The organism is Herbaspirillum sp. FG34 (assembly GCF_057809315.1).
On sequence record NZ_JBMDJS010000014.1, the window covers coordinates 55,731 to 113,401 of the forward strand.

Here is a 57,671-nt window from a genome sequence, read left to right on the forward strand (position 1 = left end):
ATACAGGTACATGTCGTGGACCACGCGGCCATCGGCACGCAGGTAGCCGTTCTTCTGGTACATGTCGTTGAACTTGGTCTTGCGCATGGCCGCCAGCACCTTGTCGGAGTCATCGCTGCCGATTTCCTTGACGATCTTCAGGTACTGCAGCGCAGCCGAATAGTCAGCCGCTTGCAGGGAGGACGGCATCTTCTTGCGCTCGGCAAAGTAACGCTTGGCGAAGGCGCGGGTCTCGTCGTTGGTGTCCCAGTACCAGCTGTCGGTCAGGTACAGACCTTCGGTGTTCTTCAGGGTCAGCGAGTGCACGTCGTTGATGAACACCAGGAGGCCGGCCAGCTTGGCGGTCTTGGTGATGCCGAACTCGTTGGCGGCCTTCACCGAGTTGATGAAGTCGCCACCGGCGTTGGCCAGGCCGATGATCTGGGCCTTGGAGCTCTGTGCCTGCAGCAGGAAGGAGGAGAAGTCCGACGCGCCCAGCGGGTGCTTGACCGAACCCACCACGGTGCCGCCGGAAGCCTTCACGACATTGGCGGTATCGGATTCCAGCGAGTGGCCGAAGGCATAGTCGGCTGTCAGGAAGAACCAGCTCTTGCCGCCCTGCTTGACCACGGCCGAACCGGTACCCTTGGCCAGGGCCACGGTGTCATAGGCGTAGTGCACGGTGTAGGGCGAGCATTCTTCGTTGGTCAGACGGGCCGAGCCGGCACCGACCTGCATGTAGACCTTCTTCTTTTCGGCGGCGACCTTGGCGCTGGCCAAGGCAGTGCCGGAGTTGGTACCACCGATGAGCATATCCACGCCCTGCTGGTCGAACCATTCACGGGCCTTGCTGGCGGCCACGTCGGCCTTGTTCTGGTGATCGGCGACCAGCAGTTCGATCTTCTTGCCGTTGATCGCACCGCCCATGTCGGCGATGGCCATCTTGATGGCTTCCGCACCACCCTGGCCGTCGATGTCCGAATACACACCCGAGATATCGGTGATGAAACCGATCTTGATCACATCACCCGAGATCTGTGCCGAAGCCGGCGCGGTCGCGAATGCCGCAGCGGCTGCGGTGACGGCCAGTGCCATTGCCTTGAGTTTCATTTTTCATCTCCTCTGTTTTGAAGCCCGCTTGATGATTTCGATGCGAGACAACTTGGTGGAACGGGGAGAGGGTCGCTCACCCCCGCGGACGTACTTGTTGCCAGTACTTCTTCTAGTCGTGAAGCTGGTGATACCGGAAAAATCTGGAGGCCGGACCCGGCAGTGCAGTGCATTGCCGGGGAGCGGTGCTTAAACGCCGAGCAGTTCGTTCAAGGTCTGCATCTTTGCTTCCAGCTGCGAGGAAGCGAAGGACTCGACGATCTGGCCGTGTTCCATCACATAGAAGCGATCGGCCAGCGGCGCGGCGAAGCGGAAGTTCTGCTCGACCATGACGATGGTATAGCCCTTGGCCTTGAGCGTGGTGATCATGCGCGCCAGAGCCTGCACGATGACCGGGGCCAGGCCTTCGGAAATCTCATCGAGCAACAGCAGGCGCGCACCCGTACGCAGGATGCGGGCCACCGCCAGCATCTGCTGTTCACCACCGGACAGACGCGTGCCCTGGCTGTTGCGACGCTCCTTCAGGTTGGGGAACATCTCGTAGATCTCGTCGATGGACATGCCTTTGTCCGTCTTTGAAACAAAGGGCGGCAGCATCAGGTTTTCTTCGGCCGAGAGCGAGGAGAAGATACCCCGCTCTTCCGGGCAGTAGCCCACGCCGTGGTGGGCGATCTTGTGCGTGGCCAGGTTGATGGTTTCCTGGCCGTTGATCTTGATCGACCCCTTGCGGGTACCGACCAGTCCCATGATGGAACGCATCGTGGTGGTACGACCGGCGCCATTGCGGCCCAACAGCGTCACCACCTCGCCCTGGTGGACGTTGAGGTTGACGTTGTGCAGGATGTGCGATTCACCGTACCAGGATTGCAGATCGCTGATCTGCAGCACCAGCGGTGCGGAAGAAGAAGACGTGGTCATGGCATCAGCATTCAGGGTGGCGGTGCTCATCAGTGGGCCCCTTGCAGTTCGACCGAGGTGCTGCCCATGTAGGCTTCCATCACCTGCGGATTGCGCGAGACTTCTTCATAGCTGCCTTCGGCCAGCAGCGCACCCCGTTGCAGCACGCTGATGCGGTCGCAGATGCCGGAGATCACGCTCATGTTGTGCTCCACCATGAGGATGGTGCGACCGGCCGAGACCTTCTTGATCAGGGCCGTGACACGGTCCACGTCTTCATGGCCCATGCCCTGGGTCGGTTCGTCCAGCAACATCAGTTCCGGTTCCATGGCCAGCGTCGTGGCAATCTCCAGCGCACGCTTGCGACCGTAGGGCAAGTCCACCGTGGTGGTGCGGGCAAAACTGGTCAGGTCCACTTCGTCGAGCAACTGCATGGCGCGCTCGTCGAGCTGCTTCAGGCTCTCGCCGTTCTTCCAGAAATGAAACGAAGTACCGAGCTTGCGTTGCAGGCCGATGCGCACGTTTTCCAGCACGCTCATGTGCGGGAAGACAGCGGAAATCTGGAAGGAACGAATGATGCCCTGACGCGCAATCTGCGCGGGTGCATCCATGGTGATGTCTTTGCCGTTGAACAGGATCTGGCCCGAAGTCGGTACCAGGAACTTGGTCAGCAAGTTGAAGCACGTGGTCTTGCCGGCACCGTTGGGGCCGATCAAGGCATGAATGTGACCGCGCTCAATTTGCAGGTTGACCGCGCTTACTGCCGTGAAACCCTTGAATTCCTTCGTCAGGTTTCGTGTCTCCAGAATGACGTCTGTCATGGTCTCTTCTTTCCCTTTGATGCCCGCGCCGGTGGGTCCGGTCGTCAAGGCCTGCCTGCTGCGGATCATCTGAATCTTTTGGATTCAGGAACCGCCCTTAATGACTGGCGAATCGAGAAGCTCGTTTTAATATTTGGCGCATAGTAGCCGGTTCGTACCATTCATACAATACGTATAAGTACCGTATGGTTCAGCACCTGAGAATTGCCGTTTTATGCCCGGGAAAGCAGGCTGGAAGCGACTTTCTCGGCGATCATGACGGTCGGCGAATTGGTGTTGCCGGAGGTGATGGAGGGCATCACGGAGGCATCGGCCACGCTCAGTCCTGACACGCCGCGCACCCGGCATTGGGCGTCGACCACGGCCATCGCGTCATCGCTGCGCCCCATGCGACAGGTGCCCACCGGATGGAAGATGGTGGTGCCCACATCGCCGGCAGCGCGATACAAATCCGCTTCACTTTCATACTGCGTACCGGGCTTGTATTCCTCGGGCCGATAGCGCGCCAGTGCAGGCGAGGCCGCGATGCGACGGGTCAGGCGCAACGCATTGGCGGCGACCTGGAGATCTTCTTCGGTGGAGAGATAGTTGGTGGTGATGCGGGGCGCCAGTGCGTGATCAGTCGAGGCCAGGCGCACATGACCGCGCGAGGTCGGACGCAAATTGCACACGCTGGCGGTGAAGGCCGGGAAGGCATGCAGCGGATCACCGAATTTTTCCAGTGACAGCGGCTGCACGTGGTACTGCAGATTGGCGCTGCTCTGCCGGGCGTCGGACTTGGCGAAGGCGCCCAGCTGCGAAGGCGCCATCGACATCGGACCGCTTTGCATGAGCAGGTATTCCAGCCCTATTCTCATCTTGCCGACCAGGGTCGAGGCCATGGCGTTGAGCGTCTTGACACCATCGACCTTGAAGACCATGCGCATCTGCAGGTGATCCTGCAGGTTCTCGCCTACGCCCGGCAACGCATGCTGCACGGGAATCTGGTGCTGCTGCAACAGGACCGGATCGGCGATACCCGACATCTGCAGGATGTGCGGCGAACCAATCGCACCGGCACAGAGGATGGTCTCCTTGGCTTCGGCAAACCAGGCACTGCCGCCGCCGGTGAATTCGACGCCGGTGCACACCGGTCCCTGCTCGCCCTGTTCCATGCGCAGGCGGCTCACGTGCGAGCCGGTCATGATGGTGAGGTTGCCATCCTTCATGGCAGGCCGCAGGAAGGCTTTGGACGCGTTCCAGCGCACGCCGCGCTTCTGGTTGACATCGAAGTAGCCACTGCCTTCGTTGTCGCCGCAGTTGAAGTCCTCGACCTTGGGAATGCCATTCTCGGCGGCCGCATCGCGGAAAGCATCGAGGATGTCCCAGCGCAGGCGCTGTTTCTCCACGCGCCATTCACCGCCGGCACCGTGGAACTGGCTGGCACCGAGATGGTAGTCCTCGCTCTTCTTGAACAGCGGCAGGACGTTCTGCCAGCGCCAGCTGTCGTCGCCCGTGACCTCGGCCCAGTGATCGTAATCACGCGCCTGACCACGCATGTAGATCATGCCGTTGATGGAGGAGCAGCCCCCCAACACCTTGCCGCGCGGGTAGATCAGGCTGCGGCCGTTGAGACCAGGATCGGCCTCGGTGCGAAACATCCAGTCGGTACGCGGATTGTTGATGCAGTAGAGATAGCCCACCGGAATATGGATCCAGATGTAGTCGTCCTTGGCCCCCGCTTCGATGAGCAGCACCTTCTTGCCGGTCTGGCGCGAGAGCCGGTTGGCCATGACGCAACCGGCGGTGCCGGCGCCAATGATGATGTAGTCGTATTGCCCTGCCGATTGCATGGTGTCTCCGTTTGCTTGTTCTTGTGGTCTTGTGGTCTGCTGCCGCCCCCTGCCCCGGCGAAGAAGCGGCCAGCGCCCTGCTTACTTCGCCACCGGCATGGTGAACTCCGCCCCCTTGCCAATGGTAGCCGACCAGCGCTGCATGATGGACTTGTAGCGCGTATAGAAGCGGATGCCCTCTTCGCCATAGGCATGGGTATCACCGAAGAGCGAACGCTTCCAGCCACCGAAGGAATGCCAGGCCATCGGCACCGGAATGGGCACGTTGATGCCGACCATACCGACCTGGATGCGGCGCGAGAACTCATGCGCCGTATTGCCGTCGGCGGTGAAGAGCGAGACGCCATTGCCGTATTCATGAGCATTGATCAGTTGCACGGCCGAGGCGAAGTCCGGCACGCGCACCACACACAGCACGGGACCGAAGATTTCTTCCTGGTAGATCTTCATGTCGGTCGTGACATTGTCAAACAGCGTGCCGCCAATGAAGAATCCTTCCTCGTGGCCCGGCACCTTCAGGCCACGGCCATCGACCAGCAGCCTGGCACCGGCATCCACCCCGCTCTGGATGTAGCCTTCGACCTTGGCCTTGTGGGCAGCAGTGACCAGCGGCCCCATCTCGGCATCATCTTCCATGCCGTTCTTGACCTTGAGCGCTTTGACGCGCGGGATCAGGGCATCGACCAGCTTGTCGGCCACGCTGCCCACGGCCACCGCCACCGAGATCGCCATGCAGCGCTCGCCGGCCGATCCGTAGGCCGCACCGATGAGAGCATCGACGGCCTGGTCCAGATTGGCGTCCGGCATCACCACCAGGTGGTTCTTGGCACCGCCCAGGGCCTGGGCACGCAGCGGGAAGGTCCCGGCGCGCTCGGTGGCCTTGCGGTAAATGTATTCGGCAATCGGGGTGGACCCCACGAAGGACACCGCCTGCACGTCCGGATGTTCCAGCAGTGCATCCACGGCCACCTTGTCCCCCTGGACCACGTTGAAGACGCCATCGGGCAGGCCGGCGCGCTTGAACAGTTCGGCCAGCATCAGCGAGGGCGAAGGATCGCGCTCGGAGGGCTTCAACACGAAGCTGTTGCCGGTGGCGATGGCCACGGGCGCCATCCACAGCGGCACCATCACCGGGAAGTTGAACGGGGTGATGCCGGCCGTCACGCCCAGGGGCTGACGCAGGTTCCAGTTGTCGATGCCGCCGCCGATGTTGTCGGTGAACTGGGTCTTCAACAGTTGCGGGATGCCGGTGGCGAATTCGACGATCTCCAGACCGCGCGTGACCTCCCCTTTCGCATCCGAAAACACCTTGCCATGTTCCAGCGTGATGGCCTTGGCCAGGGCATCGTGGTTCTGCTCGATCAGTTCCTTGAACTTGAACAGCACCCGCGCACGCTTCAAGGGCGCCGTCTCGGCCCAGGCCGGGGCGGCAGCACTGGCGGCGGCCACCGCCGCATTGACCTCCTGCACCGAAGCCAGCGCGACCTTGGCCGTAACCGCGCCCGTGGCCGGGTTGAAGACGTCCTGGCTGCGACCGCTCTCGGAGCGGGAAATCTGGCCATTGATGAAGTGATCGATGTGCGGGCGGCTCATAAGGTTTCCTTTGGTGTTTTGGAGAATGGTGGACGGCGCTGTCTCCTGCGCCCTCCTGCAAGCGGGCCAGTCCGTCATCATGACGGGTCCATGGCATGGAAGAGCAAGAATAGTCGTCTGCCCGCAGCACATCCAATGAGGAATTATCAAGAGCAATATAAAGATTGCTTATAATCTGGACTTTCTTGTACACACGCTACCCACAAGATCCTCACAAGCTGTACACCGGGATATCTACCGGTTTATCCACATCCAGCAAGGACAAGAAGAGGGATCAAAGGCGGGAGAAGACGATGGATCTCACCCAGTTACGCGCATTTATTGCAGTTGCCCATGAAGGTAACCTGACCCGGGCAGCCGAGAAGCTGCATCTGACTCAACCGGCCGTGAGCCTGCAGATCAAGGCCTTGCAGGAAAGTCTGGGCATTGCCTTGTTCAATCGGAGTGCATCCGGCATGGTCCTCACCGGCGAGGGCAATGCCCTGCTGCCGCTGGCCGAGCGCGTGCTGGCCGATGTCCAGGCATTGCGGCGCCAGGCGACCGACCTGCGTTCGAACGACAACATTGTTTCCGGCACCCTGGCCATCGGGACCATTCTGGATCCGGAATTCATTCGCCTCGGCGCCTTTCTGAAATTGCTGGTGGAACGCCATCCGCAATTGTCGACCCAGCTGTCCCACCACATGTCGGGTTCGGTGCTCAACGAAGTCAGGGCCGGCCGTCTGGACGTGGGCTTTTTCCTGGGCGACCCCGGCAAGGGGTTTCATGCCATGACGCTGACCTCCTTCAGCTACAACGTCATTGCACCAGCCGGTTGGAAGAACCGTGTCTCCGGCAAGGGTTGGAAGGAACTGGCGCGCCTGCCATGGATATGGACTCCGGCAGAATCCGCACATCATCGTCTATTAAGCAAGATCTTCGCGCAACATCAGGCAAAGCCGCAGACTGTTGCCCTCGTCGACCAGGAGTCGTCGATGCTAGATCTGGTCAAATCAGGGGTGGGCCTGTCACTGGCGCGCGAGTCGATCGCACTGAACCAGGCACATGCCCATGGCCTGGTGATCGCCGATGCAGTCGATCTGTCGACTGAACTGAGCTTCATTACATTAGAAAAAAGACAACATGAGGCTGCCATCAGGGCGGTTTTCCAGCTGTTGCAGCAAGTCTGGCAATCGTAAGTCTGCCAATAACTTGCCGAAAAGATATTGAATTGGCCTGAATACGGGCAACAAGGACTTGAGATCCTCGTTTTCCTGCCGAACCCAAAGGACTTTTCTCTCGCTTGATCGGTTTGCCAAGGGCTTTTCTGCTGGTTTTGGTGCTTGAAAGCCAGCTTTTTGGAAAGATGTCCACTGCGCACGCGCTTTCGGTTCTTTAATTTAGCTGTGGATATATATAAATAGTAGTAGTAGTTAACGTCGCCAAAAACTGTGGATAAGTCGGTTTACACGAAAAAAATCAAGACTTTAGCTTTCTGATAAACGCTTGGTAAGCTTCTGCATTGTCCAGGCACAGATTCTGGACAAAATTTCGCCCGTGGATAAAACGGCGAGATATACCCAAAACGCCCAGCGGATATGCAGAGACTTATCCACAGGGCGCCTTCAAACCCGCGCAAATCAAGGTATGGATAACCAAAAGCCGTTCCGCGTCACCATTTCACCCTCGGGTTTGCAATTTGAACAAGTTCCTGGACTGTCGATTTTGCAATCCGGGTTGCGTGCCGGTATCCGACTGCCCAACTCTTGTCGGAATGGCACTTGCCGGACCTGCATGTGCAAATTGTCCACAGGCGACATCGCGTACCAGATCGAATGGCCAGGATTGACCCGCGAAGAGAAGGCTGAAGGCTGGATCCTGCCCTGCGTGGCCCAGGCGGCTAGCGACCTGGTGCTGGAAGTCCCTGGAGCGCTCGACCTGAGCGCTTGATGTCTTGTCCACCGCTGCTGGCCAGCGCAGACCATTTCAGGCCGCCCTGTGGATAAAAACAGGCAACAGAGCCCCGGCAGCGGTCGCAGGCGCTCTTTGTTTTCCACAGCAGCATGCCCCCTGCCTGTCTTATCCCCTCGTGGCTTGGCGAGCCCTCCAGTGCCTCCGAGACCAGCGCCCCGTGTTTTCTCTTATCTCGCTGCATTGAGCTTGCCTCTACGCACAGGCAGTGACAGTGGTCGCTGACCGACTGCAGGCCAAGCCGCGTCGCGGGCGAAAGCTCGCGCGCTTAGGCTTTAAATCCAAGCTGTTTATAAAATTAGTAGTGATAGTTAACGCCCTGCGTCTGCTGTGGATAACCTGGTTTACGCGAGAAAAATCAGCTGTTTACGGCAAGGACAAGGCCTTGGGCAAGCTCTGTATGAGGCGATCGCCGATCTTGGATAAAAATCCGCCTTTGGATAACTTTTTGACTTTTCCCCAATCGGTGAAAAAGTTATTCAGAACTTTATCCACAGGCAACTCCGAAATTGATGGATTCGTGTCGATCCGAGGTGGAATTTCAGGAAGTCACCGATTTCGGGCATTTGGTCCCCGATTTCGCACCTTGGCAGGGGAGAAACAGGGGCCGCCAGGCGTGATTTCATGCAATTTCCCCACAGGCGGAAAAAGCAAACGGCTGCCAGCGTAAGCAGACGAGGCCCAGAAAGCCGCCGGGCCAGGGAAGTTATCCCCTGGCCCGGCGGCAATTTTCTTCCTGTTTTGCGGCTGCCTATTTTTTAGGCGCGGCTTGATGCGGACGGGATTTGCCCGCCGGCGGCGCTTGCGGCGTTTTCTTCACTTCCTCCAGCAAGCGGCCACACTCGGCCTTCTGGTCTGCGTCGATATTGATGAGGGGCAGGATGGCCGCCACCGGTGCCAGCAGGCCGAGCGCCACGGCACCGCCTGCACGCAATGCCAGCACGCCCTTGTTCACGCCGACGTCGGGATCCTTGAAACTGCCCTTGACGTATAGCGGCGAGCGCAAGGAGATGATGCGCAAGCCCTTGCTGTGCGGGTGTACGTTCAGGTCCAGCCGTTCGTGTTTCATGTCGATGCTGCCATCGACCACGATGAGCGCGTCTTCCGTATCCAGCAGCAGGGTCTTGACGGTCATGACGCCGTCGCGCACGGGCAGGTCGCCGGCCAGGCAATTGAGCTTGACCTCCTTGTCGCCGAACAGCTTGCTGATGACCACATTGCCCACATTCAGGCCCGCCGCCTCCAGCAGGAATTTGCTGATGGCGCCCTGGCTGACCAAAGTCTTCACTTCGCCATTGGCCGACCCCAGCATGGCGGCCACCGAATTGCCGCTTGCGCTCAAGCGCGCATCGCCGTTGATCTCGCCGAAGCTGGTACGCGACGCATCGAGCTCCGGATAGAGTTTCTGGATCTTCAGCTTGCGCGCAGAAAGCGTCATATCGGACTTCATCCGGGCGGCCTGGCCGTCCAGTCGGATGGTGGAGGTGAGATTGCCGCCGGCCACCCCGAAGTTGAGCGGGTCCAGCGTGAGAACTTTGTCCTTGAGCATCAGATGCGCCTGCAGATCGCTGATGGGCAAGCCCTTCTGGCGCGTGATGCGCTTGCCCGTGAAGCGTACATCGGCATCCAGTGCACCCCAGGCCTCGGTGCTGAAGGTCTTGACCGGCAGCACCTTGTTGCCGGGCTGGCGTTCTTCGGCGCCGCGTTGCGCCTTCTCGGCATTGGAATCGGCGCCGATGAGCGGAGCCAGGTCGTCAAGCCGCAGGACATTCGAGCTCAGCGTCCCGGTCAGCTGCGGGCGGACCCCGCCGGTGAGGTAATTCAGGCTGCCGTTGAGATCGCTGTCGCCGACCTTGCCGCTGAAGTCCTGGTACTGCCACTGACTGCGGTCCGGGCCAATCTTGCCGATCAGGCGACCCTCGGTCGCAAAGGGCGGCGTTTCCGGCAGCAGCACCCCGGTCAGCGGATACAGGTTGCCCATGCTGGCACCGGCGACCGACAGCCGCAGATCCAGTGCCGCCAGCTCGGCCGGCTTGGTCAGGGTGCCGCGCACGCCGATGGTGGTTTTGCCGACCTTGACCAAAGCCTGCAGCGGATAGGGTTGCTGCTGGTCCTGCAGCGAGAGCACCCCGCCCGCCTTGCCTTGACCCGACACCGGCGCCCCGTTGAAGCTGCCGGTCAGTTTCCAGCCCAGTCCGTAGACCTTGTCCTTGTCCGGATCGAGGGTATCGATATCGGCCCTGATGTCGATCTTCTGCACCGCATCGTTGAGCGCCAGCTTGCCCTGGCGCAGGCTGATCCGTCCCAGCTGCAACTGCCAGGTAGAAGGACTGCCGCTGTCAGTCTTGAATGTCCAGTTGTTCACACCCTCACGGTCGCGCAGCAGTGACACGGCCGGCTCCTGTATCTCCAGCGCAGGCAAGGAGATCTTGTGCACAAGCAGCGGTAAGGGATTCAGGGTAAACGTGACCTGCCGCACCGTGACCATCTGGCCGGAGCTGGCCAGGGCTGCCGGATTGCCCAACCGCAGGTTATCGGCCTGCAAACGCGGCCAGGGTACCCAGCGCGCCCAGAAGCCGGCAGGCGGCGTGCTCGGCTGCGGGCGCTGCCAGTGCAGCGACAGATTGCCGTCGATGGCGAACGCGCGCCCGGTGGCCGCAGAGACGCGCGCGTTGATCCAGGGCTTGGCCCGGTTCCAGTCGAAGGTGAGGAGGAAGATGACCGCGGCGGCGATCACAAGCAACAGGCTGGCGAGCAGCCAAAGGAGGAGTCTGGTCAGGCGCGGCATCGGATCGGCTTCCCTGGTTGGGGTTATCAACAGGCGCCGATGCGCGAACACGGGGGCTTTCCGGGCGCCTGTCTCCCGCACGCCCGTGGATGAGTCAGATCGGGAAAGCCTCGTGTACGCGCTGCCTCAGCGCTTCATGTTGATACGACCGAATTCGTCATGGGTTGTTGCAGACAAGTGCGCACGCAGCCACTTGTGGGCGGGATTGCGGGCATCGCGTTCATGCCAGAGCATGTCGACGTGTTCTTCCGGGGTCTGGAAGGGCAGTTCCTTGACCACCAGCACCTCGGCCATGCCGGTGGCGGCCACCAGATGGCGTGGCAGCACGGTGATCAGTTCCGAACTGGCCACGATGCGCCCGGCCGTGAAGAACTGGTTCACCGTCAACAGGATCTTGCGCTCGCGGTTCATGCCCGCCAGCACGTCATCGATGACCGCATGGGGTTTGCCCGACAGGCTCACCAACAAGTGATCGGCGCTGCAGTAGCTGTCCAGCGTCAGCGGCTGGGTGGCCAGCGGATGGTTCTTGTGCATCACGCAGACGTATTGCCCCGTATAGAGCCGGGCGTGGCTGATCTGGCTCTTGGCCATGCCCTGGCCGTCGGCCAGTTGCGCGGTCACGCCGGGGAAGAAGCCCACGGCCAGGTCGATGTCACCGCGCAGCAGCATGGCGCGCGGATCGCGGGTGGTCAGCGGCATCATGCGGATCTTGATGCGCGGGGCATCGCGCATGATGGTGCGCACCAGCGAGGGCAGCCACAGCGCGGCCGTGGCATCGACCATGGCCATGCGGAAGGTGTTCTGGGCGCGCGAGATGTCGAAGCTTTCCGGGGCGATCACCGCTTCCAGCTCGGAAAGCGCCCGGCGCACCGTCGGCCAGAGCTCTTCGGCGCGCGGAGTGGGCTTCACACCGTGGGCGGTGCGAATGACCAGGTCATCGTTGAGCGTGTCGCGCAGGCGGCGTAGCGCATTGGAGACAGCCGGCTGCGTCATGGCCAGCAGATTGGCCGCGCGCGTGAGGTTCTGCTCGGTCATGACGGCGTCGAATACGCGCAACAGGTTCAGGTCCAGGGTGAGAAAGCTCATAGGGCGGGCCTTTGCGGCGGTAAGGAGAGGCAGTATGGACGCCGGTCATCGCCGGCAGAAATATTATTCACAGATTATATAACTGATATCCGAAACGGAAAGTGGTCAAACAAATGTGAGTTCACTACACTGCAATGCAACATAACACACAACGTCAAGGATCGAATCATGGCAACCATCGCACAAAGCACCAACAGCACCTTCAAGAGCAAGTTCGCCGCCGTCATGCGCAACATCTTCGTGCACTTCGTGAAGGCCCACGAACTGCAAGCCGTTGCTCTGGTCGCCGCCGAACAGGATCGCGCCACCGGCAGCCGCCAGCTCAACCGCATGGCTGACAAGTTCGAAGCCACCCAGCCGAACCTGGCTGCTGAACTGCGCTTCATCGCTTCGCGCGGTTAATCGAAGGTTTCTGCTTCACCAGATTCCAGTTTTACCGGTCCGCATGACTTCTGCGTGACCTTGGCATCAGCCCGAGAGCTTGATGCCGGTAGTAAAGGATTTCGGTAGTTCCCGGCGCTTACGGCGCTTATGTTGACGCTGATTCGATCAACGCGTCAGGACACCGATCCGTTGTCTCCTCCTCCCTCTTTAGGAAGGATTAACCCCGCAGGCACAGCCTGCGGGGTTTTTTTTCGTGGACTGCCCGCAAAGCCGCGCCGGGTGGGCCTGTTATCCTCGGCGCCTTCATTTCTCCGGGCTCCGACGTGAGCCTTTTTGCCAATTTCCGCAAGTCAGATATTCACCGCCGCGCTCCTTGCCGTCAAATGGCGTTGCAAAACCACATCAGTGCGATCAGACAACAGGGGCTCATGCAGCCATGTTGCCGACAAAGGACGCGCCAGCATCGCTCAGGAGGCCGGTTTTACGCGGGCTTGAGAGTGAACCGGCATGCCGGAACCTTCTTATTCACAAACGCTATAACTGATATGAGAACTCTAAAGTAGTCAATCCAGGGGCCAAGATTCATACTGCGACGCAACAACAGTGAACTTGAACGCCGCGCAATCGTGTCGCGGCCAGATTATCAGAGGTAGAAATATCATGTCCTTCCTGAATCTTGCCTTTCCCGCAGAAGCCGCCCTGCCTTTCGCGCAGTCCTTCCTGGGTTTGATGGCGGCCTATGTCCGTCCGGCGCTGGGTCTGGGAGCACTGGTGACCCTGATGATGGTGTTCAAGCCGCTGATCCTGGGACTGGCGCAAGCCGTCGTGCTGCTGATCAAGCCGCGCAAGTCGCTGGAGCAACGCATCCTGGCGCACAAGTTCAGCGGCAAGATGATGTTGAACCGCATGGCCAACGAATACAGCCTGTCCCAACCGAGTTTTGCCGCCGAACTGCGCAACATGGCCGCGCGTGACTGATCCAGTCCCCGCCTGACTGTAGTTCGAGGCCCACCGGCTTCTGGTCGTGTAGTTGAAGTTTTGTAGTACGTACTGTGTCTCCTCCTCCCTCTTTAGGAAGGATTAGCCCTGCCAGCGCAAGCTCGCGGGGCTTTTTTTGTCCACAGCCCGCGTCATGGGCGGCGGCAATCGTGATAACTTGTCCAGCTGACTATCATCACAGCCTCACCGCAAGACATCATGTGCCAGCTTCTCGGGATGAACTGCAACACCCCCACCGATATCGTCTTCAGCTTCACCGGCTTTGCCACCCGTGGCGGGCTGACCGACCATCATCGCGATGGCTGGGGGATCGCCTTCTTCGAAGGCTCCGGGGTGCGCACCTTCGTCGATCACCAGGCCGCAGTGGATTCCCCGGTGGCCGAGCTGATCAAGCGCTATCCGATCAAGTCGCAGCATGTCATTGCGCATATCCGCAAGGCCACCCAAGGCCGTGTCGCGCTGGCCAACTGCCATCCCTTCGTGCGCGAGCTCTGGGGCCGCTATTGGGTGTTTGCCCACAATGGTGACCTGAAAAACTTCACCCCCACGCTGGACGGGCCTTTCCGGCCGGTCGGCACCACCGATAGTGAACTGGCCTTCTGCTTCATCCTGCAGGAGATGCGCAAGCGCTTTGGCGATACCCTGCCCTTGCTGGCGGACCTGCGTACTGCACTGCGCGGGATCGTGGAGGACATTGCCAGCCATGGCACCTTCAACATGCTGCTCTCGGACGGCTCGGCGCTTTATACCCACTGCTCCACCAATCTCTATTACATCGTCCGCCAGCATCCCTTCACGAAGGCCAAGCTGTCCGACGAGGATCTGTCGGTGGACTTTGCCGAAGTCACCACCACCAATGACCGGGTGGCCGTGATCGTCACCCAGCCGCTGACCGACAATGAAGTCTGGACCCAATATCAGACTGGTGAAATGAAGGTCTTTGTCGATGGTGCCGTGGTCGACTGAGGCCGGCCTTTTTGTTTTATCCACAGCCGTTTTTTTCCTTCAGTTCATGTTGCCCACAGGGGAAATCGGGGACAGGATCCGTCCCTCTCTCAGGTTTTGCACAGGCTGTTACAAAAAACCGCGTCCCCAAGGATGATCTTGTGTTTTCCACAAGATCGTTACTCTGTCCCCCTATCACCCGCCCCTCAAGCGCCTTTGCGTGAACACGACGAAGATGCCTGCTGCGCAGCCTGTGGATAGATGAAGTTTTTCAGGGGTTTTTGCCGGATCGCCTGTGGATAACTTCAGCTTACCGGAGTAAAATGCGTCCCTCGTTTCGCGCCCGGACGACATCGTCCACAGGCCCGTCCCCTGGACGCGGCAGTCGGGCGCCGCAATCATCCGACAAGAAAGCTTCATGGAAAACTTCTGGCAGGCCTGCTCCCACAAACTTGAGCAGGAGCTGACGCCTCAGCAATACAGCGCCTGGATCAAGCCGCTGGTCCCGCTCGACTTCGAGGACGGGCTGCTGCGCATTGCCGCGCCCAATCGCTTCAAGCTGGACTGGGTCAAGACGCAGTTCGCCAACCGCATCACCGCGCTGGCCTGCGAGTATTGGGACGCGCCCACCGAAGTGCAGTTCGTGCTGGACCCGCGCGGCAACCAGGGCCGCCGCCCGGCCGCCAACGCGCAAGCCAATGGCGGTGGCGCCAGCGGCCTGGGTCTGCCCAACCACGAGCAACTGCACCTCGATCCGGAACCGGCCCAGCCGGTGCGCGCGGTAGCCCCGCGCCAGGAACAGTCGCGCATCAACCCGGTACTGACCTTCGACAACCTGGTGACCGGTAAAGCCAACCAGCTGGCCCGCGCAGCGGCCACCCAGGTGGCCAACAATCCCGGCACGTCCTACAACCCGCTGTTCCTGTACGGCGGTGTGGGTTTGGGTAAAACCCACATCATCCACGCCATCGGCAATCAGGTGCTTGTGGATAACCCGGGCGCCAAGATCCGCTACATCCACGCCGAGCAATACGTACGCGATGTGGTGACGGCTTACCAGCGCAAGGGCTTTGACGATTTCAAGCGCTATTACCATTCGCTGGACCTGCTGCTGATCGACGATATTCAATTCTTCGGCGGCAAGAGCCGCACCCAGGAAGAATTCTTCTACGCCTTCGAAGCCCTGATCGCGGCCAAGAAGCAGATCATCATCACCAGTGATACCTATCCCAAGGAAATCAGCGGCATGGATGACCGCCTGATCTCCCGCTTCGACTCCGGCCTGACGGTGGCAATCGAGCCGCCCGAGCTGGAGATGCGGGTGGCGATCCTGATGAAGAAAGCTTCCGCCGAAGACGTGGTGCTGTCCGACGACGTCGCCTTCTTCGTGGCCAAGCACCTGCGCTCGAACGTGCGCGAGCTCGAAGGCGCGCTGCGCAAGATCCTGGCCTACTCCCGTTTCCACGGCAAGGACATCACCATCGACGTGGTCAAAGAAGCCCTGAAGGACCTGCTGTCGGTGCAAAACCGCCAGATTTCGGTGGAAAACATCCAGAAGACCGTGGCCGATTTCTTCAACATCAAGGTCGCGGACATGTATTCCAAGAAGCGCCCGGCCAACATTGCCCGCCCGCGCCAGATCGCCATGTACCTGGCCAAGGAGCTGACCCAGAAGAGCCTGCCGGAAATCGGCGACCTCTTCGGCGGGCGCGACCACACCACCGTGCTGCACGCCGTGCGCAAGATCGCCGCCGACCGTGCCAAGAGCCCGGAGTGCAACCATGAACTGCACGTGCTGGAGCAAACCCTGAAGGGTTGATCCGCTCACTCCCGGCGAAAACGCCTGTGGATAAATCGACATGCCGCCCGCTTCCAGCGTGAACCGGGCGGCATTTCTTTTCCACAGGGCATTGCCGCAGAACAATGGTGAATTTCGTCAAAACCGCCTGTGGATAATTGAAAAATCCCGCCTTCGGCGGCATATGAAAGAAAAGACAACACGGCAGCTTCACCGTCCATTTTTTCCCTCCCAAAGCCCTTGCCGGACCCCCGCCGCACTACTCCGAAGAGGGGATGATTGGTACAATGGAAGGCGTTATTTCGCAGGCGGACGCAAGGGCCGGCCATGGAGCAGGAAATCCGCGAAGTAGCACGGAAAATTCGAATAACTACCCGGCAAGATCCGGCAAAAGTATTCAAATGTTCCAAAAGTATAGCCAAGTGGTTCTGGCTACCCGGGCTTGTCACGCGCAGATGGACAATGCCGGGTCGCTGTATCACCAGCTTTTCGGGAACGGGTTTTCGGACCGGCAGCGGCCGGTCATGCACGAGCAGGAGCGTTGCGTATTTCAGGCAGGTTGCAGTGCAGAGAGCAGCTGTTTTTCACCCAGAGGAGGAACACGCGCGACATGGGCATGACTGAACGCCGGCCGACGGCGCCCTTTAAACCACTACTAGCAAGGACAAACTGACTATGCAATTGGTTAAAACCCAACGAGACACGCTCCTGCGTCCTCTGCAGATCGTGAGTGGTATTGTCGAGCGTCGGCACACATTGCCGATTCTGGCCAATATTCTCATTCGCAAGGACGGCGAGAAGGTGTCTTTCCTGTCCACCGACATCGAAGTGCAGATCACCACGCACGCCGACGTCGGTTCCGGCAGCGAAGCGACCGCCACCACCGTGGCGGCGCGCAAGCTGCTCGACATCCTGCGCGCCCTGCCTGACTCCGGCGAAGTGGCGATTTCGCTCTCCAACAAGCGTCTGACCGTGCAATCGGGCAAGTCCCGCTTCGCCCTGCAGACACTGGCCGCCGAGGAGTTCCCCACGGTGGCCCAGGCCGAGCAGTACAACGCTCAGGTCAACCTGCCGCAGAAGACCCTCAAGCATCTCTTCAACATGGTCCATTTCGCCATGGCCCAGCAGGATATCCGTTACTACCTCAACGGCCTGCTGCTGGTGGTGGAAGGCAAGAACGTCATTGCAGTGGCTACCGATGGCCACCGCCTGGCCTTCTGCCAGGTTGAGACCGAAGAAGACTTCCCGCGTCAGGAAGTCATCATCCCGCGCAAGACCATCATCGAGCTGCAACGTCTGCTCGACGACAGCGACGAGGAAGTCCAGCTGCAGATCGCCAACAACCAGGTCAAGCTGACCTTCGCCGACATCGAGCTGATTTCCAAGCTGGTCGAAGGCAAGTTCCCCGATTACACCCGCGTGGTGCCCAAGGGTTACAAGAACAGCTTCACCATCAGCCGCGACCAGCTGCTGCGCTCGCTGCAACGCGCGGCCATCATGACCAGCGACAAGTTCAAGGGCGTACGCTGGGTGATCGCACCGGGCAGCCTGAAGATCAGCTCCACCAATGCCGACCAGGAAGAAGCGGTCGAAGAACTGGAAATCGACTACGGCGGCGACACCGTCGACATCGGTTTCAACGTCAGCTACCTGCTCGACGTGCTCAACAACCTCAAGAACGACTACGTCAACATCGCCCTGGGCGATGCCAACTCGTCGGCCCTGATCACCATCCCTGACAACGCCGACTTCAAGTACGTCGTCATGCCGATGCGGATCTGAGCAAACCCGCTCCACGCGTCCGAGGGGCCGTCCCAGACGGCCCCTCGGTTGCTTTTAAGAATTCCAAAGATTCGTCCCCAGAATTCCGTTTTTTGCAGCTCCCTAGTCGTTTGGCTAGCATTTTCAGAAGGTAACCATGTCCTCCAGCCCCGCAGACAACACCAATTCCGCGCAACAAAGCTATGGCGCTTCTTCCATCCAGATCCTGGAAGGGCTGGAGGCGGTGCGCAAGCGTCCCGGCATGTACATTGGCGACACCTCTGACGGCACCGGCCTGCACCACCTGGTGTTCGAAGTGCTGGACAACTCGATCGACGAAGCCCTGGCCGGCTATTGCAGCGAGATCCACGTCACCATCCACGCCGACAATTCCATCTCGATCACCGACAACGGCCGCGGCATCCCCACGGGCCTGAAGATGGACGACAAGCACGAACCCAAGCGCTCGGCGGCCGAAATCGTGATGACCGAACTGCACGCCGGCGGCAAGTTCGATCAGAACTCATACAAGGTCTCCGGCGGCCTGCACGGCGTGGGCGTGTCCTGCGTGAATGCACTGTCGAAGAAGCTGAAGCTCACCATCCGCCGCGACGGCCGTGTCCACGCGATGGAATTCGCCAAGGGCATCGTGCAGAACCGCGAGCTGGAGATGATCGATGGCGTGCAGGTCTCCCCCATCAAGGTCGTGGGCGAATCCGACAAGCGCGGCACCGAAGTCCACTTCTGGGCCGACGAAGAAATCTTCACCCACGTTGAATTCCATTACGAGATCCTGGCCAAGCGTATCCGTGAACTGTCCTTCCTGAACAATGGCGTTCATATCAAGCTGACCGACCAGCGTACCGGCAAGGAAGAGGACTTCGCCTTCGAAGGCGGCACGCGCGGCTTCGTGGAATACATCAACAAGAACAAGAGCATCCTCAACCCGACCATTTTCCAGGCGACCGGCGAGAAGCAATCCGACCAGGGCACGCTGGTGTCGGTGGACGTGTCGATGCAATGGAACGACGCCTTCAACGAGCAGGTGCTCTGCTTCACCAACAACATCCCGCAGCGTGACGGCGGCACCCACCTGACCGGCCTGCGTGCCGCGATGACCCGCGTCATCAACAAGTACATCGAAGAAAACGATCTCGCCAAGAAGGCCAAGGTCGAGATCTCCGGCGACGACATGCGCGAAGGCCTGACCTGCGTGCTGTCGGTGAAGGTACCGGAACCGAAGTTCAGCTCGCAGACCAAGGACAAGCTGGTCTCCAGCGAAGTGCGCGGCCCCGTGGAAGAAATCGTCGCCAAGACCCTGACCGACTTCCTGGCCGAGAAGCCGAACGATGCCAAGATCATCTGCGGCAAGATCGTCGAAGCCGCGCGCGCCCGTGAGGCCGCCCGCAAGGCACGCGAACTGACGCGCCGCAAGGGCGTGATGGATGGTTTGGGTTTGTCTTCCAAGCTGGCCGATTGCCAGGAACGCGACCCGGCCCTGTGCGAGCTGTACATCGTCGAGGGTGACTCCGCAGGCGGCTCGGCCAAGCAAGGCCGCGACCGCAAATTCCAGGCCATCCTGCCGCTGCGCGGCAAGGTCTTGAACGTGGAGAAGGCGCGCTTCGAGAAGATGCTCTCGTCCGAGCAGATCACGACGCTCATCGCGACCCTGGGCACCAGCATCGGTGCTGACGAATTCAACCCGGACAAGCTGCGCTACCACCGCATCATCATCATGACCGATGCGGACGTTGACGGCGCCCACATCCGCACGCTGCTGCTGACGCTCTTCTATCGCCAGATGCCGGCGCTGGTCGAACGCGGCCACATCTACATCGCCCAGCCGCCGCTGTACAAGGTCAAGGCAGGCAAGGACGAGCGTTACCTGAAGGATGATTTCGAGGAAGCGCAGTACATGATGCAGATCGCCCTGAACGACGCCGAGATCAAGCCTTCCGAAGGTGCTGCGCCGATCAGCGGCGAAGCGCTGGTGGAACTGGCACGGCAGTACAACACGGCCAACGCCATCATCATGCGCCTGTCGCGCGCGATCGATGAATCGGCCCTGAACGCCATCATGACCGGTGGCGTGGTGCTGAAGATGGACAACATCGAGCAGGCCACCGCTACCGCGGAAGAACTGAAGAAGGCCATCAACGACATCAACATCGACGTGCAGGCGCGCGTGGATGAGCATAGCGAGAAGGTGGCGCTGCATATTCATCGTCGCCAGCATGGCAACATCAAGGCCACCGTGATCGATGCGGACTTCGTGAGCGGCCCGGATTACCAGCAGCTGTCGACGGCGGCCGAGACCTTCAAGGGACTCATCGGCAAGGGTGCCATCGTGGCGCGCGGCCAGGGCGAGAAGCGCAAGGAATCGGTCATCACCGAATTCCGCCAGGCCATGGCCTGGTTGCGTGATGAGGCTGAGCGTGGCGTCAACAAGCAGCGTTACAAAGGTCTGGGTGAGATGAATCCCGAGCAGCTGTGGGAAACCACCATGGATCCGACTGTGCGCCGTTTGCTGAAGGTGCAGATCGAGGATGCGATTGCTGCGGATCAGATCTTCATGACCTTGATGGGCGATGATGTGGAGCCGCGTCGGGCGTTTATTGAATCTAATGCGTTGCAGGCGGGGAATATTGACGTTTGATCTCAATCGGTCGATCCGCCAGAGCACCTTTTAGCAGACATAGAAGGTGACTCGATAAACGACAAAGCCAACCCACGGGTTGGCTTTGTCGTTTATCACCAGCCAGATGCGCAGGAGCATGCGCCAGCACGATTGGCCGCATCGGCACGCGCAACTGAACTCGCTCGATCCGGCAACGGTGATGCTACTTCTATTGAAGAGTTTCACCCGCGCCGGATTTTGCGAAGCCAGGTATCCCACGACTCAATTCGTATGGACGGATGAGTGTTCCGTTCGAAGTCAGGACGCTTCTTGCTCTCCTCGAGGTCGTCTTTTGTTCTTCCGCCGATAACGTCATATCTGATATTGATATCCTTATCCGGGTCTACGAGCAGTCGTCCGTCTAGCCAGCGACGACCGTTCGGCGTAGTTCTTCCTGCGTGCCGATGGCACGGTCTGGCTGAGCTCTTTCAGACCTCCACCCCGAACATCAACATTCATATCAAAAACGTGCTGGATGAGCGGGAGTTGGCGAAAGTTCGAACTGTTAAAGATGGCTTAATAGTTCAAACCGAGGGCAGTCGCCAGGTCCAACCCGAGCGTTGCCGGATTGGGAGGCTCGCAAGGCGGAGCTGTTGCTCAATCGGTAAGGCGCTGACTGAGCGCCATGACGGAATCGTTGAAGCTGGACGGGAGCTGACATCCTCTGCGAAACCTGATGTCGTTCACCTGCATGACGCGCAATGAACAACCGGTATGGCTCGTCCCTGATACTCCCGGATTCAATCCAAAGAACATTACCCCTGACAGTTCTCAACTTCAGTATTTCGCAATGTAAATAATCTCAATTCCTCATGGCGTCTGTCTTTGCACCCGACTACCTCGCCCATTGCCATCCCGCCACAAAATTCTCACCACCCCACACAAATCCTTGCGGTTCCCCGCTCGCTTGAATAACATCAACTGAACAATTCGAGCCCACACCGCCATGAGTAGAGACAAGTCGAGCGCCCGAAGCGTAGCTGCGGTCTTGCTCGTCCTGGCGATGAGTCTGCTCTGCGCCGCCTTCGCCCGCGCCCAATCACCCGCCGCCAATGCGCAAGTCATCGAGATCAAACTCGCCGATCTCAATGACGACAATCCCCTGATCAACTACCGCAAGGCCGTCCTCGAACTGGCCATGCGTGCCAGTGGCCGCCCCTTTTCCATCAAGGGCTGCCAGGTGGCCGATGTGGCGACCTCCGACCAACGCTATGTGGAACTGGTCCAGACCGGACAGTATTGCAATCTGCTGGCGACCTCGGCAGGCAGCGGGATGACGCGCTCGCTGCAAGCCATCCCCTTCCCCATCTACCTCGGTGGCGGCGGCTACCGCGTGCTGCTGGCCAACCGCCACAGCCTGGAGCGTGCCCGCAGCATCCGTAGCCTCGATGATCTGCGCGCCTTCACCATCGGCTCCGGTATCGGCTGGGTCGATACCAGCATCATGCAGTCCAACCAGCTCAAGGTGGTCCAGAGCAACTACCTGAACCTGTTCGAGATGCTCAAGGCCGGCCGTTTCGATTTCTACAACCGCTCCATCTTCGAGGCCGCCAGTGAACTGGAAACCTACGATCCCGCCCACCAGCTGGCCATCGTGCCCGACCTGCTGCTGTACTACCCGGCCGACCTGTTCTTCTATACCACGCCCGGCCGCGACGATATCCGCGACGCCCTGCTTGATGGCCTGCGCAAGATCCATCGCAACCGCGCCCTGCTCGACCTCATCCAGAAACACCGCTCCACGCGCGACGCGCGCCTGGCCATGCTGGGGACACATCCGCGCGTAATCGAACTGAAGAACGATCGCCTCACCCCCATCGAACACCAGGCGATCCAGACCTACAAGATGGACTGGTTCAAATAGTCCATCAAGCCATCTTCCAACTCTGACCCGTACGGCCCGCCATGCTCAAGAAGACAACCAGCCTCGGCCTCTATATCGCCTGCGCGCTGCTGGTGGCCTTGAGCTTGCCGGTGGTGATCGCCCTGACCGTGCTCAACGACACGCGCGAGCAGCAGATCCGTCAGGAAATGACCGACCTGGTCGACGAAAAAAGCCAGACCCTGGCGCACAGCCTGCTGCTGCCGGTATGGAACCTCGATCAGTCCGGCATGATGGCCCTGCTGCAAGGAAGTATGCTCGATACCCAGGTGGTCTCGGTGGAAGTGCGCGACCCCGAGGACAGAATCCTCGTACGCAAGCAAGAACCGCTGCGCAGCATGGGCAATCTGCTCACGCGCACACTGCCCCTGACCATCCAGCAGCCGGAACGCCTGATCACGCTCGGTAGCGTGCAGGTGGTGGTGTCCGATGCTCAGCTGCAGCACAAGCTCGCCGCCGACAAGCGCTTCCAGACACTGGTGCTGCTGGCGCAGGCCGTGGCCGCCCTGCTCATCATCGGACTGCTGGTCTATCGCCGCATTCTCGCGCCCATCCGCAAGCTCACCATCGCCGCAGGACACATCGAGCGCGGGCACTTTGATACCCGCATCGCACTCCCGCAAAAGGATGAGATTGGCCTCCTGGCACACCGCATGGATGCCATGCAGATCAGCCTGAAGACCCTCTTCGACGAACAGGCGGCGATTCTCGGCAACATCCCGGCTGGCGTTCTGTTCGTGCGTGATGGACGGATTGCCTTCGCCAATGAGGCTGCGCAATCCATGCTGGCGCTTAACGGCGCCGCGCTCACCAGCTTGTCCAGTGCACAGATCTTCGAGGATGCGCAGCACCAGAGCGTCTACGTCAACCAGACCTTGGTGCGTCCGCGCGGCGCGGCCGGCGAGATCGTTCTGCTCAAGCGCGCCGATGGCCGCAACTTCCCCGCTGAACTGCATACCTCGCTCATCGATGGTAGTCGCCAGAGTGATCAGATCTGGGTCATCATCGATGTCTCCGAACGACTGGAAGCAGAAAGCCGCATTGACCGCCTGGCCTTCTATGACCCCGTGACCGAGTTGCCCAACAAGAAGCTGTTCCTGGATCGCCTGCGGCGTGGCCTGGGGCGGCAGCAGTCACATGGCTTGCCGCTGGTGGTGTTCTACATGGAAGTGCATCGCGCCGACCTGTCGCACGGCCTGCTCAAGACCGATGATGCGGACCGGCTCTTCAAGGAATGTGCGAGACGGCTGGGGGCCTGTGTCGCCGCCGACCAGACCCTGGCACGGCTCGATGGCGAGCGCTTTGCGCTGGGCTGCGATCTGGCCGTCAGCGAACTGGCTGACGGCATCCACTTCTGCGAAGCGCTGGCCAACCGCCTCATGGCCGCACTGGCCGAACCGCGCGGGTCCACAGTGAGCTTCCCCTACTCCCTCAACATCGGCATCAACATCCTGCGCGGCGACGTGCAATCGGCCGAGGAAGCCGTAATGCAGGCCAAGCTGGCCATGGTGCAGTCGCTGGCTGCGGGCCGCAATGTCTTCCGCTTCTTCGATCCGGCCATGCAGGCCCTGGCCAGCCAGCGCAGCGCGCTGGAAGTGGAACTGCGCACAGCGGTGGCGCAGCACCAGTTCGTGGTCCATTACCAGCCGCAGGTCACCTTCGATGGTCACGTCGTGGGAGCCGAGGCGCTGGTGCGCTGGCAGCATCCGACCAAGGGGATGGTGTCCCCGGCGTTGTTCATTCCGGTGGCCGAGCAGCTGGGATTGATGGAGGAGATCGGCCACCAGGTGTTGGAAGCCATCTGCCAGGACCTCGAAACCTGGCACCGCGAAGACCTGGGGCAGGAGCTGGTGGTGGCGGTCAATGTCTCGGCGCAGGAATTCAAGGTCGATCATTTCGTGGCACGTTTCCACGAAACCATCCGCCAGCACCGCATCAGCGCCAGGGCAGTGAAGGTGGAGCTGACCGAAAGCATGATGGTCGAGCGCATCGATGAGGTCATCGAAAAAATGAATGACCTCAAATCACATGAGGTCGCCATCTCGCTCGATGATTTCGGGACCGGCTATTCCTCGCTGTCCTATCTCGGCCGCTTTCCCATCGATCAGATCAAGATCGACCAGAGCTTCGTGCGACGGATGCAGGACGATGCGGCTACCGGCAGCATCATCCGCAGCATCATCATGCTGGGCCAGAGCCTGGGGCTGTCCATCATCGCCGAGGGTGTGGAGACCATGGAGCAACGCGACATGCTGCATGCGCAGGGCTGCACGCTGTATCAAGGCTATTGGTACGGCCGCCCCATGCCGGGCGAGCAGTTCACGACGCTGCTGGAAGGCAGACGGATTGCTTCCTGAGCATTGCCCTGGCGAACAGGAAGACCTGCAGCAAAACCTGCAAAAAAGCCAAACGAAAACGCGTACCAGAAAGTTAAAAAAAGGCGTAACGCAATGGGGCGCACCTGGCGCCCGCCCGGCGCATTCAAGTCGAGATGTCGATGCTCAGCGCGAATCCTCGCTTGGCAGTGAAAGAAGACTGGTCCGCATGAGGTCAGGCAGTTCCATCTCCAGCGCGAAGGCCAGGGCCTCCATGTTGTCGACGGAAATATTCCTTTCCCCTCGCTCGACTTCGCTCAGGTAGGTGCGACTGATGTCAGCGCGGAAGGCCAGCTCTTCTTGTGACATCTCTTTCAGCCGGCGTACCCTGCGGACGTTTTGTCCGAAGATGACGCGGGCGCTCGGTGGAGTCTCTGAATTTTTCATGAGCGCAAGGATCGGTGCGGCTAGGGGTGACGGTCGATTAGCTACAATTACAAAGGCACAAACTATCGGTGACAATCACTTATACGCCTGAATGTCGTGATGAATAATCGAAATTTATCGAGATTCCTGCCGAACTTTCAGTAGGCATTTTTCGAAAAACTACTAGTGATCTTTCGAAATTCTTCAGAACTTTGTACTTTGTTTTGACTCCCCGTCTCATGCCGCGAGCATCTCGCCCGGCATTTCTCACGCCATGCCATGGATAAACAACAAACCTTGCGCCATACCAAGCGTCTCGCCCTGGCTTGCCTGCTGGGATCGGCGCTGCTGTTCGTGCTCGCCTCGCTGTTGCCACCCTCTGTCTGGAGCGCTCTGCTGCGCGCCATGGCCGAGGCTGCCATGGTCGGGGCGCTGGCCGACTGGTTTGCGGTGAGTGCCCTGTTTCGTCGCATTCCCTTGCCGTTTCTGGCGCGCCACACGGCCATCATCCCGCGCAACAAGGACCGCATCGCCGACAGCCTGGCGGTCTTTGTAGAAGAAAAATTCCTCAGTCCCCAGTCGCTGCTTGGGCTGGTACGCCGCCATGATCCGGCACAGTGGCTTTCTGCGTGGATGGCCGCGCCCGAGAATGCCGCGCGCCTGGGGAGCTACATGGCGCAGGCCGTGGGCGGCGTGCTCACGCTCACCGATGACCGTCGCATCCAGGGCTTCGTGCGCGAGGCCCTGCAGACTGCGCTGGGCAAGCTGGACCTGTCGCATTCACTGGCCAGCATTCTCGATACGCTCACGCTGGAGGGGCGCCATCAGCAATTGCTGGACCGCGCCATCGTGGCGCTGGCCGAGCTGCTCAACCGCGAACAGACACGGGCCTTCATCGCCGAGCGCATGGTGGAATGGTTGCAGCGGGAATATCCCAAGATCGAGAAACTGCTGCCCTCGAACTGGATCGGCGAAAAGTCCGCCGATACCCTCGCCGACATCCTCGACAAGCTGCTCACCGGCATCGCCAATGATCCGCAGCATTCGCTGCGACAGGCCTTCGACCACCAGCTGGCCGGCTTCGTGGCGCGGCTCAAGGACGATCCGGCCCTGCGCGCACGTGCCGAAGAGATCAAGCACGAGATCGTGCAGGGCGAGGCAGTGAACGCCTATGTGGCGAGCCTGTGGGACAGCCTGCGCCAGTGGCTGCGGCAGGACCTGGCGCGTCCCGATTCGGCCCTGCATGCCCGGGCCAGCGCCGCCACCCGCTGGATCGGCCTTGCCCTGCAGGATGATGCCCCGCTGCGCGCCTCGCTCAATACGCATCTGGAACAGGCCATCGCCAGTCTCGGTCCGGAGGTGGCCCAACTGCTCACGCGCCATATCAGCCACACCATCAAGCAATGGGATACGGCCGAGCTGTCACGCCAGATCGAACTCAACATCGGCCGCGACCTGCAGGCCATCCGCATCAACGGCACCCTGGTCGGCGCATTGATCGGGGCCCTGCTGTTCGGCTTGTCGTGGCTGATGCAATGGCTGGTGCACGGGGTCTGAGCCCATCGCTTCAGGGGGCCCGCTCTGCGCTTTCCTTGAGCGCCTTGCGCATGATCTTGCCGGTGGCCGTAGTGGGCAGCGCATCGACGAAGGCGATTTCGCGCGGATATTCATGCGCTGCCAGTTGCGAACGCACATGCTCCTGCAGGGCCTTCACCAGGGCGGCTTCTGGAGCATGTCCCTCCTTGAGGACGACAAAAGCCTTCACCACCTCCGTGCGCAGGGCATCCTTGACCCCCACCACCGCCGCAATGCGCACCGCCGGGTGACGCATGAGGCACTCCTCGATGGGCGCCGGGCCGATGCGGTAGCCGGCACTGGTGATGACATCATCGTTGCGGCCCAGGTAGCGGATGTAGCCGTGCGGGTCCATGTTGCCCAGGTCCCCCGTGAGCAGGAAATCGCCTGCGAACTTTTCGCGCGTGGCCTCTTCATTGCGCCAGTAGCGCAGGAACATCACCGGATCCGGCGCGCGAATGGCGATGTTGCCCACTTCGCCGCGCGGCAGGACATGGCCCTCCTCATCCACGATCTGCACGTCATGTCCCGGCACCGCCCGCCCCATGCTGCCGGAGGCACCGGGATAGAGCTGCGCGCAGGACGATACCACCAGATTGCATTCGGTCTGACCGTAGAACTCATTGATGGTCAGGCCCAGTGCCGTCCGACCCCAGGCGATCAGATCGTCGCCCAGCGTCTCGCCGCCACTGGCCACGCTGCGCAGCGCGAAGTCCCATTGCGCGCGCGGATCGGGCGTGCTGCGCAGCATCTTCAGTGCGGTCGGCGGGAAGAACACGTTGCGTACCGCGTGCCGCGCCAGCAAGCCGAATACGGTCGCAGCGTCGAATTTCTCCAGCCGCCGCGCCACCACCGCCACGCCGTGATACAGCGAGGGCAACAGCACATCGAGCAGGCCGCCGATCCAGGCCCAGTCGGCGGGTGTCCAGAAACGGTCGCCCGGCTGCGGGAAACTGTCGTGCGAGACTTCCACGCCCGGCAGGTGCCCCAGCAGCACCCGATGCGCATGCAGCGCACCCTTGGCCTTGCCGGTGGTACCGGAGGTATAGATGATCATGGCCGGATCATCGGCCAGCGTGATGACCGGCTCGAACACGGCCGGGGCAGCGCGCAGACGGTCCCAGAAATCGGTGGTCTGCGGCAGCACGATATCGGACTGCTCCACGCAGAACACTACCTTCAGCGCCGGCAGTTCGCCTGCGAGATGGACCTTGTCCATGCCGGAGGCATCGGTGACGAGGGCAGAAGCTTCGCTGTTGTCGAGCCGATAGGCGATGGCTTCCGGCCCGAACAGGTAGAACAGCGGCACCGTCACCGCGCCCAGCTTGTAGGCGGCGATGTGGGTGATGACGGTTTCGATGCGCTGGGAGAGATAGATGCCGATGCGGTCGCCGCGTTTGATGCCGGCCTCGCTCAGCACGTTGGCGAACTGGTCGCTCAGCCGCTTGAGCTGGTCGAAGCTCCAGGTCGTGACCGTGCCATCGGCGTCCTCGGCGATGATGGCCGGCCGGTCGCTACCATCGGCCCAGCGGTCGCAGGCGGCCAGGCCGATGTTGAAGTACTCGGGGATCTGCCAGTCATAGGCAGCGGGGGCGTCGGCACGATAGTGGGCCGAGGTGATGGCGGGGCGTGGCGCGAGGTCTGGTGGCACGTCTTGTCTCCTATGGGGGTTCGATGGGCCCTGCCTGCATGGGGCCGGGCTCCGCATGTGCCGGTCGGGCCGGCACGTCGCCTATCATAGCGCCCCCGCCGAGGATCGGCATGGCACAACAAAACGACATCCACGCAATGTCCTTCGTCGAACTCTGACGAGTTTGCCGCGCAACCTCTGCCGCTTCTCCCCATGGCGCGTCGGGCTCCTCTAGCATGGCCCCTCCTCTCGCCATCTCCCGTTCAGCCCGCGCATCGTCCGTGCTCCCGGATGCCGCCCGGACGGATTCTCCAGCAAGGATCTCCGCATGCCTTACCGCACGCTCTCCGAGGCTTTCATCACCTGGACGCAACAGGCCCGCGCCATCCGGCTGCGCTTGCCGCAGTCGCACCAGTTCTTGCAGCAGGCGCTGCTGGTACGGCAGGTGACAGGCCGCGAATCGGTCTGCGGTACCAGCGAGCATGAGTTGCTGTGCCTGTCGCCGCATGAAGACCTGCCGCTCAAGGACTTCATGGCGCTGCCGGCAGAGATCCGGCTGGTCACCGACCAGGGGCGACTGCGCACGGTGTGCGGTTTCATCGCCGAAGCTGATGCGGACCAGATCGATCACGAACTCAGCGGCTACCGCCTGGTGCTGCGCGATGCCTTGAGCCTGCTCGGGCAACGGATCAACACCCGAGTGTTCCTGCGCGCCAGCGAGACGGACGTGACTCAGGTACTCATCAACGAATGGCGCCAGCGCAGCTCGCTCCTGGCCAGCAGTTTCGAGGTCGACTGGTCGCTGCTGGCGGAGCAGTATCCGGCGCGTGAATTCATCATGCAGCACAACGAATCCGACGCCGACTTCCTGCGGCGCCTGTGGAAGCGGCGAGGCATCGGCTGGTTCATCCGTCCGGGCGAGCCGTCCCCGCCTGGCCAGATCGGTAGTCCTCGGCATGTGCTGGTGCTGTTCAACGATCCCCTGCAGCTGCCGCGCAACGCGGCCGGCACCGTCCCTTACCGGCAGGATCACGCGCCCGGTGCGCAGGACGGCATTGTGCGCTGGCGCGCCATGCGTCGCCAGCGCGCGGGCAGTGTCAGCCGCCAGACCTGGGACCATGCCCGGAATGGGCCCCTAAACAGGGAAGTGAACATCTCTGCCGAGCAGGGGGAACTGGGTGACCGTCTCGCCCTGCTGCTGGACGACTATCTCGTCGAGGCACCGCACATCGCCGATGATGGTGAAGATTTTGACCAGATTTCGAAGACGCGCATGCAGCGGCTGGCGCAGGAGACCAAGACCTTCCAGGCTGATTCCACCGTGCGGGCCTTGCGGGTGGGCGAATGGATCAGCGTGGAGGATCACCCCGAACTGGACGCACATCAGCCCCACGAGCGCGAATTCGTCATCACCCGGCTGGCCTTCCATGCCGAGAACAATCTTCCGGCTTCGCTGGACCAGCGCCTGCAGCAAGCCACGCAGCATGAGCAAAGCGCGCTGACGGAGCTGGCGTACTTGCGCCAGCTTTGCCGCGAGCAGGGCCGGCGTTATCTGAATCGCTTCAGCTGCGTACGCCGTGGCATACCGTTGGTGCCGCCCTTTGACCCGCGGGTGGATCTGCCCCGGCCTTGTCTGCAGAGTGCCCATGTCGTCGGTCCGGCGGGCGAAGAGCTGTACTGCGATGCGCTGGGCCGCATCAAGCTGCGCTTTCCCGGCACCCGCATGCAGGATCACCAGCATGCCCGTGGTGCCGGCGCCAGCGACAGCGAACGCGATTCCGCCTGGGTGCGCGTGGCCAGTCACTGGGCCGGGCGGCAATGGGGCGCGATCCATCTGCCGCGCGTGGGCGATGAGGTGCTGGTCGACTTCCTCGGCGGCGATCCTGACAAGCCCATCGTCATTGGCCGCCTCTTCAACGGCCAGTCGCTGCCACCGGCCTTCAGCCGTGTGGGCAGCCTGCCGGGCAATCGCTTCCTGGCCGGCATCAGGAGCAAGGAGATCCAGGGCCAGCGCTACAACCAGCTGCGCCTGGACGACACCCGGCACCAGATCAGCGCCCAGCTTGCTTCGCAACATGGGCAAAGCGAACTGAATCTCGGCTGGCTCACCCATCCCCGTAGCGAGGGCTACGGCGAGGCCCGTGGCGAAGGCGCCGAGCTGCGCACGGACCAGGCCCTGGCACTGCGGGGTGGACAGGGTGTGCTCATCAGTGCGGCCGCGCGCGATCAGGCCGCTGGTACGCAACTGGATCGCGCCGAGATGCTGGGTCTGCTGCACGTACTGCAGGAGGTGCAGCAGCAACTGGCAGCGCTGGCCGAGACCCATCATGCCGACGGCACCCGCCTGCAAAGCCTGAGCAGCCTGCGCGAGCGCCTCGACGCCTGGGAGGCTGGCAGCAATACGCAGCCAGAGGGCGGCGCTGGCGGCCAGCCTGTCGTAGCCGTGACTGCGCCGGCGGGCGTGGCCGTCACCAGCGAGGAAGGGGTGGCCATTGGCGCGCAGAAGGAGGTCGATCTCATCAGCGTGGGCAACACCCAGCTCTCCGTAGGCAGGAAGTTGCTGGCGCGCGTGGCCGAGGGCATCAGCCTGTTTGTGCAGCGGCTGGGTATCCGGCTGGTGGCCGCCAGCGGCCCGATGCAATTGCAGACCCATGGCGGGGACATCGAAGCGACATCAGCGCGCCGCATCGTCCTGACGGCTGCCGATGAAATCGTCCTGCAAGCCCCCAAGCTGCGCCTGTTGGCGGCAGGGGCGCAGATCGATCTGGGCGGCGGCGTCATCACCCAGCAGAGCCGTGGCGAGCACACCATCCGTTCGGCCGATTTCCATCACCTCAGCGGTGCCGACAGTGCGCCGCCTGGCGTGGAGCTACCGGCCAGCGCGCTACGTACCGACGAGCGCTTCATCCTGGCCCGGCGCGGCAGTGGCCGGCCCCACGTGCGGCAGCGCTATCGCATCGAGCTGGAGGATGGCAGCGTCATTGAAGGTGTCACCGACGAACAGGGCCGTACCGCGCTGAGCAAGGACATGGCCATGCGCATTGCGCGCCTGCGCATTGTGAAGGAGTAGACGATGAGTGGATCCGAACCGATGCGGCTGGTCGGCACGAGCTGGGATGAAGACGGCAATGATGTGGCGCAATCGGTGCTGACGGGGGAGAACATGAAGGTGCGGGCCTTGTGCCTGACCACACCGGAGGTGGTGGTCCCGATCCTGTTCGTGCCGGGCATCATGGGGACCAGGCTCAAGGTCATCGGACGTGACAAGGGAGCGGCATGGTTCCCGCCGGACAGTACCTGGGACGCCATCGTCTTGCTGCTCCAGCACCTGATCCGCACCTCGGCCGACCGGCAGCGCTTGCTCAATCCCGATCTGACCGAAGTGGATGAAGACGGACCTGCCTCGCCAGACGAGACCAGCAAGACGCTGCTTGCGCTGGCGCCTGGCGCGACCGATGCCGAGCGCATCAAGTGGCGTGGCTGGGGGCAACTCCATGCGGACAGTTACTTGCCGATTCTTTCGCTGCTGGAGACGAGCATGGCGCTGATCTTCGATCCTGCCAGCCAGGGGACCACGCTCACTTCTCATTGGAAAGAGTTGGTCATGGATCGCCAGGACGCGGCAAAACTGGGAGCGCAGAAGCCCTTCGTTCCGCTTGAGGAAGAGCAGTTGCGGGATGCGGCCGAGATGCTCTATCCGGTGCATGCGGTGGGCTACAACTGGCTGCAAAGCAACCGGGTGTCTGCCCAGAGATTGGCTGACGAGATCGAACGCATCACCGCGTATTACCGCAGCAAGGGCAAGCGTTGCGAGCAGGTGATTCTGGTCACGCACAGCATGGGCGGGCTGGTTGCACGGGCTTGTGCCCTTCTGCCCGGAATGAATGAACGCATTCTGGGCGTGGTGCATGGGGTGATGCCGGCCATCGGCGCACCCGCGACTTACAAGCGTATGCGCGCCGGGTTTGAAGGCGCGGCGCAGATCATCCTCGGGCGCAATGCCGCCGACTGCACGGCAGTGATGGCCAATGCGCCGGGTCCCTTGGAATTGCTGCCCACGGCGCAATACAAGACCTGGACCAACCGTGGCGAGCGGCATTGGCTGCGGGCCAGTTATCGGGCCATTGGACAGCGGGGCATGCCTGAGGAGATGGATAGCTTTCTTGGAGAGGACGATCCCTACGCGAAGATCTATCTCAACAATTCCGCGGATTGGTGGAAATTGGTGCGGGAGGATTTGGTTGATCCGGCTGGGAGAGAAGATGAGGAGCGAGCGAGGAGGGAGGGGAAGGTGTTGGTTCAAGAGGATCGGGAGTCCTCTGACTTTGATCAATTCAAAGACAACATGGACATTGCTCGGACACTTCATCAATTGATTGAAGACCGCTATCACCCTAATACCTATGCGTATTACGCCGCTGATCCACAGCGTCCAGCGTGGAACGAGATCAACTGGAAATGCGCGCCAATGGTGCCCGGCGATCCCGCGAAAGCGCAACTGGCAGAAGATGATTTGAATGGAATGTTGGAGCTGCGCTTCGGCGAGTATCACCTCCATTACTTCACGCTTCAGAACGGTACTGGACCAGGGGATGGTACGGTCCCGGCGGAGTCGGGTGGCGCGCCAAAGTCTCATGTTGTCCAGATATTCAAGCATGAAGGAAAGCTGAAATCTCATGACAGCTATGACCATCAGTTTTCCTATAACGCCAAGATTGGGCAGGCGGTCACCCTCCATTCCATCGTCAGAATTGTTAGTACTTCGGCGAATTTGAAAACACCCTCCTGAGAGAAATGATCGTGAAAAAATTGCTTCGCCTCATCACCATTCTGAGCGTAACTATTTGGTTATTTTTATCTGGAGATATCTCCTCTCAAAAAGGATTGCAGATCATGAACACTGCCCAGGCAAGTGAATCCGTTCCGGGTTTTTCCACCTTTTGTATTGGCCGCTTCCTGCTTGATATGCCAGCGGGATCGGTGCTTAGCGGCGGTAACTATCGTTACGACTTCGCGCGGTTGGATAAGCCAAAAGTGATGAACCTGGACGAATTCGAGGCGGACATGGTCGCCAAGGAAAAGGCGCTCAAATCGACGAAGCATCAAATCGAACCAAGCTTGTTACGCTTGTTGATCAAACCAGATCCGCATTCATGGATCTTCGTTTATTGGGAGGAGAGCTTCAGTACGTCTATAGCGCAGGTGGAGGGATACCGCTGGATTGATGGAACACGTTATCTGTTCAAGAAGAAGGCGGGCATGAGCAAGCCGCGGACTGGCACGATGAGCCGGCAGGACTACGCCGTCGACCGCATGCGCAAGATTCTCTCCAGCCTACATAAACGGTCAAACAACGACATCCCCGCAGAGCCTGGCTACTGCTTCGAAGAGGGCTTCATCGCCAACCCTGAATGGGAAATGGAAGAAGCCGCCATCGACATCGAGATCGCCGGTCACCCTGATGCCTACGTTTCGGTCTGGTTCTATCCCCTCTCCCGCCGAGCACACAGTGAACCCTTGCTGGACCGTGTAGGCGGCGTGCTGCAAATGCTGGGCCGCATGGCGACCTCCGTGCATGTGCTACGACGAGGCGACCGCAAGGTCGGCCCCTATCAAGGTCAGGAATTCCTGGTCACGGCCCCCAACAGCGGTGGTGTGCGCGGCCATAGTTTTCTCTGGGAGACCGAAGGGGATGGCACCCTCGACACCCCCGCACTCAAGATTGAGATGACCACCGGCTCCCGCGACAAAGACGGTAATCCGCAACAAACCAGACTGAGCAATGAACAGGCCATGAGGCTATGGGACCAGGTACTGGATAGTTTCCGCCTGCGCCCTGTGGTTGCTCCCCAAGAAAAGCAGCAATGATTCGGCCTGTTGCCAATCATCGGATTTGCTAGTGCCTAGGAATGCGCCCCTGTGTGAGAAATGACCATGAAGAGAACGCTTCGCCCCATCCTATTTTTGGCCCTGTTGGCTTTGTTATGGCTCGCGGATATCTCGCTACAAACGGGCTCAAGCATTATGAAATCAGCTTACGCAAGTGAGCCTGTTCGGGACGTCTCGACCTTTTGTACCGGGCGCTTTCTCCTCGACCTGCCAGCAGGCTCGGTCGTCAGCGGTGGCAATTATCGCTACGACTTTGTACGGCTGGATAAACCCAAAGCCATGAGTTTGGAGGAGTTCGAGGTAGAAATGGCTTCCGAGGAAAAGACACTGAGCTCGACAAAGCATAAGGTCGAGCCCAGTCTATTGCGCTTGTTGGTAAAGCCAGATCCGTATTCGTGGATTTTCGTCTATTGGGAGGAGAGCTTTGTTACATCAATAGCGCAGGTAGACGGATATCGGTGGATTGATGGGACACGTTATCTTTTCAAGAGCCATGCAGGCATGAGTAAGCCTCGTACCGGCACGATGAGTCGCCAGGACTACGCCATCGAAGGCATGCGCAAGATGCTCTCCAGCCTAAGAAAAAGATCGACGAATGATATCCCTACAGAACCCGGCTATTGTTTTGATGGCGGCTTCATCGCCAACCCCGAATGGGAAATGGAAGAAGCCGCCATCGATATCGATATCGCTGGCCACCCTGATGCGTATGTTTCTGTCTGGTTCTATCCCCTTTCCCGCCGAGCACACAGCGAACCCTTGCTGGACCGCGTAGGCGGCGTGCTGCAAATGCTAGGCCGTATGGCGACTTCCGTGCATGTGTTACGACGAGGCGACCGCAAGGTCGGCCCCTACCAAGGTCAGGAATTCCTGGTCACTGCCCCCAACAGCGGTGGTGTGCGCGGCCATAGTTTTCTCTGGGAGACCGAAGGCGAAGGCACGCTCGATGCCCCTGCGCTCAAGATCGAATTGACCACCGGCCATCGCGACAAGAATGGCAATCCGCAACAAACCAGACTGAGCAATGAACAGGCCATGAAGCTGTGGGACCAGGTACTGGATAGTTTCCGTCTGCGCCCTGTGGTTGCTCCCCAAGAAAAGCAGCAATGATTCGGCCTGTTGCCAATCATCGGATTTGCTAGTGCCTAGGAATGCGCCCCTGTGTGAGAAATGACCATGAAGAGAACGCTTCGCCCCATCCTATTTTTGGCCCTGTTGGCTTTGTTATGGCTCGCGGATATCTCGCTACAAACAGGCTCAAGCATTATGAAATCAGCTTACGCAAGTGAGCCTGTTCGGGACGTCTCGACCTTTTGTACCGGGCGCTTTCTCCTCGACCTGCCAGCAGGCTCGGTCGTCAGTGGCGGCAATTATCGCTACGACTACGCGCGGCTGGATAAATCCAAAGCCATGAGCCTGGAAGAATTCGAGGCGGAAATGGCCGTAATGGAAAAGAAGCTGAGGACGACAAAGCATGAAACCGAGCCCAGCCTGTTGCGTTTATTAATTAAGCCGGACCCACACTCATGGATCTTCGTCTATTGGGAGGAGAGCTTTATTTCGGAAGTAGTGCAGGTAGACGGATACCGCTGGATCGACGGCACACGCTATCTTTTCAAGAAGGAGGCAGGCATGAGCAAGCCTCGTACCGGCACGATGAGTCGTCAGGACCGCGCCATCGAGCGCATGCAAAAGATTCTCTCAAACCTGCAAAAGCGCTCAACCCATGACGTTCCGACTGAGCCCGGTTATTGCTTCGAAGATGGCTTCATCGCCAACCCCGAATGGGAAATGGAAGAAGCCGCCATCGATATCGATATCGCTGGCCACCCTGATGCGTATGTTTCGGTCTGGTTCTATCCCCTTTCCCGCCGAGCACACAGCGAACCCTTGCTGGACCGCGTAGGCGGCGTGCTGCAAATGCTGGGCCGTATGGCGACTTCCGTGCATGTGTTACGACGAGGCGACCGCAAGGTCGGCCCCTACCAAGGTCAGGAATTCCTGGTCACGGCCCCCAACAGCGGTGGTATGCGCGGCCATAGTTTTCTCTGGGAGACCGAAGGGGATGGCACCCTCGACACCCCCGCACTCAAGATTGAGATGACCACCGGTCATCGCGACAAGAACGGCAATCCGCAACAAACCAGACTGAGCAATGAACAGGCCATGAAGCTATGGGACCAGGTACTGGATAGTTTCCGCCTGCGCCCTGTGGTTGCTCCCCAAGAAAAGAAGCAATGATTCGGCCTGTTGCCAATCATCGGATTTGCTAGTGCCTAGGAATGCGCCCCTGTGTGAGAAATGACCATGAAGAGAACGCTTCGCCCCATCCTCGGTTTGGCCCTGTTGGCTTTGTTATGGGTCGCGGATATCTCGCTACAAACAGGCTCAAGCGTTATGAAATCAGCTTACGCAAGTGAGCCTGTTCGGGACGTCTCGACCTTTTGTACTGGTCATTTTTTGATTGATATACCAGCAGGCTCGGTCGTCAGCGGTGGCAATTATCGCTACGACTACGCGCGGCTGGATAAACCTAAAGCCATGAGCCTGGAGGAGTTCGAGGCGGAAATGGTAGCCAAGGAAAAGGCCCTAAGATCGACAAAACATAAGGTCGAGCCCAGTCTATTGCGCGTGTTGGTAAAGCCAGATCCATACTCAAGGATCTTCGTGTACTGGGAGGAGAGTTTTATTACTTCAATAGCGCAGGTGGACGGATACCGCTGGATTGACGGTACACGTTATTTGTTCAAGAGCGAGGCAGGCATGAGCAAGCCTCGTACCGGCACCAAGAGCTATCAGGAAGACGCCGTCGAACGCATGCAAGCAATACTCGCTGGCCTGCGCACACGGTCAACGCATGAGATTCCCACAGAGCCCGGCTATTGTTTTGAGGGCGGCTTCATCGCCAACCCCGAATGGGAAATGGAAGAAGCCGCGATCGATATCGATATCGCTGGCCACCCTGATGCGTATGTTTCGGTCTGGTTCTATCCCCTTGCCAGGAGCGCACACAGCGAACCCTTGCTGGACCGTGTAGGCGGCGTGCTGCAAATGCTGGGCCGCATGGCGACTTCTGTGCATGTGTTACGACGAGGCGACCGCAAGGTCGGCCCCTACCAAGGTCAGGAATTCCTGGTCACGGCCCCCAACAGCGGTGGTATGCGCGGCCATAGTTTTCTCTGGGAGACCGAAGGGGATGGCACCCTCGACACCCCCGCACTCAAGATTGAGATGACCACCGGCTCCCGCGACAAAGACGGCAATCCGCAACAAACCAGACTGAGCAATGAACAGGCCATGAAGCTATGGGACCAGGTACTGGATAGTTTCCGCATGCGCCCCGTCATCGAGACAAAAGAAAGCCGGCCATGACCACTCAGGAAAAGGGCCTCGGCCCCACGCGCCTGGTTCCGACCACCTGGGACGAACAAGGCAACGATGTTGCTCAATCGGTCTTGACCGATCAGCGCATGAAGGTGCGCGCCCTGTGTTTGACCAGCCCGGACATCGTGATACCCATCGTATTCGTGCCCGGCATCATGGGCACGCGACTCAAGCTCAAAGGCCGCGGCAAGGGGCCCGCGTGGTTTCCCCCGGAGGGCAAATGGGAAACCCTGGCGCTGGCACTCAAGCATGTCGGCCGCACGGCGGCTGATCGGCAGCGATTGCTCAATCCAGACAATACCGAGGTGGACGAAGACGGCCCGGCTTATCCCGACGACATCAGCAAGACGCTGCTGGCCTTTGCCCCTGGCAAGACGGATGCCGAGCGCATCAAGTGGCGGGGCTGGGGACAACTCCACGCGGACAGTTATTTGTCCATTCTTTCACTGCTGGAGAGCAGCATGGCCTTGATCTTCGATCCTGCAAGCCAGGGCAGGAAGCTGACTTCACATTGGCAGGAACTCGTCATGGCGCGGCAGGATGCGGCCAGGCTGGGAGCGCAGAAGCCCTTCACGCCGCTGCAGGAAAAGCAGTTGCGGCAGGCCGCTGAAGTGCTCTATCCGGTCCATGCCGTGGGCTACAACTGGCTGCAGAGCAACAAGGTCTCGGCACAGCGGCTGGCCAGGGAAATCGAACGCATCACCGCGTATTACCGCAGCAAGGCAAGAAGTTGCGAACAGGTGATCCTGGTCACGCACAGCATGGGCGGCCTGGTCGCGCGCGCATGTGCGCAGTTGCCGGAGATGGCCGAACGCATCCTGGGCGTGGTGCACGGGGTGATGCCGGCCATTGGCGCACCGGCCACCTACAAGCGGATCCGCGCCGGATTTGAGGGCGCCGGGCAAGTGGTACTGGGTCGCAACGGTGCCGAGTGTACGGCCGTGATGGCCAACGCGCCCGGACCGTTGGAACTGCTGCCGACGGCGCAATACAAGACCTGGAGCAACCGCGGAGAACGGCATTGGCTGCGCGTGAGCTACGTTGGCATGGGACAGCGCGGGATGCCTGAGGAAATGGAGCGTTTCCTGGGTGAGGGAGATCCTTACCGCAACATCTACCTCAATAATTCGGCGGATTGGTGGAAGTTGATTCAAGAGGAGTTGATTGATCCGGCGGGGAAGGAGGACAGGGAGCGCGCTAAAAGGGAAGGAAAGGTATTTTCCACCAAGACTCGACCTTCGCGGGACTTTGATCGGTTTGCAAGGACGATGAAATTGGCGCGGTCATTTCATCAACAGATTGAAGACTGCTACCACCCCAATACTTACGCGTATTACGCCGCTGACCAACGTCAACTTGCGTGGAACGAGATCCATTGGAAGTGCAGGCCGGAAGTCCTGGGTGATCCTCGTAAAGCGCAGCTCGTAGCGGATGATCTGAACGGGATGACGGAGCTACGCTTCGGCGAGGCCCAGCACCGCTACTGCATTATCCAAGACGGCACCGGTCCTGGAGACGGCACGGTCCCGGCGGAATCGGGAGCAGCCCCGAAGCCGCATGTCATACAGCTTTTCAAGCATGAAGGAAAGCTGAAAGGGCATGAGAGCTATGACCATCAGTTTTCCTACAACGCTCCGATTGCACAGGCGGTCACTCTCTATTCAATCATCAGGATCGTCAGTTCTTCCGCGCTGTTGGCGACGGCTTTCGGAGAAAAAGGATCATGAAGATATCTCTGCGTTCAAAGGTCTTCTTGGCCGCGCTCATCTTGATGTTCCTGTCTGGAGACCGTTCACCTTACCAAGGATTGCGCATCATGAATATTGCCCAGGCAAGCCGAGCTGTTCCTTCTGTCTCAACGTTTTGTACCGGTCGTTTTATGTTGGATATGCCAGCAGGTTCGGTACTGAGTGGAGGCAATTATCAATATGACTTTGCCAGGCTGGAGCCGCCCCAGGCCATGAGCCTGGAAGAATTTGGGGCAGAAATAGATGCCAAGGTAAACACGCTCAAATCAATCAAGCATGAAACCGACCCTAGTCTGTTGCGAATGCTGATCAAGCCTGATCAGCATTCGCGAATCTTGGTCTATTGGGAAGAGAGCTTTATTGATGAAATCGCGCAGGTAGAGGGATATCGCTGGATTGATGGCACGCGCTATCTATTCAAGACAGAGGCCGGCATGAGCCCGCCTCCTGTGGGCATGCCAAGTTATCAGGACGACGCGATAGAACGTATGCGTCTAACGCTTGCTGCCCTGCGTAAGCGAGCTACGCATGATATTCCCCAAGACCCCGGCTACTGCTTCGAAGGCGGCTTCATCGCCAACCCTGATTGGGAAAATGAAGAAGCCGGCATCGATATCGACATCGCTGGCCACCCCGATGCCTTTGTCTCTGTCTGGTTCTACCCGCTGGCCATGAGCGAGCACGACCGACCGCTGCTGGATCGCATGAGCAGCGGCTTGCAGACACTCGGCCATCTCGCCACCGCGGTACGCACGCTGCGCAAAGGCGAGCGCCAGGTCGGCCCCTACCAGGGCCAGGAATTCCTGGTCACCACGCCCAACAGCGGCGGCGGACGCAGTCACAGTTTCATCTGGGAGACTGAGGGCCAGGGCTCGCTCGATACGCCTGCCATCAAGATCGAACTGACGACCGGCCATCACGACAAGAACAGCAATGCGCAACCGACCAGGATGACCGATGCACAAGCCCTGCAGTTATGGGATGAGGTGCTCAACAGCTTCCGCATGCGCCCGACCCGGGGGCCGCAAGCCTCAAGCCCGTCGCCATGAGGCGCACAAGCCCTCGCCCTCTCCGACCCTTCCCCCTCCACCTCGAAAGGAATCCGCATGCCCAACATCATCCGCCTCGGCGACGCCACCTCCCATGGCGGCAAGGTCACGCAAGTCAGCGCCAGCCATTTCAAGGTCGGCGGATTGCCCGTGGCGCGGGTGGGCGACGTCTGCAGCTGCCCGCAGAAAGGACACGACAATTGCACCATCACCGAAGGACATCCCCATCACAAGATCGATGGCCTCGCCGTCGCCTACGAAGGCCACATGACCAGCTGCGGTGCCACGCTCATTGCCAGTACCGGCAACTTCAGTGCGCAATAGGGTGGCCCCGGAAGGCCGTCATGCTGCAGCGTCGCGCGATGGGAGGGCATCAGTTGCCCTGGCGGATTGTCAATCGCCCAGATCGATGGTCTCCGCCAGGCGCACTGCCCCGGGCGTCTCATACATGGCCGCCACCCAGGCCTGATCGGCATCTGCGGCATGCGCGTTGAGCGTAGCCGCAACGAACTGGATGGAAGCGCGATCCAGGCTGGCATAGGGATCGTCCAGCAGCGTGAGCGTGGCGTGGGCGGCGAAGGCCGCTGCCAGGTAGACCTTGCGCTTGCTGCCGGTGGAGAGCATGAAGAGCTTCTTCTCCAGATGCGGCGTCAAGGACAAGCCTTCGGTCAGCGCCGGCAACTGCGCGTGATCGAAATGCGGATAGCGTTCAGCCAATGCGGCAAACACTTCCGGCGGCGTCATCTGGTCATAAGCCTCGGTGCGCGGATCGATGAAGAACACCTGGCGGCGATAATTCTCAGGCTCGCTGTCCAGCCGCAGGCCGTTCAACTCCAGCACCCCGTCGCGCGCGGGCATCAAGCCGGCCAGCAGGTTGAGCAGCGTGGTCTTGCCGCGGCCATCGCCCCCGCGCACCAGGGTCACGCCGGGCGCAATGCGGGCCGAAAAATCCTGGAACAGATCCAGTCCGGGATAGGAAAAATTCAGGCGCGATACCAGCAGCAGCGCTGCACGGTCGGAAGCTTGGGTCATCGGTGGTGATCGTGGCGATGGGAAAGGGGAAGTCGATTGTGCTCAGGACCGCTGGCGCCGCGCCGCCTGGCGCTTGGCTTGCTCGGCAGCCTGCTTTTCCTTCCTGGCATCGGCCAGCATCGCCAGCGCCAACGCCAGCGGCGGATACAGCAGGATCAGGCCGCTCCAGTCGTGGTCCGACAGAAACATCAGCGCGGCAATACACAGGTCGACCGCCATCAGGACCATCAATGGCCACCCCACGGGCGCACCCAGGAAGGTCTTGTGTCGCTTGTTCTTGAAATACAGTGCCATGCCATTCACCCTGCTTTGTCGTTCGCTGCATGGCTGCCTGGCCGCGCCGCAGGGGCGCATTGACGGGCGGGCAACATGCTGGCGATGGGTTGTCTCCTGCCCGGGATTATAGAACCCATTTCATAAATAGGCGTGAGATGCGTTCTGTCCAGAAAGGGCGCTGGCCGCGTTGCGCTCCTTGCGTGTGGCACCGCCACACGACGCGTCGCGCGCCTTGCACTTCATCCCAAACGGGACTCGCTCGCACTCACGCCTATTGATGAAATGGGTTCTAGAAGATGTCGACCGCCAGGAGGACGCCCGGGGCACATCTTCCCATCCGGCAAAAATGGCCCAGCCTGTGGGAAAACAAAAAAAACGGTCCCGGCAACTGCCGGGACCGTCGTCCTTGGTCTTGCTACCGCAAGAAGGCAAATCAACGCGCCCTGGCGGCCCCCGGCCACATGCGCACCACCAGCGCCAGCACGGCAGCCAGCACGGCCAGCGCCACCACCGCGATCCAGCCCCACTGCGCCAGGGCCAGGCTGCCCAGGGCGGCACCGGCGGCCATGCCGATGAACATGCCCACGAACAGCACCGCATTCAAACGGCTGCGGGCGCCCGGTTCGATGCTGTAGACGATGGTCTGATGCGCCACCAGCGTGGCCTGCACGCCCAGGTCAAAGCCGATGGCGGCCAGTGCCAGCAAGACCAGTTGACCCTGCGTCGAGAACCACGGCGACAAGGCCATCGAGGCAAAGGACAGCGCCGCCAGGCTCACGCCCAGACGAGTCACCAGCTCCGGACCCTTCTTGTCGGAGATGCGGCCCGCAAGAGGCGCCGCCAGCGCACCGGCAGCACCGGCCAGGCCGAAGGCACCTGCAGCGGCGCTACCCAGATGGAAGGGCGCGCCATGCAGCATCACCGCCAGGGTCGACCAGAATGCCGAGAAACCGACCGACAGCAAGCCCTGGGCCAGCGCGGCACGACGCAGCGCGCCATGCTTCTTCACCAGGGTGCCGAGCGAACCCAGCAGCGCGCCATACGACAGGTGCGTAGTCGGATGGAAACGCGGCAGACCGCGCCAGGCGGCCAGACCGATGAGGGCGATACTGGCCGAGGCGCCGACGAACATGGCGCGCCAGCCGAAGTGCTCGGCCACGAAACCGCTCACCACCCGCGACAACAGGATGCCCAGCAGCAAACCGGTCATGACGGTGCCAACGATGCGACCACGATGCTGTTCCGGCGCCAGGGTGGCGGCGGCCGGGACGATGTCCTGGGCCAGCGTGGCCGTCAGGCCGATGGCCAGGCTGGCCGCCAGCAGTGCCCCGATGCCCGAGGCCGCACCAGCCAGCAGCAGGGCGACCGTCAGGATGGCCGCCTTGATGAGGATGATGCGACGGCGGTCATAGCGATCGCCCAGCGGCGCCAGCAGCAGGATGCCCAGCGCGTAGCCCAGCTGGGTCGACATCGGCACCATGCCCACGGCGCGCTCGGAGGCGCCGATGTCATCGGCCAGCACGCCCAGCATGGGCTGCGAATAGTAGAGCGAGGCCACGGCCAGGCCGGCACCGGTGGCCAGCAGCCCGATCAGTCCGACCGACGGACCGTGGGCATGGGGATGGGGAGAAGCCGCAGCGGCGGCGCCTGTATGCGTCTTGGGAATGCTGTTCATGATGGAACCTCGATAAGATGGGTCTGGCGGCCGGCCCGGGAAATCCCCCTCCTGCCAGCGTTGGAACGGATTGTCCGCCTCCCGGCTCGCATCTGGTAGTAGCGCCCACGGCAGAATTGTTATACGTTAGCCGTATGACCAAGCCTCTCTCCCCTGCCCCGAGCTTTTCCGCCACCGGCCTGACGGACCGGATCGAGCTGATCCAGACCTTCGTACGCATCGTCGAGGCCGGCAGCCTGTCGGCGGCGGCGGCCCAGCTCGCGACCACGCAACCCACCGTCAGCCGCCGTCTGCAGGCGCTGGAACGCTCGCTTGGGGTGCGCCTGCTGCAGCGCTCCACGCATGCCATGAAGATGACCGAGGACGGCGAACGCTGCTACGAGCGTGCCAAGGAACTGCTGGCCGGCTGGGATGAGTTCGAAAGCGAATTGCGCGGGGCCCGCCAGCATGCCGAAGGTACGCTGCGGGTGGTGGTGCCGCACGCCTTCGGTCAGAAGCAGCTGATCGCGCCCTTGTTGCAGTTCATGCAGCGCCATCCGCGCATCACGGTGGAGTGGTTGCTGCATGACCGGGCGGCCGATTTCATCAGCCAGGGCATCGATTGCGCCATCCAGGTCGGGGAGGTCAACGATCCCTCGGTGGTCGCCATCCACCTGGCCGAGGTCCCGCGCATGACGGTGGTAGCACCCTCCGTGCTGCAGGGGCGCGCCCTGCCCCGCCAGCCGGAAGACCTGGCCGGCTTCCCGTGGATCGCCATTCCCGCCTTCTACCGCCGCGAGATCACGCTGACCCACGCCACCAGCGGCGAGCAGCGCCAGGTGGGGTTTCGCCCGCAGCTGGTCACCGACAGCCTGTATGCGCTGCGCAACATCGTCATCGAAGGCATGGGTGTGGCCGTGGGTTCATCCTGGGTGCTGGCCGAAGACGTGGCCGCCGGCCGCCTGGTGCAACTGCTGCCCGAATGGGAGCCGGCGCCGCTGCCGGTGTCGCTGATGTACCCGTACCTGCACGTTTCTACCCGGCGCGGCTGCGCCACTTCATCGACACCATGAAGGAAGCCATGCCTGCCGTCGTGCACCAGGCCGTGGGACGGGGGGCGCCGGGCGTGGACCCGGGCGGGATATGAAGCTTCAGTCCAGTCGCATGGTCTTGTGGCTGGCGTAGTGCTGATGCCATGTGAAGGCTTCTGCCAAAAGATGGGGCGTATGTCCCCCGGCCCGGCAGGCGCGTTCGAAGTAATCGCGCAACTGCGGCCGGTAGTCCGGATGGCAGCACTGCTCGATCACCTTCACGGCGCGCTCGCGCGGCGCCAGGCCGCGCAGGTCGGCCAGGCCCCATTCGGTGACCAGCACATCGACGTCGTGTTCCGTGTGATCCACATGCGAGACCATGGGCACCACGCTGGAGATCGCCCCGTCCTTGGCCACCGACTTGGAGACGAAGATCGAGAGTTGCCCGTTGCGTGCGAAGTCGCCCGAGCCGCCGATGCCATTCATCATGTGCGTGCCGCCTACGTGGGTGGAATTGACGTTGCCGTAAATGTCGAATTCCAGCGCGGTATTGAGCCCGATGATGCCCAGCCTGCGCACCAGTTCCGGATGATTGCTGATTTCCTGCGGGCGCAATACCAGCTTGTCGCGATAGCGATCGAGATTGGCCAGGAAGTGCGCATACTTGGCCTGCGACAGGGTGATCGAGGAGGCCGAGGCAAAGGCCAGCTGGCCCGAATCGAGCAGGTCGATGGCGCTGTCCTGCAGCACCTCCGAATACATCACCAGATCGCGGAAGGGGGACTCCACCAGCCCGTGCAGCACCGCATTGGCAATCGTGCCGATGCCGGCCTGCAGCGGCGCCAGCGTGTGCGGCAGGCGTCCGGCTTCCACTTCGCATTCGAGGAAGTGGATCACGTGGCGCGCGATGGCGCGGGTCTCGTCGTCCGGCGGCAGCACCGAGGAAGGACTGTCGGGGGTCTCGGTGAGCACGATGGCCACCACCTTCTCGGGATCGAAGGGAATGGTCGGATGGCCGATGCGGTCACCTGCGGCCGTCAGCGGAATCGGCTTGCGCTCGGGGCGCGCTGCGGGCAGGTAGATGTCGTGCAGCCCTTCCAGCGCCAGCGGCATGCTGGTATTGAGCTCGATGACGATATGGCGCGCCTGCTCCACGAAGCTGGCCGAATTGCCCACCGACATGGTCGGCACGATGCCTTCTTCGGTAATGGCGGCGGCCTCGATGACGGCGATATCGATGCGCGAGGGCGTGCCGCTGCGCAATTGCTCGGCGGTCTCCGAGAGGTGCTGGTCGATGAACATGACCTCGCCTGCATTGATCTTCCTGCGCAGCGTCGGGTCCACCTGGAACGGCAGACGCCGCGCCAGCAGGCCCGCTTCGGCCATCAGTCCGTCGCTGCCATTGCCCAGCGAGGCACCGGTGATGACGGTGAAATGCAGTTCCTCCTGCGCCGCCCGGTCAGCCAGCGCGCGCGGCATGGCCTTGGCGTCACCGGCGCGGGTAAAGCCGCTCAGGCCGATGGTCATGCCGTTGTGGAAGAAGGTGGCCGCCTGGGCGGCAGACATGAGCTTGCCGACCAGGGCGGGCTGGCCAATGCGCTGACTATCCATGAGAGTGTGCTCCTGCTCGGGTTCTTTAAGGGGGGACAGGGGCATCCTTGACGGACTTCCTGCATCTTGTTTGCTTCAAGTATAGGAGCCCGCAGGTATGCACTGTATGATTAAAATTCCGCCGTTCCAGTCGGAAAATGAATACTCCCCGCTCCCCAAAATTGACTGCCGAAAGCTGCTGCCATGGATATTCGCGCCCTGCGTTACTTTACCGAGACGGTTCGCCAGGCCAGCTTCAGTCGTGCCGCCGATGCCCTGCACGTGACCCAGTCCACCGTCAGCAAGATGGTGCGGCAGCTGGAGGATGAGGTCGATGCCCCGCTGCTGGTACGCGACGGCCGCCGCCTGCAGCTCACCGATACCGGGCGCGTGGTCTACGAACAGGGCCAGCAGATCCTGGCGTCCATGCAGCGGCTGGACGCCGAGGTACGCGATACCAAGGCACTGCGCTGCGGCCGTCTGGAGATCGGTATCCCGCCCATGATCAACATCCTCTGCACCCCGGTATTGAAGGCTTTCCGCGAGCGCCATCCCGAGATTGCCATCGTCCTCAAGGAAGACACCGGCCCGCAGATCGAGGAGCGCGTGGCCCATGGCGAACTGGAGATCGGCATGACCGTACTGCCCGCCGATCCCGAACTGGAGCTCCAGACCCTGCCGGTGGCGCGTTACCCCATGTGGGCGGTGGCGCAGACCGGGCGCTTCCAGAAGCATCGCACCACCCTGCGCTGCGCCCAGCTCGATGGCATGCCGCTGGTGCTGCTCAACAACGAATTCGGCCTCACCCGCAGCCTGCGCGGCATGTTCGGCCAACTGGGCATCGAGCCCGAGATCGTGGCCCAGAGCGCCCAGTGGGACTGGCTGGTCGCCATGGCCCTGGCCGGCATGGGCGCAGCGCTCTTGCCCGAGCCCTTCATCCACCGCCTGGCCACCAACCAGTTGCAGGCAGTCCGACTGGTGGAGCCGGAAGTGCAGTGGCAGGTGGCCTACGTCACGCGCGGCGCTTATCTCTCCTACGCGGCACGTGCCTGGATGGCCTTGAGCGAGGAATTGTTTGCCGGTGGACGCGTGCGCAAGTGAGTCCCGCGGGCAGCGCAGTGCAGAGGGACGCGCAGCGCGGGCATTCCATTTTGGAATGGAATCGGCGAATTTAAGTCATGCCGTGCATGGTTCGGTTTCCTATACTGGACTTGCCGAACCCTGCCGCCCCTCCTCACCCGTGAAGGCGGAACCGGAATGACGTCGTCACGCCAGTGAGTGCGCAGGGGTCGGCATTCTCCCTGCAGTGCCTGCCCTGCTCCCTCTGCCCGCTCGCCCGCTCCATCATGCCGCCGCTTCCGTCGTCGCGTTTTTCCGCACGGTTTTTGCCGTACCGCTTTCTCCTGCTGCACTATTGCCGCCGCTGCCGCACCCGCGTGGAGCGCTGGCAGATGCAGTTCCCGCTGCGCCATGCCAACCTGTCCGAGGGCCTGCGTGCGGCCTGTGGCGCGGCGGCCATGCTGCTGCTGGGCGAGTGGCTGGGCAATCCGCTGTTCTCGTGGGCGGCCATCGGCGCCTTCCTCACCAGCCTGGCCGACAGCGCCGGTTCCAATCGGGCGCGCCTGGCCTCGATGGGCGGTTTCGCGCTGGTCTCGACGTTGGGTGGCATGATCGCCGCCAGCGCCGCCGGCTGGAGCGTGGAAGCGGGTTTGCTGACCATCATGGCCTGCGCCGGCGTGGCCGGCTTCTCGCGCATCTATGGTGCCGCTGCGGGCCTGGTCCTGATGCTGGCTGCGGGCGTCTCGGCCATCATGGCCGACGCCCCGGTGCTGCTGTGGCCGCTGGCGCAGAGCCACGTGCTGATCTATCTTGCGGGCTGCCTGTGGGCGCTGCTGCTGGGCCTGACGGTATGGCGCATCCACCCCTTCGCTCCCGCGCGCCAGGCCGTGGCACGCGCCTATGGCACGCTGGCCGAGCTGGCCGCCCTGGCCGCAGCCACGGACCTGGAAGACGCCGCCTACGCCGTGCATGCGGCCGAACTGGCCGCCCACACCCGCCGCCATGCGCGCTTCGATCTGGCTGCCGCCCAGCGTACGCTGGATGCGGTGGCCGTCGAGCGCACCGAGTCACGCCGCCTCTACGAAAATCTGCTGGTACGCCTGGCCCGTGCCGACGCGCTGCTCGATGGCATCACCGTCCTGGCCGATCTGCAACTGACGCATTACCAACCCCTGCACGCGCGGCGGCGCAGTGCCCGCGTGCTGGGCGCCATCGCCAGCCAGTTGCAGGCCATGCAGCGCGAGATGCAGCGTGGCCAGGCCATTGCCGCCGATGAAGACGCGCGCATCATGCTGCGCCTGCGCCAGCTGGTGGCGCGCCTGCCCAGTGGCACGGGACGGCTGCTGCAGCAGCTCGATACACCGCTGGCGCTGGGTACCGACGATCCTGCGCGCCTCAAGGAGGCCGCCCGCGCCGGACGTGAGCGGCGCTACGGTGTGGCTGCCCTGCTGCACCGCCTGCGCGCACTGGGCCGCAAGGCGGCGCTGCACGTGCGTGCCGGTTCGGCCGAATGGCATCACGCCTGGCGTTGCGCTGCGGCCGCCGGACTCACCTACCTGATCGTGCATCTGCTGGCATTGCCCTTCGGTTACTGGGCCACCATGGCCACCATGCTGGTCATGCAGCCCAGCATTGCCGAGAGCTGGTCGCGCAGCATGGAGCGCGCCATCGGCAGCGTGGTCGGCGGCGCGCTGGCCGTGGCCGTCTGCCTGGTGGTGCATTCGCCGCTGGGGCTGGCGTTGCTGGTGTTTCCGCTCACGGTGCTGACCATGGCGCTGCGTCCGGTCAGCTATGGCCTCTATGCCACCTTCCTCACGCCCGTGTTCGTGCTGGTGGCCGATGTCGGCGGCGATCCTGCGCATGAGCTGGCCAATGCCGCCTTGCGGGCCGGCAACAACGTCATCGGGGCGCTGGTGGCGCTGGCGGCCAGTTATCTGTTCTGGCCGCGTCGCCAGCAGGAAGATCCGCAAGGGCAGCTGCGCCAGATGGCCAGCCTCAACCTGAGCTATCTCATCGCCGCCCTGGCGGTGCGCGACCACGTCGCCGACAAGGCCGGCCTGGCCTCCCTGCATGCGCACCGGCGCGCGGCCTGTGTGGCCAATGTGGAGGCCGGGCTGCTGTTGCAGCGCCTGGCGCGCGAACGCGGCTGGCCACCACGCGACCAGGGACGCGGCCGCATGGCGGTGGCCCTGTCGCGTCGGCTGGCCGCTGCCGCCAGCCACCTGTGGGCGCATCCGCAACCGGTCGAGTCCGCCGTGCCGGACTGGTTGCTTGCCGTGCAGCAAGCCCTGCAAGACCAGGACTGCTCTACCCTGCAGGCCCTGACGCGGCAGCGCCCGGCCCCGCTGCAACTGGCCCAGGCGGCAGCGGTGGAGACCGCCTGCCTGCTGGTCTCGGCGCTGACTGCGGGAGCGGCAGCAGAGGCCGCAGAGACAACGCAAGGAAATTAACGGAAACAAATTCCCTCATCCCTGTTCGAACCGGAAAAAGCGCTGCGCGCGTATCACTTCAACAACACTCTGGATGGAAGGGAAGGGATGAACCTGGATCTTGATTTTCTGTACAACATGAACGAGGGGCCGCTGCGCTCCGGCCTGATCGTCCTCGGGGCGGCACTGGTGGCGGTCGTGGTGGCCATTGTCCTGCACCGCATGGGCGTTGCCCTGGTGCGACGCCTGGCGCGCGGACGGCCCTTCACCACGACGGCGACCACCGTCACCTTCAATGCCAGCCGGGCCTGCGTCATCCTCTTCATGCTGCGCCTGGTCCTGGCCGGCGCGCCGGACAACACGCCGGGCCTCACGCGCATCTCCTATCTCACCTCGATTGCTTTCATCCTGGCGCTGACCTGGTTCTTCATGCGTTGCGTGAAGTCGGTCAGCCTGACCGTGATCAATCTCAATCCCTATGATGTGGCCGACAACCTCAAGGCGCGCCGCATCCTGACCCAGACCCGCGTGCTCTCGCGCAGCGCCTACTTCATCATCGCCCTCTTCGGCCTGGCTTTCGTCCTGCTGACCTTGCCCGGTGCACGGCAGTTCGGCGCCAGCCTGCTGGCCTCGGCGGGGGTGGCCGGCATCGTCGCCGGTATTGCCGCCAAGCCGGTACTGGGCAACTTCTTTGCGGGTTTGCAGATCGCGTTCTCGCAACCGATCCGCATCGATGACGTGCTGATCGTCAAGGGGGAATGGGGCCGCGTGGAAGAGATCACCGGGACCTTCGTCGTGGTCAGGATCTGGGACGAGCGACGCATGATCGTGCCGCTGCAATGGTTCATCGAGAATCCCTTCGAGAACTGGACCCACACCTCCTCCACCATCCTCGGTACGGTCTTCCTGTGGCTCGATTTCGCGGTGCCGACGGCCGCCATCCGTGCCGAGTTCGAGCGGGTCTGCCAGACCCTGCCGCTATGGGACAAGCGCGTCTGCGTGATGCACGTCACCGATACCAGCGAACGCAATATGCAGGTCCGCCTGCTGGTCTCGGCCAAGGATTCGGGGGCGGCCTTCGACCTGCGCTGCCAGATCCGCGAACACATGCTCGGCTTCATTGCCAACCACTATCCCGAGGCCCTGCCCCGCCTGCGCGCGGAGGTCTCGCCGCGCAACCGGCCGGAGGCGCTCGATACCATCATCGATGGTGCGCCCGGCGAAAAAAGTCCCTGAACGAAATGAAGCGGGCCGCACTTGCGTGCGGCCCGCCTGGAGCCAACTCTGGCGCACCGGCTCGTCCGGAGCGCCTTTTTTTCGGCCGCAAGGCAAGCGCCTTACTGGTTCGAGATGGCCAGTTCGCCATTGGCACGGGCTTGTGCCAGCTCGGCGCGGACTTCGTCACGGGTCCGGCTGGAGGCCACTGCCTTGACGTCCTGGTCGCGATCGCTCACCAGCAGCTGGCCAGCCGCACGGGCTTGCTGCAATTCGGCCACGACATCGGCGCGGGTCTTGGTGGAGACGAAGGTGGTGTCGGCAGGATACGGAGCTTCGGCCTTGGCAGCGCCCATGGCGGTGCTCAGCAGCAGGGTGGCAAACAGGGTGCGGGTGATGTTCTTGGTGTTCATGGTGGTTTCCTTTTTCGTGAGAGAGGATGCGCACGTCAATCCGTTCCGGGGTGGTGGATCAGTCATCGCGTGCTGTCATCTTGGTACCCAGTGTAGAGATTGACGGCACGAAGAAAAAGACGAAAAACCGGAATTCATTGTTCCGTAAAACACTAACAATTCCGGGGCGGTGCAGGTGGCGCCTGCAAGTCCTCCTTGAGGGAGGAAGAAACGCCTGCATTCGCTCTGGCCGTTCGCCGAGAAAACTTAGAAAAGGAAGTTGAGGTTTCTAAAGAAGCCGATCAGTAAAAACTTAGAGAAATAGAAACAGAGCTTGCGCCGAAGCGGCCGGTGCAATGAGAGCTTGGTGCCTCAGGGATTGCTGATTGGTGGATGATTCAGTCATTGTGTGCCGTCATCTTGGGGGCGGGTGCAGGGATGGCGGGCGCGGGGATGAAGACGCAAGATCGGAATTCATCATTCCGGAATGCCGAGCAAGATGCAGATGAAAAACTTATAAACGGAGTCCCATGAAACTTATAAATGTAAAATGCAAAATCTAAGTTTATTGAATCGACAAAATTCGCTGAATATTGCTCTCCTACAGAGGAGAAATGTCTCGCAGCAAGGCGAGGTAGATCGTTCAAAAAACTTAGAAAATGGGAGGGTGAGGACGAGCCAGATTTGACGTTGCAAAATCGGGCCCCTGTTGCGGCGCGCCAGCATGTCGGGCGCAGAAAAGGTCAGGCGGACCTCACTACCGGCGACCGAGGGGAGAGAACGTCGCTTTCATGAGGCCCGCCTGGGGAGAAACTGTCGCACCGGCTTCCCCGGTGCGTTTGCTGCGGCCCCGACCGGACGCGTGTGCCGGTCAGGACGGGGTCTTGCCAGTTACAGCGAAGGCGCCTGGCTGTTGCTGATGGCGCTGCCGTCACGACGGGCCTGTTGCAGCTCCTGTTGCACCTGGGCGCGGGTGAGGGTCGAGTGGAAGGGCTTTTCCACCGGATACTGTTCGCTCACCAGCAGTTCGCCATCGGCGCGGGCCTGCTTCAGTTCGGCGCGCACATCGGCGCGGGTCTTGGTGGAAACGAAAGGCTTGTCCACCGGATACTGGTCGCTGACCAGCGTGTCGCCGTTGGCGCGGGCCTGTTGCAGGTCGGCGATCACTTCGGCGCGGGTCTTGGTCGAGACGATGGGGCTTTCGGGCGGATACGGGGCCTCGGCCATGGCGGCGCCAACGGCGGAGGTGAGCAGCAGACCGGCAAACAGATTCCTGGCAATGTTCTTGGTGTTCATGATCGTTCCTTTGTGGGTGAGAGGATGAGCACTGCAACCTGTGACTACCCTTGTGGTTCAGTCGTTGTGTGCTGTCATCGTGGAACCCAGTTTAGGGATCCTGGCCACCGAGAAAAAGCCGACAAAGCGGAATACATCATTCCAGATACGCGAACAATCAGTTTTTTCGACTCTGTGCTGCTTGTTTTGCACTGCATCTGCACATGGGATTTTGGCAATAAACTACATTTTTTCACTCTCGATATGTCGCTTAAGTCATTGATATAAAAGGACTTGTGCGAAATTATCTTCATATCGGCTATTTACCCGCCCGGCTTTCTTTTGCGCCGCCGCAAAGATTTTTCTATCCGGCTCATAGAGAATACCAATGACTTGTTCAACTATTTTGAGCAAGTTTTTCAGGCAGTCGCTGTATACGATACGATATAGCGATGCGCGACCCCCGCGTCATTTCCTTCACCTTTCACAGGACCCGCCCGATGAAGACCGTCCTCGCCCTGCGTCATGTCGCCACCGAAGATCTGGGCCAGCTGGCACCGCTTTTGAGGGCCAGCGATTATCAGATCCGTTATTTCGATGTCGGGGTCGATGCCTTCGTCGATGTCTCTCCGCTGGATGCAGATCTGGTCATTGTGCTGGGAGGGCCGGTGGCGGTGTATGACAGCCAGTCCTACCCCTGGCTGCGCGCCGAAGTGGCGTGGTTGCGGGCACGGTTGTTGGAGGACCTGCCCACGCTGGGCATCTGCCTGGGGGCGCAGCTGATGGCGGCGGCGCTGCATGCGCGCGTCTACCCCGGCAGCTGCGGCAAGGAGATCGGCTGGTCCAGCCTGCGCGCCGGCGAGCATCTGGCCGACACGCCCTGGCTGCAGGAACTGGTGGAGCAGCAGACCCCGGTGCTGCACTGGCACGGCGACACCTTCGATCTGCCCCCGGGCGCGCGTCACCTGGCCTCCTCGGCGCAGTATCCCAACCAGGCTTTTGCCTGGGGCCGACATGGACTGGCACTGCAGTTTCATCCCGAGGTGGATATGCGCACGGTGGAGCACTGGCTGGTCAGCCATGCCCATGAGATTGCCCATACTCGCAACCTCAGCCTGGCCACCTTGCGCGCTGATGCGCAGCGTCATGGCCGCCAGTTCGAGCGGGCGGTACGACGCTTCTGGCAGGGCTGGCTGGACAGCCTGCCTGCACCGTCCTCGTACCAGGGCGGGCGGCGCAGGCGTGCCTGAGCGACAGTTCCCGCTTGTTACGATTGTTTGCATCGCTCACCAACACTTGCACTTTCCGGCGAACCTGTGCGGATGGGCCGCGTTCAGACCTCAGGCATGACGCAAACAAGGAGTGGTCAGAAAACCGCTCATCCATTTGCGGCATCCGGGAGGCCGAGAAAGAGAGCTTGTCCGACATAGCGCAACAGCAGCCTTGCCTATAGTGGAGGACACGGATCACCGATCCAGCACCCCGCCATCACTGCGGGTTGCCGCCATGACTGAAGCCTCGGGCTTTTCGATAAACACAACGCAAGGAGGTAAGCATGAAGACTCGTCACATCCTGATCTCGTCCCTGTTCATGGCCCTGGCCGGTAGCGCCATGGCGCAAAATGCACCGACCAGCGGCAATGCCATGGGGGCCCCACCAGCCGCGCCCATGAGTGCGGCGTCCGGCACTGCGTCGGCGGTGCCGTCCAATGACCCCTTCGTGCAGAAGCGCCAGGCTGACGCCGACGCCAAGGCTCAGTACAAGGCGCAGAAAAAGGCCGCCAAGGAAGAGTACAAGGCCGACAAGAAGGCTGCCAAGGCCCAGCTGAAGCAGGAAAAGAGGGAGTCCACCACCGAGCGCAACGAAGCCCTGGCGGCATCGCCTGCGACCAGGACGGACAAGACTCACTAGGGCCTGATTCTTGAGGATTATCCCCGGCTGCGGTCGGGGATTTTTTTGTCTGCGCGTGTGAGCGTGTGCCCGGAGAAATTGGCCCGCGTGGTGTTCGCGCAGCGCACGTCAGTTCCGTCCCTGCCGCCACAAGCGCCGCGCCAGCCAGGCCGCCGTCGCCACCTGCAGCAACATGAAGGCGGCGACCGCATTCCAGCCGGAGTGCTCCCAGAACCAGCCCCCCGCCGAACCAAGCACGCTGCCGCCCAGGTAGTAGGACAGCAGGTAGAGCGAGGCTGCGTGACCGCGGCCGGTGCTGGCCATGCGTCCGACCCAGCTGCTGGCGGCCGAATGCGTGGTGAAGAAGCCAATGGTCAGCAGGACGATGCCCACAATCACCACGGACAGTGAGGCCGTGCAGGTCAGGAACAGGCCCGCGCAGGAGGTGGCGATGCCGGCTGCCACCAGCGGTGCGCGACCATAGCGGTCGGCCAGTGCGCCGGCCCACGAGGAGGACACGATGCCGAACAGATAGGCACTGAAGATCAGCCCGGTGAGGGTGGCCGAGAGCGAGAAGGGTGGGCTCATCAGACGAAAGCCCGCGTAGTTGTAGGAGGTGGCGAAGATGCCCATGTTCAGCGCGGCAATGCCGAAGGTCAGCGGCAATCGCGCATGTCGCAGATGACGTTGCCACAGGGCGACATGATCGCGCAGTCGCATCGACCCATTGCGCACGAAGTTGCGCGAGGCCGGCAGCATCAGCACGAAAGCGAGCGCCAGCGCCAGGTCCAGCGCACCGATGGCGAGCATCGCATGACGCCAGCCGATGTGCTCGGAGAGCATGCTCATCGCCACCCGCCCCGCCATGCCGCCGAAGGCATTGCCACCCACGTAGAGGCCCATCGCATAACCCAGTCCCCCCGCATCGATCTCTTCGGCCAGATAGGCCATGGCCACTGCCGGTACACCGCCCAGCGCAAAGCCTTCGGCCGCACGTGCGGCCAGGATCAGTTCCCAGGTCGGCGCCACCCCGGCCAGCAGGTTGCAGCAGGCGGCCGTAGCCAGCGAGGCGAACATGAGCTCCTTGCGGCCATAACGCTCCGAGACCATGCCCGCCAGCAGGATCGCCAGCGCCAGAAAACCGGTCGACAGGGACAGCGCCAGCGAGGCGCTGGCCGCGCCGATGTGGAATTCGCGCGCGAAGGCCGGCAGCAGCGGCTGCACGCAATACAGCAGCGAGAAAGTGGCAAAGCCGGAACAGAACAGCGCCAGCACGATGTTGCGATACGCCGCCGAGCCACGCACGGCACCACGCGGCGGGGAAGCGGCAGGCTTGGCGGCGGAACCGGCCGGGCGCACACCGGCAGTGCCGCCGGCGGTGGTGGAATCGGAAAGGGACTGCATGGCATTGCGCGCGCAGGAGGTGGGGCCGGCGCACGGGGTGGGTTGTGGAGTGATGCAGTCTGGAATAAATCGGCTATATTGTCCAATATATGGGATCTACCCTAGCCATCTATCAAACAGATATCACAAGGCTCAGACATGGAACTCCGACACCTCCGCTACTTCCTGGCCGTGGCCGAACAGCGCAGTTTCACCCGCGCTGCCGAGAAGGTCGGCATCGGCCAGCCGCCCTTGTCGATGCAGATCAAGGATCTGGAAGCCGAGATCGGGGGCGCCCTCTTTCTGCGCACTTCACATGGGGTGGAGCTCTCCGAGGTGGGCCGCGTGTTCCTGCCGCATGCCCAGAAGGCCATGGACGACGCCGAGCAGGCGCTGCGCGCGGCCCGGCAGGCGGCCAGCGGTGAAGCGGGTTTGCTGCGCATGGGTTTCACTTCCTCGGCGGTATTTCATCCCGTGGTCTCGCACGCGCTGCAGCAGTTCCGTGAGCGCCACCGCAAGCTGGAGATCTCGTTGAGCGAGGGCATCACCGAACAGTTGCTGGCCGATATCGCCGCCTCCCAACTGGATGCGGCCTTCGTGCGCATCGTCACCGCACCGTCGGACGAGCTGGGGGTGGTGGAGCTGCCGGCAGAAAAACTGAAGGTGGCGCTGCCGCGCTCGCATCCGCTGGCGCGGCGCAAGTCGCTGCATCTGCAGGACCTGGCAGGGGAGAACTTCATCATGGTGCCGCGTGGCAAGGGATCGGCGCTCTATGACAACATCTTCAGCGCCTGTCAGGCCGCCGGATTTGATCCCCAGGTGATCCAGCTGGCGCCGCAACTGACCTCGGTCATCAATCTGGTGGCCGCCGGACTGGGCATTTCCATCGTGCCCGAGGCCATTGAACAGGTGCAGCTGGCGCAGGTGCGCTACATCGATATCCGCGCGCCGGCGCCGCGCGCGCAACTGTCGCTGGCGTATCACCGCCAGTCGATTGCGGCCTCACGCTTTGCGGCGCACTTGCAGCGTTCGCTCAAGCGCGCAACCCATGACAAATGAAGCGGATGAAAAGCAACGGGAACAGGAACGGCCCTAGTTGGACTTGAAGCGCCCCAGCACCGAGTTGGCCTGTCGCAGGAAGGCGCGCGGATGGACTTCCACCAGCCGTTCCAGCGCGGGCAGCATGCGCTCCAGGGCGATGGTCAGCGCAATGTCGCTGATCTCCTCGCCCCACAGCACCTTCTGCACAAAGGCCGCCGGGCCGATCTCGCCGATGAGGCTCATGCTCATCTGACGCTCCAGAGTGTCGGTGCGCGGGCCGAAGGTTTCATCGAAGATGCGCAGGATGGCCGCTTCCAGTTCCGCCGACTGCGCCTGCCGTTCGGCCTCGGCGTCCTGGTCGGTGACGTGACGGTTCTCCGGGGGGATGGGCGCGGGACGCTGGCTGTTCTCGATGAGCGCGCTGGCTTCCCCTGCCATGCGGCTCAGTTGCTGTACGTGCAGCGTCAGTGCGCTGATTTCGGCCAGCAACGCCCGCAGCGGCATCGGCTGTGGCATGTCGGATCCGGCGGGCCCTGCTGGATGTGGAATCATCGTGTTGTCGTCAGCCAGGCGCTCAGGCCCGGTCCCGTGCATGCTGCTTGAATCAATCGCCCCGGCATGACCACCCCCGCGCGGCCCCGCCGGCTCCCGTTCATCCGGCCTGCGCAGCCGGTATGGCGTTTCTCTGTGGAAACACATGAAAGTATAGTGCGCTGCAAAAATTTACGCATGGAAATTTCAGTGGGACTCGGCGAAGAAGCAACAGGAACGCCGTAATGATTGTTCAGATGATAATAGAAAATCACAGAGTTGCGTTTTTTCATTGTCTGTCATTTAACACCCCGGTGAGAATTGCACTGCATGGACTGCGGCATATCGTCGCAG

Annotated in this window: 44 protein-coding genes and 1 pseudogene (1 of these 45 only partly in view); 27 read left to right on the forward strand and 18 right to left on the reverse strand. The window is 61.4% G+C overall.

The genetic code is table 11. The features are described 5' to 3' along the window. The 5 genes from ACODSZ_RS17195 to ACODSZ_RS17215 all read right to left on the reverse strand — a co-directional run. On the reverse strand, positions 1-1,089 hold the 5' portion of the coding sequence (locus ACODSZ_RS17195) for an ABC transporter substrate-binding protein (protein WP_008333899.1). The gene continues 120 nt to the left of window position 1, outside the view; the window shows 1,089 of its 1,209 coding nt (coding positions 1-1,089); it begins with the start codon at positions 1,087-1,089; its stop codon lies beyond the left edge, outside the window. A 189-nt stretch (positions 1,090-1,278) separates the two neighbouring features. Next, complete coding sequence (locus ACODSZ_RS17200) at positions 1,279-2,007, reverse strand: ABC transporter ATP-binding protein (protein ID WP_034351713.1); 729 nt, start codon at positions 2,005-2,007, stop codon at positions 1,279-1,281. Positions 2,008-2,036: 29 nt separating this feature from the next. Continuing rightward, positions 2,037-2,807, reverse strand: coding sequence for an ABC transporter ATP-binding protein (locus ACODSZ_RS17205; RefSeq protein ID WP_034351715.1), 771 nt, complete (start codon positions 2,805-2,807; stop codon positions 2,037-2,039). A 212-nt stretch (positions 2,808-3,019) separates the two neighbouring features. Continuing rightward, positions 3,020-4,639: a GMC family oxidoreductase gene (locus tag ACODSZ_RS17210; protein ID WP_008333904.1), complete on the reverse strand. Its 1,620-nt coding sequence runs from the start codon at positions 4,637-4,639 to the stop codon at positions 3,020-3,022. Positions 4,640-4,720: 81 nt separating this feature from the next. Then, a complete protein-coding gene (locus ACODSZ_RS17215; RefSeq protein ID WP_008333908.1) occupies positions 4,721-6,232 on the reverse strand; it encodes a CoA-acylating methylmalonate-semialdehyde dehydrogenase in 1,512 nt (503 codons plus the stop codon). A gap of 293 nt (positions 6,233-6,525) precedes the next feature. On the opposite strand from ACODSZ_RS17215, the gene ACODSZ_RS17220 reads away from it, so the two are divergent. Both ACODSZ_RS17220 and ACODSZ_RS17225 read left to right on the forward strand, forming a co-directional pair. Continuing rightward, on the forward strand, positions 6,526-7,410 hold the full coding sequence (locus ACODSZ_RS17220) for a LysR family transcriptional regulator (protein ID WP_488928151.1): 885 nt from the start codon (positions 6,526-6,528) through the stop codon (positions 7,408-7,410). A gap of 448 nt (positions 7,411-7,858) precedes the next feature. Continuing rightward, complete coding sequence (locus ACODSZ_RS17225) at positions 7,859-8,161, forward strand: 2Fe-2S iron-sulfur cluster-binding protein (RefSeq protein WP_175344445.1); 303 nt, start codon at positions 7,859-7,861, stop codon at positions 8,159-8,161. 772 nt (positions 8,162-8,933) lie between these two features. On the opposite strand, the gene ACODSZ_RS17230 is transcribed toward ACODSZ_RS17225, so the two are convergent. Both ACODSZ_RS17230 and ACODSZ_RS17235 read right to left on the reverse strand, forming a co-directional pair. Continuing rightward, positions 8,934-10,970 carry an AsmA family protein gene (locus ACODSZ_RS17230; protein WP_488928123.1) on the reverse strand — a complete coding sequence of 679 codons (2,037 nt, stop codon included), beginning with the start codon at positions 10,968-10,970 and terminating at the stop codon, positions 8,934-8,936. Between the two features lie 126 nt (positions 10,971-11,096). Beyond that, positions 11,097-12,056: a LysR family transcriptional regulator gene (locus ACODSZ_RS17235; RefSeq protein WP_008333922.1), complete on the reverse strand. Its 960-nt coding sequence runs from the start codon at positions 12,054-12,056 to the stop codon at positions 11,097-11,099. 168 nt (positions 12,057-12,224) lie between these two features. Between ACODSZ_RS17235 and ACODSZ_RS17240 the strand changes: the two genes are divergently transcribed. The 8 genes from ACODSZ_RS17240 (at position 12,225) to ACODSZ_RS17275 (ending at position 24,859) form a co-directional block, all read left to right on the forward strand. Beyond that, positions 12,225-12,458 carry a hypothetical protein gene (locus tag ACODSZ_RS17240; protein ID WP_008333924.1) on the forward strand — a complete coding sequence of 78 codons (234 nt, stop codon included), beginning with the start codon at positions 12,225-12,227 and terminating at the stop codon, positions 12,456-12,458. A gap of 642 nt (positions 12,459-13,100) precedes the next feature. Next, positions 13,101-13,418: a hypothetical protein gene (locus ACODSZ_RS17245; RefSeq protein WP_299534477.1), complete on the forward strand. Its 318-nt coding sequence runs from the start codon at positions 13,101-13,103 to the stop codon at positions 13,416-13,418. Between the two features lie 219 nt (positions 13,419-13,637). Continuing rightward, positions 13,638-14,405, forward strand: a complete 768-nt coding sequence (locus ACODSZ_RS17250) for a class II glutamine amidotransferase (RefSeq protein ID WP_488928124.1) — start codon at positions 13,638-13,640, stop codon at positions 14,403-14,405. A gap of 397 nt (positions 14,406-14,802) precedes the next feature. Beyond that, positions 14,803-16,203: a chromosomal replication initiator protein DnaA gene (gene dnaA, locus ACODSZ_RS17255; RefSeq protein WP_008333930.1), complete on the forward strand. Its 1,401-nt coding sequence runs from the start codon at positions 14,803-14,805 to the stop codon at positions 16,201-16,203. Between the two features lie 654 nt (positions 16,204-16,857). After that, positions 16,858-17,964 carry a DNA polymerase III subunit beta gene (gene dnaN / locus ACODSZ_RS17260; RefSeq protein ID WP_008333931.1) on the forward strand — a complete coding sequence of 369 codons (1,107 nt, stop codon included), beginning with the start codon at positions 16,858-16,860 and terminating at the stop codon, positions 17,962-17,964. 136 nt (positions 17,965-18,100) lie between these two features. Next, entirely contained in the window at positions 18,101-20,599 is a 2,499-nt protein-coding gene (gyrB, locus tag ACODSZ_RS17265) for a DNA topoisomerase (ATP-hydrolyzing) subunit B (protein ID WP_488928125.1), read from the forward strand. Positions 20,600-21,623: 1,024 nt separating this feature from the next. Next, entirely contained in the window at positions 21,624-22,484 is an 861-nt protein-coding gene (locus ACODSZ_RS17270) for a hypothetical protein (protein ID WP_488928126.1), read from the forward strand. Between the two features lie 41 nt (positions 22,485-22,525). Then, a complete protein-coding gene (locus tag ACODSZ_RS17275) occupies positions 22,526-24,859 on the forward strand; it encodes a putative bifunctional diguanylate cyclase/phosphodiesterase (RefSeq protein ID WP_488928127.1) in 2,334 nt (777 codons plus the stop codon). A gap of 144 nt (positions 24,860-25,003) precedes the next feature. On the opposite strand, the gene ACODSZ_RS17280 is transcribed toward ACODSZ_RS17275, so the two are convergent. Further along, entirely contained in the window at positions 25,004-25,264 is a 261-nt protein-coding gene (locus ACODSZ_RS17280; RefSeq protein WP_175344541.1) for a helix-turn-helix domain-containing protein, read from the reverse strand. Between the two features lie 258 nt (positions 25,265-25,522). Here ACODSZ_RS17280 and ACODSZ_RS17285 point away from each other — a divergent pair, with 258 nt between their 5' ends. Continuing rightward, entirely contained in the window at positions 25,523-26,800 is a 1,278-nt protein-coding gene (locus ACODSZ_RS17285) for a DUF445 domain-containing protein (RefSeq protein WP_488928128.1), read from the forward strand. A gap of 10 nt (positions 26,801-26,810) precedes the next feature. Here ACODSZ_RS17285 and ACODSZ_RS17290 read toward each other — a convergent pair whose 3' ends face one another. Beyond that, positions 26,811-28,469 carry an acyl-CoA synthetase gene (locus ACODSZ_RS17290; protein WP_175344539.1) on the reverse strand — a complete coding sequence of 553 codons (1,659 nt, stop codon included), beginning with the start codon at positions 28,467-28,469 and terminating at the stop codon, positions 26,811-26,813. A 307-nt stretch (positions 28,470-28,776) separates the two neighbouring features. Here ACODSZ_RS17290 and ACODSZ_RS17295 point away from each other — a divergent pair, with 307 nt between their 5' ends. The 9 genes from ACODSZ_RS17295 (at position 28,777) to ACODSZ_RS17335 (ending at position 40,842) form a co-directional block, all read left to right on the forward strand. Continuing rightward, positions 28,777-31,518: a type VI secretion system Vgr family protein gene (locus ACODSZ_RS17295; protein WP_488928129.1), complete on the forward strand. Its 2,742-nt coding sequence runs from the start codon at positions 28,777-28,779 to the stop codon at positions 31,516-31,518. A 3-nt stretch (positions 31,519-31,521) separates the two neighbouring features. Then, a complete protein-coding gene (locus tag ACODSZ_RS17300) occupies positions 31,522-33,237 on the forward strand; it encodes an esterase/lipase family protein (RefSeq protein WP_175344537.1) in 1,716 nt (571 codons plus the stop codon). A 5-nt stretch (positions 33,238-33,242) separates the two neighbouring features. Beyond that, positions 33,243-34,316 carry a T6SS immunity protein Tli4 family protein gene (locus ACODSZ_RS17305; protein ID WP_488928130.1) on the forward strand — a complete coding sequence of 358 codons (1,074 nt, stop codon included), beginning with the start codon at positions 33,243-33,245 and terminating at the stop codon, positions 34,314-34,316. 60 nt (positions 34,317-34,376) lie between these two features. Then, positions 34,377-35,447, forward strand: coding sequence for a T6SS immunity protein Tli4 family protein (locus ACODSZ_RS17310; RefSeq protein ID WP_488928131.1), 1,071 nt, complete (start codon positions 34,377-34,379; stop codon positions 35,445-35,447). A 66-nt stretch (positions 35,448-35,513) separates the two neighbouring features. Further along, positions 35,514-36,578, forward strand: coding sequence for a T6SS immunity protein Tli4 family protein (locus ACODSZ_RS17315; protein ID WP_488928132.1), 1,065 nt, complete (start codon positions 35,514-35,516; stop codon positions 36,576-36,578). Between the two features lie 66 nt (positions 36,579-36,644). Next, complete coding sequence (locus ACODSZ_RS17320; RefSeq protein ID WP_488928133.1) at positions 36,645-37,709, forward strand: T6SS immunity protein Tli4 family protein; 1,065 nt, start codon at positions 36,645-36,647, stop codon at positions 37,707-37,709. Further along, entirely contained in the window at positions 37,706-39,448 is a 1,743-nt protein-coding gene (locus ACODSZ_RS17325; RefSeq protein WP_488928134.1) for an esterase/lipase family protein, read from the forward strand. Before ACODSZ_RS17320 ends, ACODSZ_RS17325 begins: the two co-directional genes overlap by 4 nt. Then, positions 39,445-40,518, forward strand: coding sequence for a T6SS immunity protein Tli4 family protein (locus ACODSZ_RS17330; protein WP_488928135.1), 1,074 nt, complete (start codon positions 39,445-39,447; stop codon positions 40,516-40,518). The genes ACODSZ_RS17325 and ACODSZ_RS17330 overlap by 4 nt, the downstream gene beginning before the upstream one ends. 57 nt (positions 40,519-40,575) lie before the next feature. Next, positions 40,576-40,842 carry a PAAR domain-containing protein gene (locus tag ACODSZ_RS17335; RefSeq protein WP_008333964.1) on the forward strand — a complete coding sequence of 89 codons (267 nt, stop codon included), beginning with the start codon at positions 40,576-40,578 and terminating at the stop codon, positions 40,840-40,842. A gap of 69 nt (positions 40,843-40,911) precedes the next feature. Here ACODSZ_RS17335 and ACODSZ_RS17340 read toward each other — a convergent pair whose 3' ends face one another. From ACODSZ_RS17340 to ACODSZ_RS17350, 3 genes are all read right to left on the reverse strand, one after another. Next, entirely contained in the window at positions 40,912-41,550 is a 639-nt protein-coding gene (locus tag ACODSZ_RS17340; RefSeq protein WP_175344533.1) for an ABC transporter ATP-binding protein, read from the reverse strand. Positions 41,551-41,592: 42 nt separating this feature from the next. Beyond that, complete coding sequence (locus ACODSZ_RS17345; protein ID WP_008333969.1) at positions 41,593-41,844, reverse strand: hypothetical protein; 252 nt, start codon at positions 41,842-41,844, stop codon at positions 41,593-41,595. A gap of 415 nt (positions 41,845-42,259) precedes the next feature. Next, a complete protein-coding gene (locus ACODSZ_RS17350) occupies positions 42,260-43,501 on the reverse strand; it encodes an MFS transporter (protein ID WP_008333972.1) in 1,242 nt (413 codons plus the stop codon). Positions 43,502-43,635: 134 nt separating this feature from the next. Here ACODSZ_RS17350 and ACODSZ_RS17355 point away from each other — a divergent pair. Further along, a pseudogene (locus ACODSZ_RS17355) lies at positions 43,636-44,627 on the forward strand (substrate binding domain-containing protein). A 4-nt stretch (positions 44,628-44,631) separates the two neighbouring features. On the opposite strand, the gene scpC reads toward ACODSZ_RS17355, so the two are convergent. Beyond that, the gene (gene scpC, locus ACODSZ_RS17360; protein WP_008333984.1) at positions 44,632-46,122 is read right to left on the reverse strand and encodes a succinyl-CoA:acetate CoA-transferase ScpC; all 1,491 of its coding nucleotides are present in this window, start codon (positions 46,120-46,122) and stop codon (positions 44,632-44,634) included. A 183-nt stretch (positions 46,123-46,305) separates the two neighbouring features. On the opposite strand from scpC, the gene ACODSZ_RS17365 reads away from it, so the two are divergent. From ACODSZ_RS17365 to ACODSZ_RS17375, 3 genes are all read left to right on the forward strand, one after another. Continuing rightward, positions 46,306-47,202, forward strand: coding sequence for a LysR family transcriptional regulator (locus tag ACODSZ_RS17365; protein WP_008333985.1), 897 nt, complete (start codon positions 46,306-46,308; stop codon positions 47,200-47,202). 284 nt (positions 47,203-47,486) lie between these two features. Further along, positions 47,487-49,610 carry an FUSC family protein gene (locus ACODSZ_RS17370; protein ID WP_488928136.1) on the forward strand — a complete coding sequence of 708 codons (2,124 nt, stop codon included), beginning with the start codon at positions 47,487-47,489 and terminating at the stop codon, positions 49,608-49,610. An 87-nt stretch (positions 49,611-49,697) separates the two neighbouring features. Beyond that, positions 49,698-50,825: a mechanosensitive ion channel family protein gene (locus tag ACODSZ_RS17375; RefSeq protein ID WP_175344530.1), complete on the forward strand. Its 1,128-nt coding sequence runs from the start codon at positions 49,698-49,700 to the stop codon at positions 50,823-50,825. Positions 50,826-50,926: 101 nt separating this feature from the next. Here the strand turns inward: ACODSZ_RS17375 and ACODSZ_RS17380 are convergent, their stop codons facing one another. Further along, complete coding sequence (locus ACODSZ_RS17380; RefSeq protein WP_008333988.1) at positions 50,927-51,217, reverse strand: DUF4148 domain-containing protein; 291 nt, start codon at positions 51,215-51,217, stop codon at positions 50,927-50,929. An 870-nt stretch (positions 51,218-52,087) separates the two neighbouring features. Next, positions 52,088-52,492 carry a DUF4148 domain-containing protein gene (locus tag ACODSZ_RS17385; RefSeq protein WP_299534521.1) on the reverse strand — a complete coding sequence of 135 codons (405 nt, stop codon included), beginning with the start codon at positions 52,490-52,492 and terminating at the stop codon, positions 52,088-52,090. 479 nt (positions 52,493-52,971) lie between these two features. On the opposite strand from ACODSZ_RS17385, the gene ACODSZ_RS17390 reads away from it, so the two are divergent. Next, on the forward strand, positions 52,972-53,721 hold the full coding sequence (locus tag ACODSZ_RS17390) for a glutamine amidotransferase (protein WP_488928137.1): 750 nt from the start codon (positions 52,972-52,974) through the stop codon (positions 53,719-53,721). Between the two features lie 305 nt (positions 53,722-54,026). Further along, the gene (locus ACODSZ_RS17395; RefSeq protein WP_488928138.1) at positions 54,027-54,383 is read left to right on the forward strand and encodes a hypothetical protein; all 357 of its coding nucleotides are present in this window, start codon (positions 54,027-54,029) and stop codon (positions 54,381-54,383) included. Between the two features lie 108 nt (positions 54,384-54,491). Here ACODSZ_RS17395 and ACODSZ_RS17400 read toward each other — a convergent pair whose 3' ends face one another. Further along, entirely contained in the window at positions 54,492-55,766 is a 1,275-nt protein-coding gene (locus ACODSZ_RS17400; RefSeq protein ID WP_488928139.1) for an MFS transporter, read from the reverse strand. A gap of 138 nt (positions 55,767-55,904) precedes the next feature. Here ACODSZ_RS17400 and ACODSZ_RS17405 point away from each other — a divergent pair, with 138 nt between their 5' ends. Next, on the forward strand, positions 55,905-56,804 hold the full coding sequence (locus ACODSZ_RS17405; RefSeq protein ID WP_008334000.1) for a LysR family transcriptional regulator: 900 nt from the start codon (positions 55,905-55,907) through the stop codon (positions 56,802-56,804). Between the two features lie 33 nt (positions 56,805-56,837). Here ACODSZ_RS17405 and ACODSZ_RS17410 read toward each other — a convergent pair whose 3' ends face one another. Together ACODSZ_RS17410 and ACODSZ_RS17415 are read right to left on the reverse strand one after the other, a co-directional pair. Then, the gene (locus ACODSZ_RS17410; protein ID WP_175344524.1) at positions 56,838-57,302 is read right to left on the reverse strand and encodes a hypothetical protein; all 465 of its coding nucleotides are present in this window, start codon (positions 57,300-57,302) and stop codon (positions 56,838-56,840) included. Between the two features lie 32 nt (positions 57,303-57,334). Continuing rightward, a complete protein-coding gene (locus ACODSZ_RS17415; RefSeq protein WP_488928140.1) occupies positions 57,335-57,610 on the reverse strand; it encodes a hypothetical protein in 276 nt (91 codons plus the stop codon). Positions 57,611-57,671 lie beyond the last annotated feature (61 nt).

Excerpts from the sequence above, each read along its gene's own strand:
- ACODSZ_RS17220 (WP_488928151.1), top strand. The coding sequence starts at position 6,526 with ATGGATCTCACCCAGTTACGCGCATTTATTGCAGTTGCCCATGAAGGT.
- ACODSZ_RS17345 (WP_008333969.1), bottom strand. The coding sequence starts at position 41,844 with ATGGCACTGTATTTCAAGAACAAGCGACACAAGACCTTCCTGGGTGCG.
- gyrB (WP_488928125.1), top strand. The coding sequence starts at position 18,101 with ATGTCCTCCAGCCCCGCAGACAACACCAATTCCGCGCAACAAAGCTAT.
- ACODSZ_RS17380 (WP_008333988.1), bottom strand. The coding sequence starts at position 51,217 with ATGAACACCAAGAACATCACCCGCACCCTGTTTGCCACCCTGCTGCTG.
- ACODSZ_RS17300 (WP_175344537.1), top strand. The coding sequence starts at position 31,522 with ATGAGTGGATCCGAACCGATGCGGCTGGTCGGCACGAGCTGGGATGAA.
- ACODSZ_RS17270 (WP_488928126.1), top strand. The coding sequence starts at position 21,624 with ATGAGTCTGCTCTGCGCCGCCTTCGCCCGCGCCCAATCACCCGCCGCC.
- ACODSZ_RS17245 (WP_299534477.1), top strand. The coding sequence starts at position 13,101 with ATGTCCTTCCTGAATCTTGCCTTTCCCGCAGAAGCCGCCCTGCCTTTC.
- dnaN (WP_008333931.1), top strand. The coding sequence starts at position 16,858 with ATGCAATTGGTTAAAACCCAACGAGACACGCTCCTGCGTCCTCTGCAG.
- ACODSZ_RS17280 (WP_175344541.1), bottom strand. The coding sequence starts at position 25,264 with ATGAAAAATTCAGAGACTCCACCGAGCGCCCGCGTCATCTTCGGACAA.
- ACODSZ_RS17415 (WP_488928140.1), bottom strand. The coding sequence starts at position 57,610 with ATGAAAAAACGCAACTCTGTGATTTTCTATTATCATCTGAACAATCAT.
- ACODSZ_RS17295 (WP_488928129.1), top strand. The coding sequence starts at position 28,777 with ATGCCTTACCGCACGCTCTCCGAGGCTTTCATCACCTGGACGCAACAG.
- ACODSZ_RS17275 (WP_488928127.1), top strand. The coding sequence starts at position 22,526 with ATGCTCAAGAAGACAACCAGCCTCGGCCTCTATATCGCCTGCGCGCTG.
- ACODSZ_RS17325 (WP_488928134.1), top strand. The coding sequence starts at position 37,706 with ATGACCACTCAGGAAAAGGGCCTCGGCCCCACGCGCCTGGTTCCGACC.
- ACODSZ_RS17285 (WP_488928128.1), top strand. The coding sequence starts at position 25,523 with ATGGATAAACAACAAACCTTGCGCCATACCAAGCGTCTCGCCCTGGCT.
- ACODSZ_RS17320 (WP_488928133.1), top strand. The coding sequence starts at position 36,645 with ATGAAGAGAACGCTTCGCCCCATCCTCGGTTTGGCCCTGTTGGCTTTG.
- ACODSZ_RS17240 (WP_008333924.1), top strand. The coding sequence starts at position 12,225 with ATGGCAACCATCGCACAAAGCACCAACAGCACCTTCAAGAGCAAGTTC.
- ACODSZ_RS17305 (WP_488928130.1), top strand. The coding sequence starts at position 33,243 with ATGATCGTGAAAAAATTGCTTCGCCTCATCACCATTCTGAGCGTAACT.
- ACODSZ_RS17235 (WP_008333922.1), bottom strand. The coding sequence starts at position 12,056 with ATGAGCTTTCTCACCCTGGACCTGAACCTGTTGCGCGTATTCGACGCC.
- ACODSZ_RS17250 (WP_488928124.1), top strand. The coding sequence starts at position 13,638 with ATGTGCCAGCTTCTCGGGATGAACTGCAACACCCCCACCGATATCGTC.
- ACODSZ_RS17200 (WP_034351713.1), bottom strand. The coding sequence starts at position 2,007 with ATGACCACGTCTTCTTCTTCCGCACCGCTGGTGCTGCAGATCAGCGAT.
- ACODSZ_RS17350 (WP_008333972.1), bottom strand. The coding sequence starts at position 43,501 with ATGAACAGCATTCCCAAGACGCATACAGGCGCCGCCGCTGCGGCTTCT.
- ACODSZ_RS17205 (WP_034351715.1), bottom strand. The coding sequence starts at position 2,807 with ATGACAGACGTCATTCTGGAGACACGAAACCTGACGAAGGAATTCAAG.
- ACODSZ_RS17215 (WP_008333908.1), bottom strand. The coding sequence starts at position 6,232 with ATGAGCCGCCCGCACATCGATCACTTCATCAATGGCCAGATTTCCCGC.
- ACODSZ_RS17375 (WP_175344530.1), top strand. The coding sequence starts at position 49,698 with ATGAACCTGGATCTTGATTTTCTGTACAACATGAACGAGGGGCCGCTG.
- ACODSZ_RS17385 (WP_299534521.1), bottom strand. The coding sequence starts at position 52,492 with ATGAACACCAAGAACATTGCCAGGAATCTGTTTGCCGGTCTGCTGCTC.
- ACODSZ_RS17210 (WP_008333904.1), bottom strand. The coding sequence starts at position 4,639 with ATGCAATCGGCAGGGCAATACGACTACATCATCATTGGCGCCGGCACC.
- ACODSZ_RS17335 (WP_008333964.1), top strand. The coding sequence starts at position 40,576 with ATGCCCAACATCATCCGCCTCGGCGACGCCACCTCCCATGGCGGCAAG.
- scpC (WP_008333984.1), bottom strand. The coding sequence starts at position 46,122 with ATGGATAGTCAGCGCATTGGCCAGCCCGCCCTGGTCGGCAAGCTCATG.
- ACODSZ_RS17330 (WP_488928135.1), top strand. The coding sequence starts at position 39,445 with ATGAAGATATCTCTGCGTTCAAAGGTCTTCTTGGCCGCGCTCATCTTG.
- ACODSZ_RS17230 (WP_488928123.1), bottom strand. The coding sequence starts at position 10,970 with ATGCCGCGCCTGACCAGACTCCTCCTTTGGCTGCTCGCCAGCCTGTTG.
- ACODSZ_RS17395 (WP_488928138.1), top strand. The coding sequence starts at position 54,027 with ATGAAGACTCGTCACATCCTGATCTCGTCCCTGTTCATGGCCCTGGCC.
- ACODSZ_RS17400 (WP_488928139.1), bottom strand. The coding sequence starts at position 55,766 with ATGCAGTCCCTTTCCGATTCCACCACCGCCGGCGGCACTGCCGGTGTG.
- ACODSZ_RS17405 (WP_008334000.1), top strand. The coding sequence starts at position 55,905 with ATGGAACTCCGACACCTCCGCTACTTCCTGGCCGTGGCCGAACAGCGC.
- ACODSZ_RS17225 (WP_175344445.1), top strand. The coding sequence starts at position 7,859 with ATGGATAACCAAAAGCCGTTCCGCGTCACCATTTCACCCTCGGGTTTG.
- ACODSZ_RS17310 (WP_488928131.1), top strand. The coding sequence starts at position 34,377 with ATGACCATGAAGAGAACGCTTCGCCCCATCCTATTTTTGGCCCTGTTG.
- ACODSZ_RS17365 (WP_008333985.1), top strand. The coding sequence starts at position 46,306 with ATGGATATTCGCGCCCTGCGTTACTTTACCGAGACGGTTCGCCAGGCC.
- ACODSZ_RS17410 (WP_175344524.1), bottom strand. The coding sequence starts at position 57,302 with ATGCCACAGCCGATGCCGCTGCGGGCGTTGCTGGCCGAAATCAGCGCA.
- dnaA (WP_008333930.1), top strand. The coding sequence starts at position 14,803 with ATGGAAAACTTCTGGCAGGCCTGCTCCCACAAACTTGAGCAGGAGCTG.
- ACODSZ_RS17340 (WP_175344533.1), bottom strand. The coding sequence starts at position 41,550 with ATGACCCAAGCTTCCGACCGTGCAGCGCTGCTGCTGGTATCGCGCCTG.
- ACODSZ_RS17390 (WP_488928137.1), top strand. The coding sequence starts at position 52,972 with ATGAAGACCGTCCTCGCCCTGCGTCATGTCGCCACCGAAGATCTGGGC.
- ACODSZ_RS17315 (WP_488928132.1), top strand. The coding sequence starts at position 35,514 with ATGAAGAGAACGCTTCGCCCCATCCTATTTTTGGCCCTGTTGGCTTTG.